Annotated in this window: 50 protein-coding genes and 1 pseudogene (2 of these 51 cut by a window edge); 33 read left to right on the top strand and 18 right to left on the bottom strand. The window is 71.6% G+C overall.

The genetic code is table 11. The features are described from left to right. A protein-coding gene (locus ACZ470_RS15705; protein WP_468427451.1) for a Gfo/Idh/MocA family oxidoreductase crosses the window boundary here: on the top strand, positions 1-1,823 show its 3' portion. 115 nt of this gene lie to the left of the window's left edge; the window shows 1,823 of its 1,938 coding nt (coding positions 116-1,938); its start codon lies beyond the left edge, outside the window; it ends in the stop codon at positions 1,821-1,823. Here ACZ470_RS15705 and ACZ470_RS15710 read toward each other — a convergent pair. Continuing rightward, positions 1,813-3,039, bottom strand: coding sequence for a cytochrome P450 (locus tag ACZ470_RS15710; RefSeq protein WP_468427453.1), 1,227 nt, complete (start codon positions 3,037-3,039; stop codon positions 1,813-1,815). The two genes, ACZ470_RS15705 and ACZ470_RS15710, sit on opposite strands and share 11 nt — an antisense overlap. Before the next feature lie 185 nt (positions 3,040-3,224). On the opposite strand from ACZ470_RS15710, the gene ACZ470_RS15715 reads away from it, so the two are divergent. The 5 genes from ACZ470_RS15715 (at position 3,225) to ACZ470_RS15735 (ending at position 10,001) form a co-directional block, all read left to right on the top strand. Next, positions 3,225-4,010 carry a thioesterase II family protein gene (locus tag ACZ470_RS15715; protein WP_468427455.1) on the top strand — a complete coding sequence of 262 codons (786 nt, stop codon included), beginning with the start codon at positions 3,225-3,227 and terminating at the stop codon, positions 4,008-4,010. A 31-nt stretch (positions 4,011-4,041) separates the two neighbouring features. Continuing rightward, positions 4,042-4,773, top strand: coding sequence for a class I SAM-dependent methyltransferase (locus ACZ470_RS15720; RefSeq protein ID WP_468427457.1), 732 nt, complete (start codon positions 4,042-4,044; stop codon positions 4,771-4,773). Between the two features lie 257 nt (positions 4,774-5,030). Continuing rightward, positions 5,031-6,416, top strand: a complete 1,386-nt coding sequence (locus ACZ470_RS15725) for a salicylate synthase (protein ID WP_468427459.1) — start codon at positions 5,031-5,033, stop codon at positions 6,414-6,416. A 16-nt stretch (positions 6,417-6,432) separates the two neighbouring features. Then, the gene (locus ACZ470_RS15730; RefSeq protein ID WP_468427461.1) at positions 6,433-8,250 is read left to right on the top strand and encodes an ABC transporter ATP-binding protein; all 1,818 of its coding nucleotides are present in this window, start codon (positions 6,433-6,435) and stop codon (positions 8,248-8,250) included. Further along, entirely contained in the window at positions 8,247-10,001 is a 1,755-nt protein-coding gene (locus tag ACZ470_RS15735; RefSeq protein ID WP_468427463.1) for an ABC transporter ATP-binding protein, read from the top strand. Before ACZ470_RS15730 ends, ACZ470_RS15735 begins: the two co-directional genes overlap by 4 nt. 6 nt (positions 10,002-10,007) lie before the next feature. Here ACZ470_RS15735 and ACZ470_RS15740 read toward each other — a convergent pair whose 3' ends face one another. The 3 genes from ACZ470_RS15740 to ACZ470_RS15750 form a co-directional block, all read right to left on the bottom strand. Continuing rightward, on the bottom strand, positions 10,008-10,439 hold the full coding sequence (locus tag ACZ470_RS15740) for a Fur family transcriptional regulator (protein ID WP_468427466.1): 432 nt from the start codon (positions 10,437-10,439) through the stop codon (positions 10,008-10,010). A 140-nt stretch (positions 10,440-10,579) separates the two neighbouring features. Then, positions 10,580-10,951 (bottom strand): ArsR/SmtB family transcription factor, encoded by a 372-nt coding sequence (locus ACZ470_RS15745; RefSeq protein ID WP_468427468.1) that lies wholly within the window; start codon positions 10,949-10,951, stop codon positions 10,580-10,582. Next, on the bottom strand, positions 10,938-11,342 hold the full coding sequence (locus ACZ470_RS15750) for a thioredoxin domain-containing protein (RefSeq protein WP_468427470.1): 405 nt from the start codon (positions 11,340-11,342) through the stop codon (positions 10,938-10,940). Before ACZ470_RS15750 ends, ACZ470_RS15745 begins: the two co-directional genes overlap by 14 nt. Positions 11,343-11,590: 248 nt before the next feature. On the opposite strand from ACZ470_RS15750, the gene ACZ470_RS15755 reads away from it, so the two are divergent. Beyond that, complete coding sequence (locus ACZ470_RS15755) at positions 11,591-13,126, top strand: glycoside hydrolase family 43 protein (protein ID WP_468427472.1); 1,536 nt, start codon at positions 11,591-11,593, stop codon at positions 13,124-13,126. Positions 13,127-13,251: 125 nt separating this feature from the next. Then, positions 13,252-14,310, top strand: coding sequence for a LacI family DNA-binding transcriptional regulator (locus ACZ470_RS15760; protein WP_468427474.1), 1,059 nt, complete (start codon positions 13,252-13,254; stop codon positions 14,308-14,310). Between the two features lie 25 nt (positions 14,311-14,335). On the opposite strand, the gene ACZ470_RS15765 is transcribed toward ACZ470_RS15760, so the two are convergent. The 5 genes from ACZ470_RS15765 to ACZ470_RS15785 form a co-directional block, all read right to left on the bottom strand. Next, positions 14,336-16,093 (bottom strand): CocE/NonD family hydrolase, encoded by a 1,758-nt coding sequence (locus tag ACZ470_RS15765; RefSeq protein WP_468427476.1) that lies wholly within the window; start codon positions 16,091-16,093, stop codon positions 14,336-14,338. Continuing rightward, positions 16,090-17,589, bottom strand: coding sequence for an arabinosylfuranosidase ArfA (gene arfA / locus ACZ470_RS15770; RefSeq protein WP_468427478.1), 1,500 nt, complete (start codon positions 17,587-17,589; stop codon positions 16,090-16,092). Before arfA ends, ACZ470_RS15765 begins: the two co-directional genes overlap by 4 nt. Positions 17,590-17,727: 138 nt before the next feature. Beyond that, positions 17,728-18,630, bottom strand: a complete 903-nt coding sequence (locus ACZ470_RS15775) for a carbohydrate ABC transporter permease (protein WP_468427480.1) — start codon at positions 18,628-18,630, stop codon at positions 17,728-17,730. Then, entirely contained in the window at positions 18,630-19,652 is a 1,023-nt protein-coding gene (locus ACZ470_RS15780) for a carbohydrate ABC transporter permease (protein ID WP_468427482.1), read from the bottom strand. The genes ACZ470_RS15775 and ACZ470_RS15780 overlap by 1 nt, the downstream gene beginning before the upstream one ends. Before the next feature lie 10 nt (positions 19,653-19,662). Then, the gene (locus ACZ470_RS15785; RefSeq protein WP_468427484.1) at positions 19,663-20,952 is read right to left on the bottom strand and encodes an ABC transporter substrate-binding protein; all 1,290 of its coding nucleotides are present in this window, start codon (positions 20,950-20,952) and stop codon (positions 19,663-19,665) included. Between the two features lie 218 nt (positions 20,953-21,170). On the opposite strand from ACZ470_RS15785, the gene ACZ470_RS15790 reads away from it, so the two are divergent. After that, positions 21,171-22,055 carry a fructosamine kinase family protein gene (locus tag ACZ470_RS15790; protein WP_468427487.1) on the top strand — a complete coding sequence of 295 codons (885 nt, stop codon included), beginning with the start codon at positions 21,171-21,173 and terminating at the stop codon, positions 22,053-22,055. 259 nt (positions 22,056-22,314) lie between these two features. Here the strand turns inward: ACZ470_RS15790 and ACZ470_RS15795 are convergent, their stop codons facing one another. Further along, the gene (locus tag ACZ470_RS15795; RefSeq protein WP_468427489.1) at positions 22,315-22,932 is read right to left on the bottom strand and encodes a TetR/AcrR family transcriptional regulator; all 618 of its coding nucleotides are present in this window, start codon (positions 22,930-22,932) and stop codon (positions 22,315-22,317) included. A gap of 152 nt (positions 22,933-23,084) precedes the next feature. On the opposite strand from ACZ470_RS15795, the gene ACZ470_RS15800 reads away from it, so the two are divergent. Next, entirely contained in the window at positions 23,085-23,945 is an 861-nt protein-coding gene (locus tag ACZ470_RS15800) for an enoyl-CoA hydratase/isomerase family protein (protein WP_468427491.1), read from the top strand. 311 nt (positions 23,946-24,256) lie between these two features. Then, the gene (locus ACZ470_RS15805; RefSeq protein WP_468427493.1) at positions 24,257-25,000 is read left to right on the top strand and encodes a hypothetical protein; all 744 of its coding nucleotides are present in this window, start codon (positions 24,257-24,259) and stop codon (positions 24,998-25,000) included. A gap of 136 nt (positions 25,001-25,136) precedes the next feature. On the opposite strand, the gene ACZ470_RS15810 is transcribed toward ACZ470_RS15805, so the two are convergent. Continuing rightward, positions 25,137-26,453: a hypothetical protein gene (locus tag ACZ470_RS15810; protein WP_468427495.1), complete on the bottom strand. Its 1,317-nt coding sequence runs from the start codon at positions 26,451-26,453 to the stop codon at positions 25,137-25,139. Positions 26,454-26,860: 407 nt separating this feature from the next. On the opposite strand from ACZ470_RS15810, the pseudogene ACZ470_RS15815 reads away from it, so the two are divergent. The 7 genes and pseudogenes from ACZ470_RS15815 to ACZ470_RS15845 all read left to right on the top strand — a co-directional run. Then, a pseudogene (locus ACZ470_RS15815) lies at positions 26,861-27,090 on the top strand (transposase); the annotation flags it as partial. Between the two features lie 516 nt (positions 27,091-27,606). Continuing rightward, positions 27,607-28,029 carry an aspartate 1-decarboxylase gene (panD, locus tag ACZ470_RS15820; RefSeq protein WP_468427497.1) on the top strand — a complete coding sequence of 141 codons (423 nt, stop codon included), beginning with the start codon at positions 27,607-27,609 and terminating at the stop codon, positions 28,027-28,029. A gap of 34 nt (positions 28,030-28,063) precedes the next feature. Further along, on the top strand, positions 28,064-28,408 hold the full coding sequence (locus ACZ470_RS15825) for a GNAT family N-acetyltransferase (RefSeq protein ID WP_468427621.1): 345 nt from the start codon (positions 28,064-28,066) through the stop codon (positions 28,406-28,408). A gap of 19 nt (positions 28,409-28,427) precedes the next feature. Beyond that, positions 28,428-29,057: an aspartate/glutamate racemase family protein gene (locus tag ACZ470_RS15830; RefSeq protein ID WP_468427499.1), complete on the top strand. Its 630-nt coding sequence runs from the start codon at positions 28,428-28,430 to the stop codon at positions 29,055-29,057. A gap of 116 nt (positions 29,058-29,173) precedes the next feature. Next, on the top strand, positions 29,174-29,671 hold the full coding sequence (locus ACZ470_RS15835; RefSeq protein WP_468427501.1) for an SRPBCC family protein: 498 nt from the start codon (positions 29,174-29,176) through the stop codon (positions 29,669-29,671). Between the two features lie 17 nt (positions 29,672-29,688). Further along, positions 29,689-30,003: an ArsR/SmtB family transcription factor gene (locus ACZ470_RS15840; protein ID WP_468427503.1), complete on the top strand. Its 315-nt coding sequence runs from the start codon at positions 29,689-29,691 to the stop codon at positions 30,001-30,003. Between the two features lie 36 nt (positions 30,004-30,039). Then, entirely contained in the window at positions 30,040-30,804 is a 765-nt protein-coding gene (locus ACZ470_RS15845; RefSeq protein WP_468427505.1) for a DUF899 family protein, read from the top strand. A 504-nt stretch (positions 30,805-31,308) separates the two neighbouring features. On the opposite strand, the gene gndA is transcribed toward ACZ470_RS15845, so the two are convergent. After that, positions 31,309-32,748 (bottom strand): NADP-dependent phosphogluconate dehydrogenase, encoded by a 1,440-nt coding sequence (gndA, locus tag ACZ470_RS15850; protein WP_468427507.1) that lies wholly within the window; start codon positions 32,746-32,748, stop codon positions 31,309-31,311. Positions 32,749-33,074: 326 nt separating this feature from the next. Here gndA and ACZ470_RS15855 point away from each other — a divergent pair, with 326 nt between their 5' ends. Beyond that, the gene (locus ACZ470_RS15855) at positions 33,075-34,352 is read left to right on the top strand and encodes a transglycosylase family protein (protein ID WP_468427509.1); all 1,278 of its coding nucleotides are present in this window, start codon (positions 33,075-33,077) and stop codon (positions 34,350-34,352) included. Here the strand turns inward: ACZ470_RS15855 and ACZ470_RS15860 are convergent. Further along, entirely contained in the window at positions 34,342-35,463 is a 1,122-nt protein-coding gene (locus tag ACZ470_RS15860; protein ID WP_468427511.1) for a DMT family transporter, read from the bottom strand. The two genes, ACZ470_RS15855 and ACZ470_RS15860, sit on opposite strands and share 11 nt — an antisense overlap. Before the next feature lie 210 nt (positions 35,464-35,673). Here ACZ470_RS15860 and ACZ470_RS15865 point away from each other — a divergent pair, with 210 nt between their 5' ends. From ACZ470_RS15865 to ACZ470_RS15890, 6 genes are all read left to right on the top strand, one after another. After that, on the top strand, positions 35,674-36,429 hold the full coding sequence (locus tag ACZ470_RS15865) for a (2Fe-2S)-binding protein (protein ID WP_468427513.1): 756 nt from the start codon (positions 35,674-35,676) through the stop codon (positions 36,427-36,429). 38 nt (positions 36,430-36,467) lie between these two features. Then, positions 36,468-37,619, top strand: a complete 1,152-nt coding sequence (glgA, locus tag ACZ470_RS15870; protein ID WP_468427515.1) for a glycogen synthase — start codon at positions 36,468-36,470, stop codon at positions 37,617-37,619. A gap of 51 nt (positions 37,620-37,670) precedes the next feature. Next, entirely contained in the window at positions 37,671-38,891 is a 1,221-nt protein-coding gene (glgC, locus tag ACZ470_RS15875; RefSeq protein WP_468427517.1) for a glucose-1-phosphate adenylyltransferase, read from the top strand. Positions 38,892-39,094: 203 nt separating this feature from the next. Next, entirely contained in the window at positions 39,095-41,722 is a 2,628-nt protein-coding gene (locus ACZ470_RS15880; RefSeq protein ID WP_468427519.1) for a PA14 domain-containing protein, read from the top strand. 233 nt (positions 41,723-41,955) lie between these two features. Further along, on the top strand, positions 41,956-43,386 hold the full coding sequence (locus ACZ470_RS15885; protein ID WP_468427520.1) for a wax ester/triacylglycerol synthase family O-acyltransferase: 1,431 nt from the start codon (positions 41,956-41,958) through the stop codon (positions 43,384-43,386). Positions 43,387-43,489: 103 nt separating this feature from the next. Beyond that, entirely contained in the window at positions 43,490-44,983 is a 1,494-nt protein-coding gene (locus tag ACZ470_RS15890) for an SDR family NAD(P)-dependent oxidoreductase (protein WP_468427522.1), read from the top strand. Positions 44,984-44,998: 15 nt separating this feature from the next. Here the strand turns inward: ACZ470_RS15890 and ACZ470_RS15895 are convergent, their stop codons facing one another. Further along, positions 44,999-45,448 (bottom strand): hypothetical protein, encoded by a 450-nt coding sequence (locus ACZ470_RS15895; protein WP_468427623.1) that lies wholly within the window; start codon positions 45,446-45,448, stop codon positions 44,999-45,001. 471 nt (positions 45,449-45,919) lie between these two features. On the opposite strand from ACZ470_RS15895, the gene ACZ470_RS15900 reads away from it, so the two are divergent. After that, positions 45,920-46,093 (top strand): hypothetical protein, encoded by a 174-nt coding sequence (locus tag ACZ470_RS15900; RefSeq protein ID WP_468427524.1) that lies wholly within the window; start codon positions 45,920-45,922, stop codon positions 46,091-46,093. 54 nt (positions 46,094-46,147) lie between these two features. Continuing rightward, on the top strand, positions 46,148-46,630 hold the full coding sequence (locus ACZ470_RS15905; RefSeq protein ID WP_468427526.1) for a GNAT family N-acetyltransferase: 483 nt from the start codon (positions 46,148-46,150) through the stop codon (positions 46,628-46,630). A gap of 19 nt (positions 46,631-46,649) precedes the next feature. Here the strand turns inward: ACZ470_RS15905 and ACZ470_RS15910 are convergent, their stop codons facing one another. Continuing rightward, positions 46,650-47,045, bottom strand: coding sequence for a VOC family protein (locus ACZ470_RS15910; RefSeq protein WP_468427528.1), 396 nt, complete (start codon positions 47,043-47,045; stop codon positions 46,650-46,652). A gap of 169 nt (positions 47,046-47,214) precedes the next feature. Further along, on the bottom strand, positions 47,215-47,895 hold the full coding sequence (locus tag ACZ470_RS15915; RefSeq protein WP_468427530.1) for a MerR family transcriptional regulator: 681 nt from the start codon (positions 47,893-47,895) through the stop codon (positions 47,215-47,217). Positions 47,896-48,002: 107 nt separating this feature from the next. Between ACZ470_RS15915 and ACZ470_RS15920 the strand changes: the two genes are divergently transcribed. Continuing rightward, the gene (locus ACZ470_RS15920; RefSeq protein ID WP_468427532.1) at positions 48,003-48,437 is read left to right on the top strand and encodes a DUF3291 domain-containing protein; all 435 of its coding nucleotides are present in this window, start codon (positions 48,003-48,005) and stop codon (positions 48,435-48,437) included. Positions 48,438-48,520: 83 nt separating this feature from the next. Then, positions 48,521-51,535 carry an alpha-mannosidase gene (locus ACZ470_RS15925; protein WP_468427534.1) on the top strand — a complete coding sequence of 1,005 codons (3,015 nt, stop codon included), beginning with the start codon at positions 48,521-48,523 and terminating at the stop codon, positions 51,533-51,535. Positions 51,536-51,540: 5 nt separating this feature from the next. Here ACZ470_RS15925 and ACZ470_RS15930 read toward each other — a convergent pair whose 3' ends face one another. Continuing rightward, on the bottom strand, positions 51,541-52,242 hold the full coding sequence (locus tag ACZ470_RS15930) for a FadR/GntR family transcriptional regulator (RefSeq protein WP_468427535.1): 702 nt from the start codon (positions 52,240-52,242) through the stop codon (positions 51,541-51,543). Positions 52,243-52,364: 122 nt separating this feature from the next. Between ACZ470_RS15930 and ACZ470_RS15935 the strand changes: the two genes are divergently transcribed. The 4 genes from ACZ470_RS15935 to ACZ470_RS15950 are packed head-to-tail and all read left to right on the top strand — an operon-like array spanning position 52,365 to position 56,309. Beyond that, positions 52,365-53,747 (top strand): enolase C-terminal domain-like protein, encoded by a 1,383-nt coding sequence (locus ACZ470_RS15935; RefSeq protein ID WP_468427537.1) that lies wholly within the window; start codon positions 52,365-52,367, stop codon positions 53,745-53,747. Next, positions 53,744-54,499, top strand: coding sequence for an SDR family NAD(P)-dependent oxidoreductase (locus ACZ470_RS15940; RefSeq protein WP_468427539.1), 756 nt, complete (start codon positions 53,744-53,746; stop codon positions 54,497-54,499). Before ACZ470_RS15935 ends, ACZ470_RS15940 begins: the two co-directional genes overlap by 4 nt. Further along, positions 54,496-55,473 (top strand): aldo/keto reductase, encoded by a 978-nt coding sequence (locus ACZ470_RS15945; protein ID WP_468427541.1) that lies wholly within the window; start codon positions 54,496-54,498, stop codon positions 55,471-55,473. The genes ACZ470_RS15940 and ACZ470_RS15945 overlap by 4 nt, the downstream gene beginning before the upstream one ends. Further along, on the top strand, positions 55,470-56,309 hold the full coding sequence (locus tag ACZ470_RS15950) for an amidohydrolase family protein (protein WP_468427543.1): 840 nt from the start codon (positions 55,470-55,472) through the stop codon (positions 56,307-56,309). The genes ACZ470_RS15945 and ACZ470_RS15950 overlap by 4 nt, the downstream gene beginning before the upstream one ends. Here the strand turns inward: ACZ470_RS15950 and ACZ470_RS15955 are convergent. Further along, positions 56,297-57,671 carry the 3' portion of a lipase maturation factor family protein gene (locus tag ACZ470_RS15955; protein ID WP_468427545.1) on the bottom strand. 47 nt of this gene lie beyond the right edge of the window, so the window shows 1,375 of its 1,422 coding nt (coding positions 48-1,422); the start codon falls outside the window, past its right edge — the gene reads right to left on this strand; the stop codon is at positions 56,297-56,299. The two genes, ACZ470_RS15950 and ACZ470_RS15955, sit on opposite strands and share 13 nt — an antisense overlap.

Here is a 57,671-nt window from a genome sequence, read left to right on the forward strand (position 1 = left end):
CCAAGGGGAGCAGCCAGTCCCGGGAGACCGCCGAGCGGCTCGGCGTGCCCTGCCACACCGGTGTCGAGGAGCTGCCGGACGACATCGACGTGGCCTGCGTCGTCGTCCCGTCGGCCGTGATGGGAGGGTCCGGGACCGAACTGAGCCAGGCGCTCCTGCACCGGGGGGTGCATGTGCTCCAGGAGCATCCCCTGCATCCGGACGAGCTGTCGGACACCCTGCGCATCGCCAGGAAACGCAAACTCCAGTACCGAGTCAACACCCATTACGTCCACGTGCAGCCCGTACGCGTCTTCCTCGAAGCGGCACGTCAACTCCGGGAACAGCAACGGGTGTTGTACGTCGACGCGGCGGCCCCGGTGCACGTACTGGCCCCCTTGGTCGACATCCTGGGCCGGGCGCTCGGCGGCCTGCGCCCGTGGCACCTCGGAGACGTCACGGCCGTCGGGGGCGAGGTGCTCGCCGCGTCCGACGGACGGGTGCCGGTGCGGACGCTGCACGGCGCCCTGGCCGGAGCGCCTCTGACGCTGCGTGTGCAGAACCAGATCCATCCGGGGGACCGGGACAACCACGCGCTCTTCTGGCACCGCGTGGCCATCGCCACCGAGGGCGGTGTGCTGACGCTCGCGGACACCCACGGACCGGTGCTCTGGCACCCCCGGATGCACTCGCCGCGCGACGACGGGCACCGGCTCGTCTTCCGGTCCGGCCCCGGCGCGGAGTGGCTGAGGCTGCCGACGCACTCCGTCGTCGGCGATCCCGCGCAGGAGCCGCACAGCTTCGACGGGGTCTTCTCCGACCTGTGGCCGTCGGCGGTGACCGACGCGCTCAGCGCGTTGCGCGACGCGATCGGGGAGGGCGCGGACGTCCTGCGTACCGCGCAGCACGACCTGGCCGTCTTCCATGTCTGGCGGGAGCTGATGGCCCGCCTCGGTCCTCCCGAACTGATCCGCCCGCCCGCGCCCACTCCGCTGGCCGTGGCCGACCTGACCGTCACCGGCGGTCCGGTGCAGGGCGGCACGTCACCCGCGCCGGCCGTGCGGGAGTCCGCCGGTGCCGAGGGCGACGCCCCCGGCACCGGGTACACCCAGCCCGCCGAGTTCTTCGACCTCGGGGCCCGGGAGCACACGGACCGGACCGGCCCCGCGGTGGTCGCCTCACTCGCCGGCATCGACCCGAAAGCCGGTCCGCTGCTGGACATCGGCGCGGGAAGCGGTCTGGTGACCCGTCACATGGCCGCCGCCTACCCGGACTGCCGGATCGTCGCGGCCGAGCCCTCGCCCGGTATGCGCGCCATCCTCACCAGCCGGCTCGCGGAGGACCCCGGGATGGGGGAGCGGGTGACGGTCCTGCCCGACGCCGCGAACGACCTCGTCCTGCCCGACCGGATCTGCGGCGCGGTCGCCTGCGGGATGCTCGGGCACCTGGAACCGGAACGGCGCCGTGCGCTGCTGCGGGACCTGGCCGACCGTCTCGCGCCCGGCGCTCCGCTCGTCGTCGAACTCATGGGGCTGTACACACCGGTGTCGATGCGGGCGACCCGGTTGCGCCAGGCCACGCTCGGCGGCTTGCGCTACGAGTGGTGGATGGCCGGCGAGCCCGCCGGTGAGGAGCTGATGCGCCTGGAGACGACCTGGCGTGTGTTCGACGGGACACGAGTGGTGCGGGAGGTACGGGACGCGTACCACTGGCACACGGTGACCCTGGAACGGATCGCGGAGGAGGCGGGACTGGCCCTCGAGGCACCGCCGGCGCCCCATGGGGCGGCCGTTCCGCACCTGGGTGTGCTGCGGGGTGCGGAACGGCCGGTGGTCACCAGGTGACGAGTACCTGTTCCGGCCCGAAGGCGATCCCTTCGTGCCGGAACCGGACCGCGTGCAGGGGAGCCGCCGCGCGGAGCGTCGGAATACGGTCCAGGAGGGTGCTGAGGGCGGTCACCAGTTCCAGGCGGGCAATATTCTGTCCGACACACTGGTGAATGCCGTAACTGAATGCGACATGCTGTTTTCCTGCCCGCTCGAAATCAATCTTCTCGGGCGCGTCGAAGATGCTCTCGTCGTGATTTGCTGCAGCCAAGAGCGGAATTATTCCATCGCCTTTTGCAATCACGTGCTCTCCGAAATGAATGTCCTCGGTGGCGGTACGCAGGGCGATGGAGTCGCCGACCGAGAGAACGCGGAGGAGTTCTTCGACGGCGGCCGGAAACCTGGTGTGGTCCGCCCGCAGTTCCGCGATCAGGTCCGGGTTCTCCAGCAGTGCCAGCACGCTCAGGGCGATCTGGTTCGTCGTGGTCTCCCAGCCGGCCACGACGAGGATCGCGATGGTCGTGATCAGCTCCTCCCGGCTCACCTCGCCCGTCCGCAGCCGCTCGGCTATCAGCCTGCTGAGCAGGTCGTCGCCGAGGTTCGTCTCGCGTTCCGCGATGATCCCGTCCATCACGGCGGACAGGGCGCCGATGCCCTCCGCCGCGCCCTCCGCGGTGCTGGCGCCGCCGCCGAAGACCTGGGAGCCCAGGGTTCCCGTGACGCGCCGGAACCAGGGATCGGCGCGTCGTACTCCGATGAGCTCGCACATGACCGTGCTGGACACGGTGTGGGCGAAGTGGGTGACCAGGTCGACCGGCGGGCCGCCGGCGAGCAGTTCGTCGATGCGCTCGTCGACGACGCGCTGGATGTCCCTGCGCATGCGGCGCGCCTTGCGGACGGTCATCTCGGCGAGCAGCATCCGCCGGAACCGCGTGTGCTCGGGTGGATCCATCCTGATGAACGGCCTAGTCCTGGCGCCCACCTCCTGCTCGCCGTCGACGAGCGCCGGGAAGTTCGGGTGGCGGATGTCGGCGCTGACCCGGGGGTCGGCCAGTACCGCACGGACCTCCTGGTAGCCCGTCACGATCCAGGCCTGACGGCCGGTCGGCAGGGTCACCCGGGACACCGGACCCCGGGCGCGGAGTTCCGCGTACTCCTCCGGTGGGGCGAACGGGCACCCGCGGACCATCGGAAAGGAGCGGGAAGCGGCGCCGGCCGCATCGGTTTCAGTCATGGCTGTCAAATCCTTCGTACGGCGACATCGGCATCCTAACCACCGTCATCATCGGTTGCTACAGAAAAGTAACGCATTTACTTGAACATATTTCAGAAAGGCTGGACGGGATCTGGGATTGATGATGGACTGGCTCGGGCGGTGGCAGCATGACTGCCCCGTGCGACTCGCGGTGGGAGAAATTGGTGAATCAGTCGGTTCTCGGACCCTGGCTGCGCAGGCCGGTGGTTCGGCCCGAAGCGCGTCTGCGGCTCGTGTGCTTCCCGCACGCGGGCGGCGCGGCTTCCTCGTTCCGTCCCTGGCAGCGCCTGCTGCCGGACGAGATCGAGCACGTGACCGTGCAGTACCCGGGCAGGGAGGACCGGTTCGCCGACACCCCGGTCGGCTCGATGGACGTGCTCGTGCGCGAAGTCGTCGACGCGCTCCAGCCGATGCTCGACCGGCCCTGTGCCCTCTTCGGCCACAGCATGGGCAGCGCGGTCGCCTACGAAGTGGCTCTGGAGCTGCGCCGTCGGGGCCTTCGGGCGCCGGTCCGGCTGCTGGCCGCCGGCCGGGCATCACCCCATCACGCGGTGGTGGGCGACATCCACCACCAGGACGACAGCGCGCTGATCGGTGAACTGTCGCGTTACGGCGGGACACCCCAGGAGGTGCTCGCGGACCCGGAGTTGCGGGCCGCCATCCTGGGATACGTCCGCAGCGACTACCGGCTGATCGAGACGTACCGGCCGTCCTCCGCCGAGCCGTTGGACTGCGCCGTCAGCGTCTTCTTCGGCTCCGAGGATCCCGAGTGCGGCGCGCGGGACGCCGAGACGTGGTCGAGCACCACACGGCACCCCCTCACCGTCACGGCCTTCGACGGCGGTCACTTCTTCCTCGTCCCCCAACGCGCCCTGCTGGTCGAGGCGATCGGCCGGGACCTGGGTCTCGGCCTCCGCCGACCCGCGCGTACGTGGCCCAGCACCCCCTGAGACCTGTGAGACCTGAAAGGACGTCACCGCCATGGTCGCGGACTACTACACCGCCTCCGCGGAGTTCTACGAGATGGTGGCCGCGCGCCACGTGCGGACGAGTGCCGGGCCCCTCACGGCCGCCCTGGCGGGAGTCGACACCACGCACGGCCCCGTCGTCGAGATCGGCGCGGGCACGGGGCGGATCACCGCGGCCATCGCCCAGGCCCTGCCGGGCGTCCCGATCATCGCCGCGGAGCCATCGGTTCCGATGCGGGCGATGCTCACGAGCCGGGTGTTCGGCGACGAGGACCTGCGGAAGCGGGTGACGGTCGTGGCGGAGCCCGCTCAGGAGCTCACCCTGCCCGACACCGTCAGCGCGGTGGTGATCTTCGGTGTGGTCGGCCATCTCACCAGGGCTGAGCGCGGCGACCTGTGGCGGAACCTGCGCGGCAGACTGCCCGAGGGCGGACCGATCGTCGTGGAGCTGATGGGAGTCGGCACCGCCCGTCGCGTACCCCCCTTCAGGATGCTGCGCGAGACGATCGGTGAGCAGACCTACGAGTGGTGGACGGAGGCCGAACCCCTCGAGGGCGAGGTGATGCGCTGGCGGACGTCCTGGAAGGTCTTCCGGCAGGGCGAGTTGGTTCGCACCAGCTCCGACACCTACGACTGGGAGAACCTCAGCCTGGAGCAGCTCGCGCGGGAGGCCGGAATGAGCAGCAGCCTGGTGAGCGCCGCCGGCGTTCCGGGCTCACCCGAGATCGGCAAACTGATCCGGTGACGGGCGGCGACCGGGGCGGTCTCCGCGGTCGCACGGTTTGTATTGACAATCGTTTTCAGTAACGCTTGTATGGGTAGGCCCGGATCCCGCCGTCGGTCGCTCACGGAACGGCGTGGAGCCCGGCCGTCCCGCGCGCTCTCCCGGCCGCCCACTTCCCTCACCATCGCCGCGAGGCGGTGCCGCGCCCCTCGTGGGGCGATGGCCGCACCGCTACAGCCGCCGGCGTCCGACGCCAACCGGAAAGCGAGAACCTCCCCGTGACCCACCGGGAATCCTTCCCCGAGCGCAAACTCACCTTCACCGGCGACCCCCTCGCCGTCGCCGCCGCTCTGTCCGCGGGCACCGACGCACCCCACCTCCTCTACGAGCAGGGCGGCTCCGTCACCTGGAGTGAGGGCGAGTCCGTCGTGATCGAGGTGGCCGGGACCTCCGTCAGGCTGCACGGCAAGGACGTCGAGAGCACGGATCTCCCCGCGGGCGCTCACCCGCTGGCCGCTGCCGGGGAACTCCTCCGGACGCGGACCGACGGCGTCGGATCGGCGCACGGCTGGATCTCCTTCGAACTGGCCCACGCCTACCACGGGGGAGGAACGACCGGCGATCGGACCCTCGCCCGGTTCGTCGTCCCGGAACGTGAGGTCGAACTGACGCCCACCGCGGCCGTACTGCGGGCCGACGGCCCGGACGCCCTCGACGCCCTGGAGAGACGGCTTCACACCGCCTCCGCCTCGGCCGGCGAGCCCTCCTCCGCGCGCGTCGCCGTCGACCTGGAGGAGCACGCCGACCGCTACCGCACCGCCGTCGCCGACGTCGTACGTGCCATCCGCGCCGGGGAGTTGGACAAGGCCATCGTCTCCCGCACCGTGTCCGTGCCGGACGCGATCGACCTTCCGGCCACCTATCTGGCGGGACGGCGCAGCCACCTCCCCGCCCGTTCCTTCCTGCTGCGGCACGGAGGGTGGGAGGCCGCGGGCTTCAGCCCCGAGATCGTGACCCGGATCGACGCCGACGGTCTCGTCACGGCCCAGCCGCTGGCCGGCACTCGCGCGTTGACCGGCGACTCCGACGCGGACGCCGCCCGCCGCGCCGAACTCCACCGCGACGCCAAGGAGGTGTACGAGCACGCCGTGTCCGTACGCCTGGTGCAGGAGGAGCTGAACACCGTGTGCCTGCCGGAGTCGGTGCGCACCGAGGAGTTCATGGCCGTGGAGGAACGGGGCAGTGTGCAGCACCTCGCCTCCCGGCTGCGGGGCCGGCTCGCGCCCGGCCGCGACCGGTGGGACGCGCTCGCCGCGCTATTCCCCGCGGTGACCGCTTCCGGCATACCCAAGGGGCCCGCGCTCGCGGCGATCCGCCGTGCCGAGGAACAGGAACGCGGGCTGTACAGCGGCGCGGTCCTGCGGCTGGAGGCCGACGGCACCCTGGACGCGGCGTTGGTGCTGCGCACCGTCCTGCGCCGCGGTGACCGGACCTGGCTGCGCGCCGGAGCCGGCATCGTGGCGGACTCCGACCCGGAACGGGAGCTGGAGGAGACCAGGGAGAAGCTCCGTGCGGTCAGCGGTCACCTGGTGCCCGCCACCCCGGCAGCGGGGGCGGGCGACGACGTCCCGGCGCCCGTGACCACCTCCATGACGGCTCCGTGAGCCGGAATTCACCCCGATGACCACGCCCACCGCCAACGAACCCCCGTCGACCACCCCCGCCCCCGACGAACGGCGGGGCGCCGCCGACGCCCTGCGTGAACTACGGCGGCCCGTCGCCCCCATGACCCGGCTCGGCATCGTGCTGGGCGCGGTCGGCGCCGTCACGACCCTGGTGCCCTTCGTCGGCATCGCCGAGATCGGCCGGGTCCTGCTGGCCGAGGGCCCGCCGGACCGCGACCGGGTGGTCACCGCGGCCGTCGTCGTCGCCCTGGCCCTGGTCGTCGGCTGGAGCTGCACCGCCGCCGCCCTGTGGATCACCCACCTGGCCGACGGCCGGCTCCAGGCCGGCCTGCGGCGCCGCATGGTCGCCAAGCTCGGCCGAGTACCGCTGGGCTGGTACTCGTCCACCACCTCCGGACAGGTGCGCAAGGCCGCCCAGGAGGACATCGACGACCTGCACCATCTGACGGCCCACCACGACGTCGAACTGGCCGGCGCGATCGCGCTGCCGTGCGCCGGACTCGGCTACCTCGTGTGGGTCGACTGGCGTCTCGCCCCGCTGGCGCTCGCCACCCTGCCGGTCTACTTCACCGCGTACGCCTTCATGATGCGCGGCTTCGCCGAGAAGATGACCGCGGTGGACACCGCCTTCGGCCGGGTCGGCGCCGCCGTCGTGGAGTTCGTGCACGGCATCGGCGTCGTCAAGGTGTTCGGCGGCACCCGCCGCGCCCACGCCGGGTACCGGGAGGCCGTGCACGCCTACGGCGACCAGTACGCGGGCTGGGTCCGGCCCGTGCTGAAACTGGACGCGTACACCTCCATGGCCCTGTCCGTGCCGGTGATCTCCGTCGTCGGACTGGCCGGCGGCGTCTGGTTCACTCACGAGGGCTGGGTCACCCCCGCCGACGTCCTCGCCGAGGTGCTCGTCGCCGCCGTCCTCCCCACCACCCTGCTCACCCTCAACCAGGGCCTGACCGCACAGCGCAAGGCCGTGGCCGCCGCCGGACGCATCACCGCGCTGCTGGACACCCCCGAACTCCCCGTCACCGACCGGCCGCGGAAGCCGAACGGCAACGACGTCGTGCTCGACGGTGTCGCCTTCGGCTACGCCCCCGGCCGGCCCGTGCTCCACGACATCGACGTGACCTGCCGGGCAGGCACCGTCACCGCCCTGGTCGGCGGCTCCGGCGCGGGCAAGTCCACCCTCGCGGCCCTCGTCCCCCGGTTCCACGACGTGGACGCCGGAGCGGTCCGCATCGGCGGCACCGACGTCCGCGACATCGCACCCGAGGAGCTGTACCGGCACGTCGGCTTTGTCCTTCAGGACGTGCGGCTGCTGCACGGCACGGTCGCCGACAACCTGCGCCTCGGCCGCCCCGACGCCACCGACCACGAACTCGTCGCCGCCGCGACCGTCGCTCGCGTCCACGAGCGGATCACGAGGCTGCCGCGCGGCTACGACTCGGTCGTCGGCGAGGACGCCCGGTTCTCCGGCGGCGAGGCGCAGCGCCTCACCATCGCCCGCGCCCTGCTCGCCGACGCGCCCGTCCTCGTCCTCGACGAGGCCACCGCCTACGCCGACCCGGAGTCCGAGGCCGACATCCAGGACGCCCTGTCCACCCTGGTGCGGGGCCGTACCGTCCTGGTCGTCGCCCACCGTCTGTCCAGTGTCACCGGCGCCGACCGCATCGTCGTCCTGGACGCGGGCCGGATCGTCGAGCAGGGCACGCACACCGAACTGCTCGCCGCCGAGGGCCGCTACGCCCGCATGTGGGCGGCCCACCACCCCACCGACGTACCCGGCGCTGGGCCGACCGAGGAGACCGCCCGATGATCCGTCACCTGGCCACCGTCCTGGGGCCCGACCACCGGGGCGCCCTTCGTCGCTACTTCGCCTGGCTGGTCGCCTACGGGGTCCTCGAAGGCGTCGCCATGGCCTTCCTGGTGCCCGTGCTGCGCTCGGTCCTCGACGGCGACACCGACGGAGCGTTGCGCCACCTGGCCGTGCTGGCGGTCCTCGTCGTCGTCACCTGCGTCGCCCGCTACCAGCAGGCCATGCGGGGCTTCGGGCTGGCCGTCGTCACCCTCACCACCCTGCACGACCGGCTCGGCGACCACCTGGTCCGGCTGCCACTGGGCTGGTTCACCTCCGAGAAGGTCGGCCGCGTCGCGCGGAGCGCCACCACCGGCACCTTCACCGTCACCAACGTCTTCGCCCACCAGCTCACCCCCCTCGTCAGCGGCGTCGTCACCCCCGCCACCGTCGCCCTCGCCATGCTCGTCCTGGACTGGCGCCTCGGTCTGGTCCTGGTGGCCTGCGCCCCGCTGCTGTACGCCACCCACCGCTGGTCCGCCGCCTGGGTCGGCCGCAGCGAGCGGCAGCGGGAGGCCGCCGACACCCTCGCCGGCAACCGGGTGGTGGAGTTCGCGCTGGCGCAGAAGACCCTGCGGGCGTTCGGCCGCGACCGCGAGGGCTACGCCCCGCTGGAGGCCGCGGTGGAGCGACGCAGCCGTGCGGGCGGCCGGATGCTCGCCGAGACCATGCCCCGGCTGCTCGCGAGCGGTCTCGCCGTCCAGCTGTGCTTCGCCGCCCTAGTGGCCACCGGCGTGACCCTGGCCCTGCACGACGCCGTGGCTCCCGCGGCCCTGGTCGCGCTCCTCGCGCTCGCCGCCCGGTTCGTCGGCCCGCTGTCGGAGGCGGCCGGCATGAGCGGCATGCTGCGCATGGCGGGCAACGACCTCGGCAGGCTCGCCGCCCTGTTGGACGAGCCGCCCCTGCCCGACACCGGCACCCGCGCCACCCTCGACCACCCCGGCGAGATCGTGTTCGAGAACGTCACCTTCGGCTACGACGGCGGGGACCCGGTGCTGCGGGACGTCTCCCTGCGGGTCCCGCCGCGCACCATGACCGCGGTGGTGGGCCCCTCCGGCGCCGGCAAGACCACCCTGGTCCGGCTCATCGCCCGCTTCTTCGACGTGGACGCCGGATCGGTCCGCGTCGGCGGAACCGACGTGCGCGAGATGCCCGTGGAACAGCTGATGGCCCAACTCGCCCTGGTCCAGCAGGACGTGTACCTCTTCGACGACACCCTGGAGGGCAACATCCGCGTCGGCCGGCCCGACGCCACCGACCAGGAGGTGCGCGAGGCGGCCCGGATCGCCGGCGTCGACGAGATCGTCGAGCGGCTGCCGGACGGTCTGGCCACGCGCGTCGGCGAGGGCGGGGCCTCCCTGTCCGGCGGCGAACGGCAACGTGTCTCCGTGGCCCGCGCCGTCCTCAAGCGCGCTCCCGTCGTCCTGCTCGACGAAGCCACCGCCGCCCTCGACCCGGAGAACGAGAAGTACGTCCAGCAGGCCCTGCGGACCCTGATGCGGGACTCCACCCTGCTGGTGATCGCCCACCAGCTGACCACCGTCGTGGCCGCCGACCAGATCCTCGTCCTGGACGACGGTCGCGTCGGCGAGCGCGGCACCCACGAGGAACTGCTCGCCGCCGACCGCCTCTACGCCCGCTTCTGGGAGCGGCGCCGCCGCAGCCGCGGCTGGCGCCTGGTGCCGGCCGGACCGGCGGAGGCGACCCGGTGACCGGCCTCAGGCGTCCGTTCGGCCGCCGTCGCGTACGGCATGACAGGTGCCGCACACCCCGGTCAGTTCGACGGTGTGGTCCACGTCCTGGAACCCGGTGACGCGCGCCACCTCGACCGCCCACCGTTCCACTTCCTCGGATTCCACGGCGAGACTGAGGCCGCAGTGCCGGCACAGGAGGTAGTGCCGGTGGCCGTCGGCGGGCCGGGGCCGGTAGAGGCGTTCGCCGTCGCTGTCCCGCACCATGTCCACCTGGCCCGCCGCCTCCAGCAGACGGAGCGTGCGGTAGACGGTGGTCAGGCCGACCACGACACCGTCCGCCGTGAGCGCCGCGTGCAGGGTCTGGGCGGAGGCGAAGCCTTCGCAGGCGGCCAACGCCCGTAAGACGGCGGCTCGTTGCGGGGTGGGGCGCCACTCACCGAGTGTCGCTCCGTGCATGTGTGTGCCCCTCTCGGTCAGGGTGGGGATTGCCTCGACCGGGCCGGGGACCGTCAACCGCGACACCGCACCAGGGAGACAACCCCAGCATACGACAACGGTTTTCATATCGGCTTGGTGTCGGCGCCGGGCGGCCGATGTCACCCGAAGTCGCTCAGTCCGAGCCCCAGATGTTCGATGTGGTGGACCGCCTGGTCGAGGAGTGCGGCCACGTGGTCGTCGTAGAGGCGGTAGACGACGCGGCGGCCCTCGCGCTGCCTGGTGACCAGGCCGAGCGCGCGCAGCAGGCGGAGTTGGTGGGAGACGGCGGACTGCTCCATGCCGACGGCGGCGGCGAGTTCGGTGACCGGGTGCGGTGTGTGGCGCAGGGCGGTCAGGATCAGCAGCCGGGAAGGGGTGGCCAGGGCCTGGAGGGTGGCGGCGACGGTCGCCGCGGTGGTCTCGTCGAGCGGGGCGCTCACGGCGGGAACGCCGGTGTCCAGGTCGGCGTGCGCGCGGTCAGCGGCGTGCACGGGCGCGGGCCTCGCGCGGCGGGCGGATGAACTGCAACGCCAGCGTCGCGGGCGGCTCGGCGATGCCGGGACCGCCGGCGGCGGCCCAGATCAGCAACTCCTCGGTGCAGTCGTCGTCCAGGACGAAGCCGATCCAGACGGCCTTGCCTCCGGCCCGGCGTCCGGCGGTGGAGGGCTGGACCACGATCACGTTGGCCTGGTCGCACGGGCCGAGACAGTCGGTCGTACGAACGGCGAACCGGCCGCGGGAGTCGACGGCGCCGGCGCGCAGCCGGTCCAGTTGCCAGGCGTGGTCGGTGCCGGCGTATTTGCGCGGGTTGCCGCAGCAGCACCCCCGGCAGACGACCAGGGTGCAGGGCCGGTCGGCCGCTCTGACCACGGCGCGGTTCACAGCGCGGGCCCCGGCCGGCCGGTCGGGCGCTTTCCCAGGGGCATGGCGGCAGTCCTTCTTCGGGCGGTTCTTGGGTCGGACACGGTTGGCGGTCGGTATGGATACCCACCGCCGAGCGACACAAGCGTGAGGTTAGATGAAAATGATATCCATGTCCACAAAATCCGAGGTCCTCGTACCAGCGGTTGACCGACAGCCCTTTAGACTCGCCTCCGCGACGCCCGGCGGCTCGGAGGGAAGACGTTCACGTGCATATATACGACAACCCTGTGATCAGTGGGTTCCACCCCGATCCGAGCGTGTGCCGGGTCGGTGACGACTACTACCTGGTCTGCTCCAGCTTCGAGTACTTCCCCGGGCTGCCGCTCTTCCACAGCAAGGACCTCGTGCACTGGAAGCAGATCGGCAACGTGCTCGACCGGCCCGGGCAACTGCCGCTGCCCCTCCCCGGTGCCAAGGCGTCCGGAGGCCTCTACGCCCCCACGATCCGTCACCACGACGGCCGCTACTGGGTCATCAACACCAACATCGACGGTGGCGGCAACTTCATCGTCTCGGCCGACCGGCCCGAGGGGCCGTGGAGCGACCCGGTGTGGATCGACCTGACCGGGATCGACCCCGACCTGGCGTGGGAGGAGGACGGCACCTGCTGGTGCGCCTTCTCCGGCCCCGAAGGGGGCATCAACATGGCCAGGATCGACCCGGTCAAGGGCGAGGTGCTGGAGGGGCCCTTCGCCACGTGGTCGGGCAGCGGCCTGAAGTTCCCCGAGGCACCGCACCTCTACCGCATCGGCGACTGGTGGTACCTGCTGATCGCGGAAGGCGGCACGGAACGCGGCCACAGCGTGTCCATGGCCCGCAGCCGCTCGCCGCGCGGCCCCTGGGAGGCGGCACCCGCCAACCCCCTGCTGTCCCACAGCGGTACCGCCGGCTCCATCCAGAACACCGGCCACGCCGACCTGGTGGAGGCTCCCGACGGCAGCTGGTGGATGGTGCTGCTCGGCGTCCGCCCCCGCGGCTTCACGCCCGACGTGCACGTGCTCGGCCGCGAGACGTTCCTGACCCCCGTGGAGTGGGACGAGGACGGCTGGCCCGTCGTGGCGCCCGTTCCCGAGAGCCACGCGGCCCCGGCCGGTGCCTGGCACCCCGTTCCGGCCCCGCCCGCCCGCGACGACTTCGACGGGCCCGCTCTCGCGCCCCACTGGATCTCGCCGTTCGCCCGCCCGGAGCGTTCCTGGTCGCTCACCGAGCGCCCCGGCCGGCTGGTCCTCAACGCCACCGGCCCCACCCTCGACCGTCCCGGGTACACCTTCGTCGGCCGCCGCCAGCAGCACCACGACTGCCGCGTCACCGCCGTGCTCGAACCGGGTGGGGGACGCGGTGGTCTCTGCGTGCGCCTGGACGAGGCCCACCATTACGAACTGGAGGCCGGGAACGGGGAGATCGGCGTCGTCGCCCGGATCGGGCCGCTGCGCCAGACCGTTGCCCGCCGACCGGTTCCGGACGGGCCGCTGCCCCTCACCGTGACGATCCGGACGGCCGGCCTCGTGCCCGCGTCGCCCGAACTCACCGACGGCGGGACCACGGGCCCCGACACCATCGCCTTCTGGCTCGGCGATCCCGACGCCCCGGACGCCCGGCCGCTCGCCGAACTGGACGGGCGCTACCTGTCCACCGAGGTCGCCTGCGGCTTCACCGGCCGTGTGATCGGCATGTACGCCACCGAGGGCGCGGTCGCCTTCGACTGGTTCGAGTACGCCCCGGCCCCGGCGCCGTCCGTGTGACGCCCGGTGCGTGCGGGCGGGTGCCGCGCCCCGAGAGGGCACCCGCCCGCAACCGGCTGGACCCCGGCCGACGTGCCTCCCCGGCCCTCGGACGGCCTCCTCGCCGGTTGGGCTAACCTGTCCCCATGCCCCCCCGACCAGCCGGATCGCGCCCCACCCTGTCCTTGGTGGCCAAGACCGCCGGTACGAGCGTGCCCACCGTGTCCAAGGTGCTGCGAGGCGGAACCGACGTCTCGGCGGAGACGCGCGCGAAGGTCATGGAAGCCGTGCAAGCCGTCGGCTACACCCGCCGGGCCGGGTCCAAGGGCGAGGGCGTGCGGGACGAGAACGGCTGGTCCAACGTGCTCGACCTGGTGGTGACCCACTTCGAGGGGTCATGGGCGAACCTGCTGACAGCTGGGGTCGGGCGAGAAGCGGCGGCAGCGGGGCTCGATGTCGTCATGACGCTCGCCGATCCGCACAGCGACTGGGTGTCGAGGGTCCTGAGAAGGCGCACCCTCGGGGTGATCGGGACGCTGGTCGATCCCGCCTCGGCGCAGTTCGGCGCGCTTTTCGCCGCGGGCGTCCCCGTGGTGCTGATCGACCCGATCAGCGCACCGCCGTCCGGGGTGGCAAGCGTTGGCGTGGCGAACTGGGAAGGCGGCCGGATGGCCGCCGAGCACCTTCTGTCCCTCGGCCATGCGCGGATGGGGGTCGTCGCCGGCCATGCCCGCCATCTCTTCAGCCGGGCACGCGTCGACGGTTTCCGTGCGGCGGCCGACACGGCGAGCGCCGGCAGTGCCACGGTGTCGGTGGCCCACGGCGGATGGAACCGCGCCAAGGCGGCGACCGCCACCCACACCCTGCTCGACGCCGACCCGGGGATCACCGGCATCTTCGCCTGCGCGGACTCCATGGCCGTCGGGGTCTACGACGCGATCGGCGCACGGGGCCTGCGCGTTCCCGAGGACATCAGTGTCGTCGGCTTCGACGACCTGCCCGAGGCGCAGTACATCACCCCCGGACTGACGACCGTCAGACAGCCCAGCACCGAGTTGGGCGCCGCGGCGGTCAAGCTTCTGATCGAGGTCTCCCGGGGCGAGGACGGCGGTGCCCGGCCCCCCGCCCGCATGAAACTGGCCACCGAGCTGGTCGTCCGCGCCTCCACCGGACCCGCCCCGGCGACCCCGGCGCGAAGCCGGTGACGCCGGCAGGAGTGTGCGCCCGGTCTCATCGCGGAGCGGTCGTCACCACCTGAAGGACCAGGCGGCTCGGACGGGCGGCGCCCTGAAGGACCGTGTACTCGGCCGAGGTGGGCTCCGTGGTCGCCCCGGCCGGATCGAAGGCGTTGCGTCCGACGTCCCAGCGGGGTGACGAACTCGGTGCGATGTCGACGCGCACCCGGTGGCCCGGCAGGAACGTGTGTGCCGTCGACCAGAGGTCCACGACGAACTCCTGCTCCTGGCCCGGCTCGACCGGCCGTCTGTCGCCCAGGCCCGTGACCGGGTCGACGGACCGCGCCGACCCCCGCTGCACGCCGTCGGTGACGACACGGCTGCTGCCGTCCGGGTGCTCGTCGCACAGCCGCACGACCACATCCGCGTCCGTTCCCGTGGTCGCGAGGTGGACGACGGCATGGACCGCGCCCAGCACCGTGAGTTCCTCGGCGAGCGGCCCGGTGCGCCACGAGACCACATCCTGCCGCGACTCGATCGCCGCCTGGTCGGCAGGACCCGCCTCGAACGGCGCGAACAGGAGTACCGCACCGCCGCACGTCGGCACCGGGGATGCCGGATCGCTGATCAGCCGCCGTTCACCGCTCTCGGCCGGCTCGGTCGCGAGAGTCCCCCCGGCGTTCAGGTACAGCTCGAGCGTCCGCGTGCCGCGCGGCGGGAACTCGTCCAGGTCGATCCACCGGTTCGAGCCCATCAGGAACACACGCACCGGCGGCGAATCCGCCGCGCCCGCGCGCAAGGTGGTGTCGAACCACCGCACGTGCCGCTCGGTGAGGTCTCCGCCGCCGCCGAGATCGTCGGCGGACGCGCCCGGCCCGAAGTCCGCACCGGCCGTCCGGCCCGACATGTTGTCATGCGACCAGGGGCCGACCAGAAGACGAGGCACCGGCCCGCCGGTGTCCTTCGCGCGGCGCAGCAGCCGCCGGTGGATCTCCAGGGTCGATCCGAGGAAGACGTCGAACCACCCGCCGATCAGGAGGACCGGGATGTCGACCGCATCGATCCGGTCGACGATCTTCCCATCGCGGTGACGTGCCGACCCGAGCGGCTCCCGCAGCCGGTCCAGACCCCACCCGACGATCGCCTCCGACTCCCATTCGACGTGCGGGATTCCGGGCCGGAACGCGTCCCGGGTCGCGATCGCCCGCTCGGTCGCTTCCCACCGCTTCCGCTCGGCCTCCCGTTCGCGGGCGGAGCCGATGCGCGTGATCATGTCCGGGGCGATCGCGTAGTGCGTCCACGCGAGGGTGCTTCCGATCTCCGGCACTCCACCACGGAACCGGAAACCGTCGAGCGCCGACATCGCCGGCGTCATGGCGGGAGCGATCGCCCGCAGGGCCGGGGCGCCTCCCAGAACGGCGCTGAACTGGGTGTCCGAGGCGTAGGACGCGCCCCACATGCCGACGGTGCCGGTGCATTCGGGACGTGCCGCGAGCCAGGCCACGGCGTCGGCGCCGTCGGCCACCTCCTGCGCACAGGGGTCGAAGACGCCTTCGGAACCGAAGCGGCCCCGTACGTCCTGGAGCGCGACGAGGTAACCGGCGGCGACGAGGCGCCCGACGTCCAGCATCCCGTCGTGTTCCTCACGGGTCACGTCATAGGGATGGCGGGTCAGCAGGGCCGGCCACGGCCCGGTCCCGTGCGGCACCAGCAGGACGGTCCGAAGCCGTGTTCCATCGCGCAACGCACAGGTGGCCTCGCGGCGTTCGGCGACCGGGCCCGGCTCCTGAACGGGGCTCGTGTCGTCGCTCACCGGAGGGCGACCGCCGTCCACGACGTCGGCGGCAGTTCGATGGTGAGCAGCCCGTCGACGAGTGCCGCGCCGGTGTTCGCGGCCGGGGTCACCCGGTCCTGCTGGGCGAGCGTGTTCTTCGCGGACACGTCGGAGTCGGCGAGCGTGACCGCCTCGGTGACGCGCGAGGAGCCGAGGCCGCGCACATCGATCGTGACCTGCGCGGCTTCCGCCAGGTCGCGGTTGACGAGGAAGACCGCGGCCCGGTCCTCGTCGACGGTCGCGACGGCGTCGACGACGGACGCCTCTCCGTAGCGCGCCGTTTCGTACGCGGGCGCCTCGATCAGAGGTCGGATCACCTCACCGGAGGCGAGCCGGCTCGTGATCGAGAACGGGTAGAAGGTCGTCTGGCGCCAGGCCGGGCCGCCGGGCTCGGTCATGATCGGAGCGATCACGTTGACGAGCTGTGCGAGGGACGCCGAGGTGACGCGGTCGCTGCGGCGCAGGAGCGTCATCAGCAGGTTTCCGACGACGACGGCGTCCGCCACCGTGTAGGTGTCCTCCAGGAGCCGGGGGGCGTGGCGCCACTCGTCGTGGGTCTCCTCGGACTCCTGGTGCTCCTTGAGGTACCAGACGTTCCACTCGTCGAAGGAGACGTTGATCTTCTTGCTGGAGCGCTTCTTGTACCCCACGTGGTCGGCGGTGGCGACGACGGTGTCGATGAAGTAGTCCATGTCGACCGCCGAGGCGAGGAAGGAGCCGAGGTCGCCGTCGTGCTCCTGGTAGTACGCGTGGCACGAGACGTAGTCGACGTGGTCGTAGCTGTGCTCGAGTACGGTGCGTTCCCAGTCGCCGAATGTGGGCATGGTGGACCCGGAGGAGCCGCAGACGACGAGTTCGAGGCCCTTGTCGGCGCTCTTCATCGCGGCGGCGGTGCGGGCGGCCAGCTTGCCGTAGTCGTCCGCCGTCATGAATCCGGTCTGCCAGGGGCCGTCCATCTCGTTGCCGAGGCACCACATGCGCACGTTGTGCGGTTCCGGTGTGCCGTTGGCGATGCGCAGGTCCGACAGCGCTGTGCCGGACGGGTGGTTGGCGTACTCGAGCAGGTCCAGGGCGGGCAGGATGTCTCGTGTGGCTATGTTGACCGCCAGCATCAACTCGGAGTCGGTGAGCTTGAGCCATCTGGCGAACTCGTCGAGGCCGATCTGGTTCGACTCGAGCGAACGCCAGGCGAGGTCACGGCGTACCGGGCGTTTTTCGCGTGGGCCGACGGAGTCCTCCCAGCGGAACCCGGAGACGAAGTTGCCGCCCGGGTAGCGGATGGTCGTGCTGCCGAGTTCTCTGACGAGTTCGACGACGTCCATGCGGAACCCGTCGTCGTTCGCTTTCGGGTGTTCGGGCTCGTAGAGCCCGGTGTACACGCAGCGGCCGAGGTGCTCGACGAACGAGCCGAAGGTGCGGCGGCGGACAGGAGCGATGACGGCCTGCCGGTCGAGTTCGATGTGGACGCGGGGCAATGCGGCGGTCCTTTCAGGGGGATGGCGTGGGAGGGTCACGGGCCGGCCCGGTGGTGCCGTCGGTCAGCGGCCTGCCCCTGCCGTGAGGCACGGCAGGGGCAGGCGTGGGACGGTCCGGTTCGGGTCCCGGTACCGGTGTCAGCCCTTCACGGCACCGGTGAGGCCGCCGACGATGCGCTTCTCGAAGACCGAGAAGAAGACCAGTGCGGGCAGCATGGCGAGTGAGGTGAAGGCGAGCACCTTCGCGGTGTCCGTGGAGTACTGCGAGGAGAACACCTGGACACCGAGCGGCAGGGTGAAGTTCGCCTGCGAGTTGAGGACGTACAGGGGCAGGAGGTAGTTGTTCCAGCTGCCGACGAATCCGAGGATGCCGACGGTGACCACACCGGGCAGCGACAGCGGGACCACCATGCGGAAGAAGAACCCGAGTCGGCTCATGCCGTCGATCGCGGCGGCCTCCTCGATCTCGTTCGGGATGGCTCTGAGGAACGGCACGAGGATGATGACGGTCGTCGGCAGGCCGAAGGCGATCTGCGGGACGATCACGCCGAGCAGGTTGTCGACGAGGCCGAGGTCCTTGATGACGAGGTACAGCGGAGTGATCGCGATGACCATCGGGAACATCAGGCCCGCCGCGAACAGGGAGTACATCGCGCCCTTGAGCTTGAAGTCGTAGCGCGCGATCACGAAGCTCACCATCAGACCGAGGGCGACGATGCCGACGGTGCTGGCGATCGCGACGATGAGGGAGTTGGCGAACTCGCCCCAGAACACCGTCGACTTGAGGATGTCGAGGTAGTTTCCGACCACCCAGGGACGCGGCAGCGCGGCCGGGTCCGTGGTGATCTGCGCGTTGGTGCGGAATCCGCCGAGCACGATGTAGAGCACCGGTGCGACGCAGACGCCGACGAAGAGCAGCGCGATGAAGTAGGTGACGGGGCTGCCCCACTTCTGCGGCTTGTCGCGGTGGCCGCGGCGGCGGGTGGGTGCCTTGGGCTCCGGCGCGGGGGACTTCCGGGAGGTGGTGGTCGTCGCGCTCATCACACGGTCCCTTCGGTGACGGCGCCCTTGAGGTCGCGGCGCAGGACGAAGCGCTGGTAGAGCAGCGCGACGACGAGCGAGATCACGAACATCACGACCGCGACGGCGCTGCCGTAGCCGTAGTTGCCCGCGTTGCGGCCCTGGGCGAGCATGTAGATCGCCATGGTCGAGGTGCCCGCGGTGCCCGAGACGTACTGGCCCCAGATGATGTAGACGAGGTCGAACAACTGCAGCGAGCCGATGATCGACAGGAACGCCCAGATGCGGATCGTCGGCCCCAGCAGCGGCAGTGTGATGCGGCGCTGGATCTGCCAGTAGGAGGCGCCGTCGATCTGCGCGGCCTCGAAGATCTCGTCCGGGATCGACTGAAGGCCGGCGAGCATGAGGATCACCGCGAAGCCGATGTACTTCCAGGTGATGATGGCCATCAGCGTCCAGATGGCCAGGTCCGGGTCGGCGATCCAGTCGGCCTCCAGCGAGCCCAGTCCGATCCGGTGCAGCAGGTCGTTGACGGCTCCGTTGCTCTGGAGCATCAGGCTCCAGCCGGTGCCGACGATGATCTCGGAGATGATGTAGGGCACGAAGATCAGGACGCGGATGGTCGAGCGGCCGCGGATCCTCTGGTTGAGCAGGAGCGCGAGGACGATCGCCAGCGGACCCTGGATGACCAGTGAGAGCACCAGGATCAGGCCGTTGTGCCACAGGACGTCGTGGAAGGCGGGGTCGCCGAGGATCAGCTCGTAGTTGTTCAGGCCGACCCAGTCGGTGGGCTCTCCATAGCCTTTCCACTGGTAGAAGCCGTAGTACGCGGCGAGCGCGACCGGGAAGATCACGAACGCCAGGAACGTGATGACCGCCGGCGCGGACAGGACCGCGATCTCCAGTCGCATCCTGGCACGGCCTCGGCGGCGCGCAGCCGCTCGCGGCGGAGCCGGGGGCACGGACGTGGCCGCGTCCCCGGCTCCGGGCGTGCCCGGCGGCCGGCGGCCGTCGGCCGTGTCGGTGCCCAGGGTGTCGCTCATGTGTGCTTACTCAGCCCTTCTCGGCGGCAGCCTTGACGTCCTTGACGATGTCGGCGGCGGAGCCCTTGCCGGCCATCAGGTTCACGACGGCGATGTTCATGGCGTTGCCGACGTTCTGGCCGTACACGGTGTCGAGGAACTGCATCGAGTAGGCGGCCTTGTTGAAGGCCTGGAGTGCCGAGATGTTGTAGGGCTCGGTGACGACCCCCTGGGCCTGCTTGTTCACGGGGATGGTGTCGAAGTCCTCGGCGTAGGCCTCCTGCTGCTCCTTGGTCACCACGAACTGGAGGAAGCCCAGGGCCTCGTCCGGCGCGTTCTTGGAGAGCGAGTATCCGCCGGCGCCGCCCATGATGGCGGAAGGGTCGCCCTTGCCGCCGGGCACGGAGGGGAAGGGGAACCAGCCCAGGTCGGGGAGCGGCTTCTTGTCCGGCGTCAGATCGGCGATCACGCCGGGATTCCAGTTGCCCATGAGCTCCATGGCCGCCTTGTGGTTGGCGATCATGCCCGCCGAGGACCCGGCGCCCTGCTGCGACGTCGCCGTCAGGAAACCCTTCTGGAAGGGTTCGGTCTCCAGGAGCCCGGCGAGGTCGTCACCGGCCTTGGTCCAGCACGGGTCGTCGAACGTGAGCGACTTGGCGGCCTCCTGCATGGTCTCCTGGCTGCACTCGCGCAGGGCGAAGTTGTAGTACCAGTGCGCGGCCGGCCAGGCGTCCTTGGCGCCGACGGCGATCGGCGCGACCTTGATCGCCTTCAGCTTGGCGACGGCGTCCTCGAGCTCGTCCATCGTCGTCGGCGGCGAGGTGATGCCGGCCTTCTTGAACAGGTCCTTGCTGTAGTAGATGCCCTCGGGCTGCGTGTCGAGCGGCATCGCGTAGACCTTGCCGTCGATCGAAACGCCTTCGAGGGCCGCTTCGCCCACGTTCGCCCTGTCGGTGTCGGTCAGTTCCAGTGCCTGGATCTGGCCGGCGTCGACCATGGCCTGCATCTTGCCGCCACCGCGCTGGAGGAAGATGTCGGGCGCGGAGTTCGAGTTGAGCGCGTTCTGGAGCTTGCCGTCGAGGTCCTCGTTCTGGACCGACTGGATCTTGATCGTGACGTCCGGATGCAGCTCGTGGTACGCCTTCGCGGCGTCCTTCCAGAACTGCACCCCGCGCCCTTCCATCGCGTTCGTCCAGAGGACCACCGTGCCCTGGCCACCGGACGCACCGCTGCCGTCGTCGCCGCCGGCGCAGCCGGCAGCGGCGAGTGCGATGCACACGCCGATCGCGGCAGCCGTCGCGCTGCGGGTCTTCCTCGTCATCGTGGAACTCCCTGATCTGTCGTCAGTGATCCAACTGCTGATACTTTGCGCAAACTAATGGACCATCCGCGAAGTAGGAGCCAGGTGTATCGCCGAAAATGAACGCAGGGCAACCAAGAGTTTTCGCAAGTTGCGCAATCGTTACTGGCATGCCGGCAGTTGTTCGTGATGACGAACGGGTGCGTCAGGATGAGGGACCAACAGTGAGGAGCACACCCGTGACCGAGGCGATGTCCTTCCTGCTCGAACGCCTCCACGCGGCCGGCCTGACCGACGTCGTCGCGATCGAGCCGGCCGTCGGAGGCCTCGCCGCGACCGCGGGGCTCGCGCACCGCGCCGACGGCACGTCGGTGTTCGTCAAGGCGTTCGGCGAACCACCGTCGGACGACGTCTTCGCCGCGGAGGCCGAAGGCCTCACCGTGTTGCGTGAGGCGGGCGGCATCGCCACGCCCGAGATCGTCCTCGCGGACCGCGACCTGCTCGTGCTGTCCGTGCTGCGGCCCCGGCCGGGGACCGAGGCCTTCTGGGAGCAGCTCGCACACGCGCTCGCCCACCTGCACACCACCACGCGGTACCCCCGATTCGGTTGGCACCGGGACAACTGGCTGGGCCGCCGTCGACAGGTCAACACCTGGGCCGACGACGGGTTCGAGTACTTCGCCCAGCACCGTCTGCTGCGCTGGCTCGACGAGCGACGCGTTCGGGAGGCGCTCGACGCCGCGGACCGGGCGGCGCTGGAGCGGCTGTGCGACCGGCTGCCCGAACTGCTTCCGGTCAGGCCCGCGTGCCTGACACACGGCGATCTGTGGGCACAGAACGTCATGGCCGCCCCCGACGGACGGCCCGCGCTGATCGACCCCGCCGTGTCGTACACATGGGCCGAGGTCGACCTGGCCCACCTGTGGACGACGGCGCCGCCGCCCGAGGCGCAGGTGTTCTTCGAGCTGTACGCCGAGCTGACCGGCCTCGACCGGGACTGGCGCGAACGGATGCCGATCCTCCAGCTACGTCAACACCTGGCCGTCATAGCCCAGTTCGACCCCGACTGGGGCGCCGCGGACCTCGTACGCGCCACGCTCGCCCCTTTCCGGCGGCGGGCCTGAGCTCGGCGACGGGTCAGTGCGAGTCGTGGATCACCCGGCGACGGCACCCAGGATGCTGACCTGATGACCGCCGCGGCGGGTGCCCGGGTGCAGCTGCCCGGCTCCCTGGAGAAGAAGCGCATGGCGCCGTCTGTTGCGGAGGCGCGCAGGGAGTTGGGGCAGAAGACGGTCGCGGAATACGCTGCGGCCCGCACGGCTGGGCGTGGACACCGTCCGCTTCGGCCGCTTCGGCACCGTCGAGAATCGCCGCCTCGGCCCGTTACAGCGGAGCGTCCGTCTGCCGGCGTGCCGGGGTCGAGAAGGCGGCGAAGGCAGCGTCCAGCAGCTCGCCAAGGTCTCCTTGGCCGCCGCTCGCACTCCACTGCCCGAGGACGATCCACAGGCATTCGAGTGCTGCTGCCGCGCGCACGTTGGCGATGACCGGTGATCCGTCGGCCGAGGAGGCCGTCTCCCGCAGCCGGGCGGCGATCTCCGGTCGCCATTCAGTCTGCTTCTCACGGAGCCGTGCGCACAGGGCCGGAGTCCGGTCGACAAGGCTGAGGATCGTCACCAGTTCCCGGACCTCGCGCACGAGGAATGTCACGGCTGATTCCAGGGCGTTGCGCAGCCTGTCCCAGTCGTCCTCGTTGACCCGGTCGGCGTCGAGCGCGTCGGTGATGACGTCACCGACGGGGTCGAAGACGAACAGGACGACGTCCTCCTTGGTTCCGAAGTAGCGCAGGAAAGTGCTCCGCGACACTCCGGCGGCCTCGGCGAGGTCGGCGAAGGTGACCTGGTTGAAGCCGGTGAGGCAGAACCGGTTGAACGCCACGCGGGCCAGCTCTGCTCGTACCGCGTGGCGGCCGATCTCACGGGTACCGACGGGTGCTGCACTCATGGAGCCAAGTGTACTGCGCCACACCCGGTTGCCTTGATGCGCCTCGATTCATAATCTGATACTCAGTGTCAGTCGCGACACTAAGACTCGCGACGCTTACCCGGTCGGCGGCACGGTCGTGCGCCGGCCTTCATGTGAAGTGGAGCCCCCCCATGAGCTACGACGACCTCTCCGCCCTGACGATCGACGTCTCGGACGGGGTCGCGACGGTGACAATCGATCACCCGCCGCTCAATCTGATGGACGCGTTCCTGCTGCCGTCCCTGCGGGCGTTCATCGCGCGGGTGCGTGACGACGCCGACGTCCGCGTCATCGTCTTCGAGAGCGCCGACCCGGAGTTCTTCATCGCGCACGGTGACATGGCCTACCTCACCGACCCGGAAGCGCTGCCCGAAGCCACCCGCGCCGCGATCGCGGCCGCACCGGACGCGACCATTCCCGAAGGGCTGAACATCCTCCAGGCGCTGAGCGATGAGGTCCGCTCGCTGCCGCAGGTCACCATAGGCAAGCTCGCGGGTTTCGCGCGTGGCGCGGGCAACGAGTTCTTCATGTACCTGGACATGCGCTTCGCGGCGATCGGCAAGTCAGGGCAGGGACAGCCGGAGTCCTTGATGGGGATCCTCCCCGGAGGCGGTGGCACGGTGAACATGACGCGCCTGGCGGGCCGGGCCCGCGCGCTGGAGCTCATCCTCGGCGCCGAACTCGTGGGCGCGGAACTCGCGGAACGCTACGGCCTGATCAACCGTGCGCTGCCCGCCGAGGAACTCGATGCCTTCGTCGGCACCCTGGCCCGACGGATCGCCGGCCTGCGACCGGAGGTCATCTCCATCACCAAGGCCGCGGTCGACGCGATCGCTCCTCCGATTCCTCACACGGCATACGCCGTGGAGAACGAGGGCCTGTACGCGGCGTTCGGCGACGACGTCACCGAACTCGCCCACAAGCTGCTCGCTGCCGGTATCCAGACCCGCGAGGGCGAACGGGACCACGAGCGCATCGCCAACAGCATCTGAACGCCCCAGCCCTCGCCATCCGTGCGCAGAGGCTCCGCGGGAAGAGTTCCTCAGCCATTGCCGGCACGCGCGTTGTCGAGTGGTCAGGTCGACAACCCTTATCCGCCGGGCCTGTCGGGAACACGACCGGCGACCCGGCGATCAACACCCTGTGGCACCGCGTCCTCAACGGCTCCATGTGGATTCGGCTGATGCGGGCCCAACTCGCCGGTTGTGCACGGGCCTTCGGCGAAGGAGGTGAGGGTCCGGCGGTGGCGGCGGCAGGAGCGTTTGGACTTGGCGACTGACGCGGGACGAATACCATGCTCCTCATGGCCGACCCCCTGTACCCCCTGGCCCACGAGGAAGACCTCCCCGAACTAGGGACCTACAACGCGATCGGCACGATGATGCTCCACAATTCCCGTGCCGACGAGAGCGGCGGGTTCTTCGCCACCTGCTGGTTCATGGTCATCCTGCCGGTTGTCCCGCTCAGTCGGTACTACGTGCGGCAAACCGGGTACAGCGATGAGAGCGGGCTCTTCTCCATCAGGACGACCACCAACTACGAGATCGTCGGCAGGTCCAGGGTCCGCTGGACCGAGGCAGTCCGGACCTATCTGGCCTGGTGGATCGTCATGCCGGCCGCCCTCGTCGGGCCCAACGTCGCCGCCGCGGTGGGCTGGGAGGACGAGAACGCCGGGCTCTACGGGATGATCGTCTCCGTGGGGCTCCTCTTCCTGCTGCTCACCTTGTTCTTCGTGTACGGGAGGTACTGGAGACCCGTCCGTGAAGTCCGCTGGGCCGAAGGCGAGACGGGCGGGACGGACGGCCGAAGGTGGCAGGGACTCGCCTCGATGCTGCAGATGGCCGTTCTCATGGGGCTGCTGGGCTTCTTCCTGGGGGTCGTGATCCTCTTCACCGCGTTGGCCATGGGCGAGCTCCCGACACGCCTCGACCCCGAGCCGAACCCGTACGCCGATACGGTGCTTCACCCCGTCACCCTGCTGGCCGGACTACCCGTGGTGACGGGCATGCTCACTCTCGCCGTACTCGCCAGTCGTCGCCGGCGCTGAGAAGGGCGGGCCCCGGAGCGGAGAAGGAGGAGAGGGCGGTGGCCGAGTACCGGCACCACGGCCCTGCTCCGTCGCCCCTGGGACCTTGGACCGCCCAGCCCTGCCCTCCCGGCCCCGGCAGTGGGGCCTGCCGCCTTCAGCGGCCGATGCCCGTCCCGTAGAGGTCGAAGGTGCCCATGTCGTTGCACGTGACGTCGCGCAGGGCGCACTCCTCGCCCGGGTTGTTCACGCCGTCCGACCGCAGCTGGGCGACGATGAGGCGGGCGGCCCGTGCCGCGGAGTCCTCGCCGTCCTGAGGGAACACGGCCGCCCACCGCCAGCGTTCGCGTTGCTGCCAGCCGATCTCGTGCATCGCCGCGGTCTTTTCGGCGGAGTCGTGCTCGGCACGGTCGTAACGGAAGAGCCGCAGACCGCTGTCCGGCTCGAAGACGATCTGCACGGTGTCCCGGCCGCGGTGGGTGATCACGAAGCCGGCCCAGTGCTCGCCGACCTGAGCCGGGAGGTGTTCCATGAACGAGCCGAGCATCAGCCCGAGCGCGTCCTGGAGGTGGTCCAGGCCCAGGGCCAGCCGGCCGCCCGGGTACACGTCGGGCCCCCAGCCGGGGCCGCCGCGGTCGAGCTGCCACAGGTAGGGCAGGAACTGGAAGTCCGACGCCTCGTCGGCACTCCACGACCCGCCCCACTTGAAGTCGCGGTGTTCCTCTTCTTCCAGTTCCCCGGTGTCGTGCACCTCGAGCAGGGCTCCGTGGCGGTCGCCGCTGAGGATCAGCAGTCGCCGCTCGTTGCGCCAGCGGATGTTCGGCCCCTCGGCGGAGCCGCCGAACAGGGTGGGGCTGCCGATGCGGCCGACGACGGCGTCGAAGAGCTCACCGAAGGCAGCCCTGCGCTGGGCGAGCGTGGCTCCCGGCTCGTAGGACAGCACCCGCGCCTGTTCGCCGGGCTTGCCGGTGTCGTGCAGTGACTCGGCCGTGTCTGCGGCGTCGGCGTGGCGGGGCGGGACGGGATGCAGGGCCAGCCAACTGGCCCGTCGGCTGCTCTGGAAGATCAGGGTGTGGTGCTCGCCGCGCCAGCGCAGACCGGGGGCTCCGCCGCAGTCCTCGTAGCGCACCGGGTCGCCGACCGCGGCGAGGTCCTGGACCAGCGCGGCTATCCGGTCGGCGGCGGCACCTGCCGGCCGGGACCGGTAGGCGTGGGTCAGCAGGTGGACCCGGCCGGTGGTGTACCGGGTGGACTCGAAGCCGAGCTTGCCCGCATCAAGGACCAACGAGACACCCGCACGGCCCGGAACGAGCGTCGCCTGGCCGTCGCCTGCCCCGCCGTACTCCCAGCCGGGGCGGGCAGCGGCCCATTGCTTGACCGAGGCCAACTCCCAGTCTCCGAAGTCGGCTTCCAGTAGTTCGGCCACCGTGCGGGCGGCGTCTTCATGGCTGTCGTGTGAGTAGCTGTCGGTCATGTGGCCGATGGTGGCATGCCGTGCCGACACCGGGTGCAGCCGGTCCCGCACGGGACTCGCACGGCAGGCCTGGGGCAGCCGGCACGCTCACGTCACCCCTCGTAGCAAGGATGCACGCAGCGTGCCGCGGTGGGCGGGCAAGTGGCGGATGTTCGCCCGCCTACACGTCGGTGTGACGTCCCGCAGGGTGTACCGCTGGAACGCCTCGTTGCCCGGCGCGGCCTGGTCGCGCGTGGGGGCGTGAAGTCGACGTCAACAGCCCGGGCGTACGTGAATGAGAAGGCTCGCCCACCACCGTGTCCGGCGTCAGGATCGCTCTGCACATCTCCTCTTGCCGAGGCTGGTCGGTTTTCGTGGCCAGGGATCGGCTCATAGGCCGACCCGTCCTGTGCCGGAGGAGTCGGACATACCGCCGCCTCGTCTGGGATCTCGGTGTGCAGCCGCTGATCGCCCGGCGCGGCACCGAGCACGGCTCCGGTCTGGGCACCCAACGCTGGGTCGTGGAGTGTGCGTTCGTCCATCTGCACTGGTTCCGCCGCCTGCGGATCCGCTGGGAGATCCGCGACGACATCCACGAAGCCCTTCTCACCTTGAAATGTGCACTCGTTGCTGGCGACGTCTGCGCTCACGCTGTTGACCCGCCAGGTCACGCGCCCATGCGCACTTGCGCGCGCCGCTCCTCCCTTCCGTACGGTCCAGCCGATGGCGAACCGCCCTCGCACACCGCGAAGGAGAGCTGGCCGCCTCGCTCGCGAGTCCCACGCTGCTGAGGGGCCTCGGGCGGGCGGCAGGCAGCGAGCCGGCTTCCGGGGCGGTCGAGCGTCGACCGCCTGATGCCCAAAGGGGCCGTGTTCCATGAACCAGAGTGATGTCGGCGCTCGACAGGTCGGTGGAGCGTGGACGCACGTCGTCCGTGTATTGGAGGGGAGCTCCGCAGGTTTTATGGCTCAGTCAGCATCCGGTCAGCATGAGTCGCCGGCGTTCCCGGAGGATTGCCTGAACAGGTTGTCGGCGACGGCGCGAAAGCCCAGGGAGGAAGCCGTCTCGCCGGAGCGATGTTCCTCACAAACATCGAACGGGGGTGTCGGTGTAAGGTCGAGGAAGCCCTTGACCTGCACAAAGCAGGCAGGGAGCCGTCCTCCAGGAGTTCAACATGCTGCGCACCATGTTCAAGTCCAAGATCCACCGCGCCACCGTCACCCAGGCCGACCTGCACTACGTGGGATCCGTGACGATCGACGCCGAGCTGCTCGACGCCGCCGATCTGCTGCCGGGGGAGCTGGTGCACATCGTCGACATCACCAATGGGGCCCGGCTCGAGACGTACGTCATCGAGGGGGAGCGCGGGTCCGGGGTGATCGGGATCAACGGGGCCGCGGCCCATCTCGTCCGGCCCGGTGATCTGGTGATCATCATCAGTTACGCTCAGGTGACCGACGCCGAGGCGCGGGCGCTGGAACCCCGGGTGGTGCATGTGGACGGCGACAACCGCATCGTGGCCCTGGGGGCCGACGCGTCCGAGCCGGTGCCGGGGTCGGACCAGGAGCGCAGCCCGGGGGCCGTCGCCACGGCCTGACCGGCGCATACCGAGGCAGGAGCGTGACGTGGCCATGGGTGACATCGAGATTCGTGACGACCGGGCGGCGGGCCGGTTCGAGGCGGTGGCGGACGGCGACGTCGTCGGGCGGATCGAGTACTTCGTGCTCGACGCTCCCGAGCGTGCGCTCGTGCCGGTGCACACCATCGTGGAGCCGGCCCACGAGGGCAAGGGCATCGCGGGCTCCCTCGCCCGCGAGCTCTACGCCGTCGCCGCCCGCGAGGACAGCGCCGTCGCCCCGCTCTGTCCGTACGTCGCCAAGTGGGCCGAGCGCCACCCCGACGAGGCTCCGGCGGTCGGGCCGGAGCTGATCCGCGCGGCGAACGAGTGGCTGGCGGCACACCCCGGGCGCTTCTGACGTCCCGGGGGAATCGCTCGTGCTCGCCCTGTTGCACACCTCGCCCGTTCACGTGCCCGTCTTCGACGCGCTGCGCGACGAGGCCCATCCCGGGCTGGAGTTGCGGCACCTCGTCGCCGAGGACCTGCTCGAACGCGCCCGCGCCGACGGGCCCGCGGCGGTGGCCGACGACGTACGGGCGAGGGTGCGCGAAGCCGTGGGCAGCGGCGCCCGGGCCGTGCTGTGCACCTGCTCGACCATCGGCGCGGTCGCCGAGGCGGCCGGCGCCGAGGCCGGCGTGCCGGTGCTGCGGGTCGACCGGCCCATGGCGGCGGCCGCCGTGGCCGCGGGGTCGCGCGTCGTGGTCCTCGCTGCCCTGGAGAGCACGCTCGGGCCGACGGCCGCGCTGATCGAGGAGGAGGCCCGTCGCGCCGGCCGGTCCGTCGAGGTGCGGACCGTGCTGGTCGCGGGCGCCTGGGAGCGCTTCGAGGCGGGTGACACCGAGGGGTACGTACGCCTGGTGGCGTACGCGGCCGACGCAATCACCGGCGCCGACGCCATCGTCCTCGCCCAGGCCTCCATGGCCCCGGCCGAGCGGCTCACCACGACCCCGGTGCCCGTGCTGTCCAGTCCCCGTCCGGGGCTCGCGGCGGCGGCCCGCCTGCGCTAGCCGGGCCCGGCCCGGAGAGGCCACGCCGCTACCGTCATCTGCAACCCGTGGGTTGCACCTACTGCTTGGATGTGCAACCCTTCAGTTGCAGGCAGAAGCTGGAGAAGGAGGCACTCATGAACGACACCACCTACACCGACGAGGAACTCGCCGAGCTCGACCGGATCGCCCGGCAGATCGACATCGACGCCCCCGCCGAGCGGGTGTGGGAGCTGGTCGTACGGCCCGGCTGGTACATCAACGACGGAGCCGTCGACCCCGAGCCGGACCTGCGTCACGAGGGTGATGTGACCGTGGTGCGCCACCCGACGCTGGGCGAGTTCCGGTTCCGGACCGTGGAGCTGGACAAGCCGCGCTACGCGGCGTTCTGCTGGATCGGCACCCCGTACCGGGACGACGCGACGCCCTCGACGCTGGTCGAGTTCTGGATCGACGAGCGGGACGGCGGCGGGGTGACCCTGCGCGTGGTGGAGAGCGGCTTCTCGAGTCTCGCCGACGACCCGGCGGCATGGCTCAAGGAGCGCGAGGGCAACGACAAGGGCTGGCTCACCGAGCTGGCGGCCGCGAAGGCGTTCGTCGAGAAGAACGCGCCGGACCCGGCGGGCCACCGGTGACCGCTTCCCCTCTTCCCGTGGTGTGTGCCGCACTCGGCGACGCGACGCGCTGGGAGATACTCACCCGGCTCGGCGAGGGCCCCATGTCGGCGTCCGCGCTGGCCAGGGTCCTGCCGGTGAGCCGGCAGGCGATCGGCAAGCATCTGGAGGTGCTGCGCGAGGTCGGACTGGTCGAGTCCGAGCAGCGCGGGCGCGAGGTCGTCTTCCTCGCCGTCGGTGCCCGGCTCGGCGCGCTGGCCCGCGAGCTGGACAGGATCGGCCGCGGCTGGGAGACGCGTCTGCTGCGCATCAAGGAACTGGCGGAGCGCCCCGGGTCCGATGCGGCGGACTGACGGACGGACAGCGACGTACGACGATGGGACAAGATCGTGACTGAGCACGACAGCGGGCCGTCGGACCGCGCGCCGGCGCTGCCGACGGTGGCCGACCGGGCCACCTTCCAAGCAGCACTGGACCGGCTGCGGACCAGGGAGAAGGCGCACACCCGGGAGGGCGACGCGATCGCCGCCGCCCGGCGGCGCCTGCCCATGGTCGAGGTGGCCGCCGACCTCGAGCTGACCGGGCCCGACGGGCCGGTCACCCTGCTCGACGCCTTCGAAGGACGCCGGCAGCTCATCGCCTACTACTTCATGTGGCACCACGGACACGACGCGGCCGGACAGTGCGAGGGCTGCACCTGGGTCACCACCCAGGTCCAGGAACTGTCGTACCTCCACTCGCGCGACATCACCTACGCGGTCCTCTGCCAGGGCCCGTACGAGGAGAGCCGCCGCTACCGTGACTTCATGGGCTGGGAGGTGCCGTGGTACTCGGCGGAGCCGTCCCAGGACGAACTCCTGACCGGGCGCCACGTCGGCATGATGCACATCGTGTGCTACCTGCGGGACGGCGACCGCGTCTTCGAGACGTACTGGACGACCAGGCGCGGCGTGGAGGCGATGGACTACAGCTACGCCCTGATGGATCTCACCGTGTACGGACGCCAGGAGCTGTGGGAGGACTCGCCCGCCGGCTGGCCCACCGTCCAGGGCACGCCCGTCGATGCCATCCGGCTGCGGAGCGACGGACGCCCCATCCCCCAGTGGTCCCGCATCGAGGCCGGCCGCTCCGACGCCCTCACACCGGGCACCTGAATCTCCGACCCGGCGGGGAACGTGGCCCCCCACCCGGCCCCGTGCCGTCACACCGGTGGGTGACTGGAGAAGCGGCCGTCGGGTAGGCGGGGGAGTAGTCCAGAGCCGACGTCGACCGACAGGCCGGAGGACACGCGCCATGACGAACCCGTACCCGGACCCCGTCCCGCCGGGCCCCACTCCGGGCCCGGACCCCTCGCACCCCGAGCCGCACCCCGACCCGGTGCCGGCTCCCCAGCCGCCTCCCGGCCCGGAACCCACACCTCCGCCCCCGCCGCCGGGGCCCGGACCGGAGCCGACCCCCCAGCCCCCGGGGCCGGGACCGCAGCCGCCCCCGCCCCATCCGGGGCCGCCCGAGCCGTCGCCCTCGCCGATCCCGCCCGGCCCCGAGCCGGTGCCGAACCCGGAACCCGGCCCGCCGCTGAGCTGAGCGCCGGCCGGAGACACGGGGGCGGTGGACGGCCGTCCCGCCGTCCACCGCCCCCGTCGTACGTCATACGGGACTTACGCCGACACCTCCGACCGGTCCCCGCCCCACAGCGTGTGGAACGAGCCGTCCCGGTCCGTGCGCCGGTAGGTGTGCGCGCCGAAGTAGTCGCGCTGGCCCTGGGTGAGCGCGGCCGGCAGACGCTCCGCGCGCAGGGCGTCGTAGTAGGCGAGGGCCGCGGCGAAACCGGGGGCCGGCACGCCCTGGCGGGTCGCCGCGATCAGCACCTCGCGCCAGTCGTCCTGGGCGTCGGCGATCTCCCGCGCGAACGTCTCGTCCGACAGCAGGCTCGGCAGGTCCGCCCGCGCGTCGTAGGCGGCCCGGATCCGGTCCAGGAAGGCCGCGCGGATGATGCAGCCGCCGCGCCAGATCGCGGAGACCGCGCCCAGGTCGATGTCCCAGCCGTACTCCTCGCTGCCCGCGGCGATCTCGTGGAAGCCCTGCGTGTACGACACGATCTTCGACGCGTACAGCGCCTGCTCCACCCGGTCCGCGAAGGCAGCCGCCTCGGACTCGCTCAGCGGCGCGGCCTTCGGACCCGCCAGCCCGCGCGAGGCCTCGCGCAGCGCCGCGTGACCGGAGAGGGACCGGGCGAAGACCGCCTCCGCGATGCCCGACACCGGCACGCCCAGGTCGAGCGCGATCTGCACGGTCCAGCGGCCCGTGCCCTTCTGCTCCGCCTGGTCCACCACGACGTCCACGAACGGCTTGCCGGTGGCCGCGTCCACGTGCGACAGCACCTCGGCCGTGATCTCGATCAGGTAGGAGTCCAGCCGGCCCGTGTTCCAGGTGCGGAAGATCTCCGCGATCTGCGCGGGGGAGTACCCGGCGACATCGCGCAGCAACTGGTACGCCTCACCGATCAGCTGCATGTCGGCGTACTCGATGCCGTTGTGCACCATCTTCACGAAGTGGCCGGCGCCGTCCGGGCCGACGTGCGTGACACAGGGCGCGCCGTCGGCCGCCTTGGCGGAGATCTTCTCCAGCATCGGGCCGAGCGAGTCGTACGACTCCTTCGGGCCGCCCGGCATGATGCTCGGCCCGTGCAGTGCCCCCTCCTCACCGCCGGAGACGCCCATGCCGACGAAGTGGATGCCCTGCTCGCGCAGCGCCTTCTCACGGCGCCGGGTGTCCGCGAAGTGGGCGTTGCCACCATCGATGATCATGTCCCCGGGTTCCAGCAGCGGCGCGAACTCCTCGATCACGGCGTCCGTCGGCTCGCCGGCCTTCACCATGACGACCAGCCGCCGCGGACGCTCCAGCGCCGCCACGAACTCCTTGGCCGTCTCGGCCGCCACGAAGCTGCCCTCGTGCCCGAACTCCTCCACCAGCGCGTGCGTGCGTGCCGCCGTCCGGTTGTGCACCGCGACCGTGTAGCCGTTGCGGGCGAAGTTGCGCGCGAGGTTGCGGCCCATGACCGCGAGCCCCGTGACGCCGATCTGCGCTGAACTGCTCATAGGGGTGGCTCCTAGTGACCTTGGTATCGGTACTGCCATCGACCATCCTGACGTGCCGCACCTGCGTGCGCACGCGCGGGTCGGTACGACACCGCGCAGCCACATACGGGCAGAAGCCCCTTCCGCACTCAGCGGGCGCGCGCACCCGCGTGCCCCCGCGGACGGGCACACCCGCCCGCGCACGCACCCCGCGGGATGCGGCCGGGGGCGCAACGGGCGAAGAATCCCGGCCACTTGGCGCATCCGTGCGGCCGATAGCCGTCTTGTCACGGCCAGTTCGCAACGCTTACTTTTGCCCCTCCTGACGCATTGTCGAGGGGGATTCCATGGCCGTGCGCGGCCGGCACCGCCGGTATCAGCCGAACAGGATCAACCGGGCCTCACTCACCGTCACCGCCGGCGGGGCCGGAATGGCGCTCCCGTTCCTGGGCACCGGCGCCGCCCAGGCGGCCGACGTGGAGACCTGGGACAAGGTCGCCGCGTGCGAGTCGACCAACGACTGGAACATCAACACCGGCAACGGCTACTACGGCGGACTCCAGTTCACCCAGTCCACCTGGGAGGCGTACGGCGGTACCCGGTACGCGCCGCGCGCGGATCTGGCCACCAAGGACCAGCAGATCGCCGTGGCGGAGAAGGTGCTCGACGGACAGGGCCCCGGCGCCTGGCCGGTGTGCTCGGTGCGGGCAGGACTGGCCCGGGGCGGTGACACCCCGGACATCCGGCCGGCGAGCGGGACGTCCGACGGCAAACGCGGGAAGAGTGACAAGAAGGACGACGGCGAGAAGCGCGGCCGGTCGTCCGTCGAGGACGTCAAGCCGCAGACCACTCCCCAGTCCCGCGCGGGCCGCGCCGAGATGTACAAGGTGGTCCGCGGCGACACCCTCTCCGGCATCGCCTCGGACGAGCGGGTCCGCGGCGGCTGGCGGGAGCTGTACGACGCCAACCGCTCCACCATCGGCGGCGATCCCGACCTGATCATCCCGGGCCAGAGGCTCGCCCTGCCCGACGGTGACGGGAGGGCCACGGCACCCGGGAAGGCCGCCGAGCCGACGGGGAGCAAAGCCGAGAAGAAGGCCGACAACAAGGCCGACAGGAAGACCGAGAAGCAGACCGAGAAGAAGGCGGACAAGAAGGCCGAGAAGAAGGCGTCCTCCCAGCGCACCGAGGACCGCGCCGACCGCGCCGCCAAGACCGGTGGCGATCTCGTCGCCCCCGTCAGCGCCGCGCTCGGCACGCCGTACCACAAGGCCGGATCCGCCTGGTCGAAGGGCTACCACACGGGCGTCGACTTCCCCGTCCCCACCGGCACGTCCGTGAAGTCGGTCGGAGCCGGCACCGTCGTCAGCGCGGGCTGGGAGGGGTCGTTCGGCTACCAGGTGGTGGTCCGGCACGCCGACGGCCGCTACAGCCAGTACGCGCACCTGTCGGCGATCTCCGTGAAGAGCGGGCAGTCCGTCGGCGCGGGCCAGCGCATCGGCCGCTCCGGCTCGACCGGCAACAGCTCGGGCCCGCATCTGCACTTCGAGGTGCGGACGGGGCCCGGTTTCGGGTCGGACATCGACCCGGTCGCCTATCTGAGGGCGGGCGGCGTCAGGATTTGACGCGGTGCCGGTGCCGGTCGAACGCCGGCACCGGCACATACGGGCCGCCGTAGAAGGGCGCGTACGACACCAGCGGCACCGGCGCGTCATCCACGTCGTCCGGTGCGCCGGCCGGTGACGGCAGCCGCACCGGCAGCCGTACGTCCTCGGGGAGGGCGAGTTCGGCCAGCAGCCGTTCGGCGGGATCGGTGTCGTCCTCCACCGCGGACCGAGGGGCGGGGATGACGTCGGACACGGACTCCGGTGCGACGGTCTCCGCCGCCCGCGCCTCCCGCTGCTCACGCGCCAGCCGCTCCGTCGTCAGCAGGATCAGCCCGCCGGCCGCCACCACACCGCAGCTCAGCGCGAGCGTGGTGCCCGTCGTGCCGTACCGGAAGGTCTCCCCGAACATCGTGATGCCGACCGCGGCCGCCACCACCGGATTGATCACCGTCAGCGTGGCCAGCGGGGCCGCCAGCCCGGCGCCCCGGTAGGAGGCCTGGGAGAGCAGCATGCCGGCCGTGGCCAGGACGCCTATCACCGCCAGGGACGGCAGATCCGCCGCCGACACCCCGCCGGTCCAGTCGACCGCGACGGTCTTGGTGAAGACGGAGGACATGCCGAACGCGACACCGGACGCCGTGGCCAGCAGGATGCTGCGCACCGCGGGATGCCGGTGCGCGGCCCGGGCCGCGATCATCAGCGCCACGACCGCTCCGGCCGTCACCAGCGCCGCCGCCACCCGCTGCGCGGTGTCCAGCGACTGCGCGTCGGACGCGCCGACCAGGGAGAGCAGACCCGCGAGGCCCACCGTCGCCATGATGGCGCCGCGCCACGCGGTCGCCCCCGCCCTGCGGCCGACGAAGAGCGCCGCCATGGGCAGCGCGAACACGATGGTCAGCGCGCCCAGCGGCTGGACGAGGCTCAGCGGGCCGTAGGCGAGCGCCACCACGTGGAGCAGTCCGCCGAGGCCGTTGAGCGCGACCGCCGCCCACCAGCCGGGCCGGCGCAGCGGCGCGTACTGCTGCGCGCCGGGCGAGGACACCGCGACCTGCTCCTGCACGATCGCTCCGCCCGCGTACGCCACGGCAGACACGAACGACAGCACCACGGACAACGCGAGGGCGCTCATCGGCTGCTCCTCTGCGTGAGGCCGGGGCGGTGGACCCGGCGCGGCGAACGGTCGGCTTTCATAACCAACACGATGCCGTGTCAGACTGTTCCCGTCGTCGTCCCTGAGCACTCAATGAGTCGTACTGCCGATGGAGTACGACGGCGCACCCGTCATCCCCAGGGTGGGCCCCCTGCGACGGAGGCCCCCTGGTTGCTCCCCCTAAGGGCCTTGGTACTACTGCACGTCGTGGACCTCGACCCCCGTCTCACCGCCCTTCGCCGACTCGGTGGCTTCTTCGTACTGCGCACGGCAGGAGCGGCCGACCGTTCCCTGCCCACGCTCGCCCAGGCATACGGCCCCGGGCGCCCGGATGTTCAGGGCGACGTCCTGGCGGCCCGGGTCCGCCGGGTCGGCGCCGCGCTGCGCACACCGGAGGAGCGGGTCGCCGCGTCGGTGGCCCAGCAGGGGCTCGCGGCCCGGCTGTGGTCCGTGGCCCTCGGCTCCGCCGCCCTGTACGGCGCCGTCCCCGACCTCGCCCCGCCGCTGCTGCGCTGGGACCCGGAGGGCGGTGCCCCCGACGACCTGTGGCTGTCCGGGGTGCGGCCGCTGCCGGGTGACGCGGCGACGATCGCGGAGCTGGTGCTGCGCGGCCATCTCGAGCCCCTCGCCGCCGCCCTGCGCTCCCGCCACCGCCTCGCCCCCGGCCTGCTGCGCGGCAACGCCGCCTCCGCGCTCGCGGGCGCCGCCCGGGAACTGGACCGCTGGGGCCGCCGCCACGGCCGTACGGACGTCGCCGCCCGCGCCGGCTCCCTGGCGGTCGAACTCCTGGACGACCCCTGGCTCGCCGGCACCGGAACCCTCACCGGCACCGCCTTCCGGCGCCGCAGTTGCTGTCTGTACTACCGGGTGCCCGGCGGGGGCGTGTGCGGGGACTGTTGCTTCGCACATCCGCCCCGCTCTTCCCCGCGCGCCCCATCTGGGTGACCATGAAGGGAACGTCCGCTCTGACAGGGGGTTCACGGGTGCGAGTGGGACTGCTGACCCGGGAGTACCCCCCGGACGTGTACGGCGGCGCGGGCGTCCATGTGGAGTTCCTCGCCCGCGAACTGCGGTCCCTGGTGGACCTGGAGGTGCACTGCTGGGGCGAGGGCGGGACGGACGGCGTGCTGCGCCACCGCCCCTGGACCGCGCTCGACGGCTCCAACGACGCGCTGCGCACCTTCTCCGTGGACCTCGCCATGGCCGCCGCCCTCCAGGGCCGCGAGCTGGTCCACTCCCACACCTGGTACGCCAATCTCGGCGGCCACCTCGCCAAGCTGCTGTACGGCATCCCGCACGTGATGACCGCCCACTCCCTGGAACCGCTGCGCCCGTGGAAGGCCGAGCAGCTCGGCGGCGGCTACGCCCTGTCGAGCTGGGCCGAGCGCACCGCCGTGGAGGCCGCCGACGCGGTGATCGCCGTGTCCGCGGCCATGCGCGAGGACATCCTCGGCTGCTACCCGGCCCTCGACCCCGGCCGGGTGCACGTCGTGCACAACGGCATCGACACGAACCTGTACCGCCCCGACCCCGGCACCGACGCCCTGGACCGGATCGGCCTCGACCGCTCCCGCCCCTACGTGCTGTTCGTCGGCCGGATCACCCGGCAGAAGGGCGTTCCGCACCTGCTGCGGGCGGTGCGCGACATCGACCCGGCCGCGCAGGTCGTGCTCTGCGCCGGCGCCCCGGACACGCCCGAGATCGACCGGGAGTTCCGGGAGCTGTACGAGGAGCTGAGCCGGGTCCGCGAGGGTGTGCACTGGATCCCGCGGATGCTGCCCCGGCCCGAGGTGATCCAGCTGCTGACGCACGCCGCCGTGTTCGTCTGCCCCTCGGTGTACGAGCCGCTCGGCATCGTCAACCTGGAGGCCATGGCGTGCGGCACCGCCGTGGTCGCCTCCCGGGTCGGCGGGATCCCCGAGGTCGTGGCGGACGGCTCGACGGGGGTACTCGTGGAGGCGGACGAGCACTTCGAGGCGGGCCTCACGCGGGCGCTCGACTCGGTCCTCGGCGACCCGGAGACGGCCCGGCGGATGGGCGAGGCGGGGCGGGAGCGCGCCGTCACGGAGTTCGGCTGGGACGCGGTGGCCCGCCGCACGGCCGGGCTCTACGAGGAGATCCTCAAACAGGCTTAGTCCCGCCCGTCCGGGGCAGTCTTGGGAAAATTCGGCGTGAGGGGAGCGGCCATGCGTCGTGGTGGTCCTTCGGTCCTGGGAATCGTGCTGGCGGGCGGCGAGGGCAAGCGCCTGATGCCCCTCACGGCGGACCGCGCCAAACCGGCGGTCACCTTCGGCGGCACGTACCGCCTGGTCGACTTCGTCCTGTCCAACCTCGTCAACGGCGACATCCTGCGCATCTGCGTGCTCACGCAGTACAAGTCGCACTCGCTGGACCGGCACGTCACCACCACCTGGCGGATGTCCAGCCTGCTCGGCAACTACGTCACCCCGGTCCCCGCCCAGCAGCGCCTCGGCCCGCGCTGGTACCTGGGCAGCGCCGACGCGATCCTCCAGTCGCTGAACCTGATCTACGACGAACGGCCGGAGTACGTGGCGGTGTTCGGCGCCGACCACGTGTACCGCATGGACCCGCGCCAGATGCTCGCCCAGCACATCGAGAGCGGCGCCGGCGTGACGGTGGCGGGGATACGCGTGCCGCGCTCGGAGTCGTCCGCCTTCGGTGTGATCACGCCGGGCTCGGACGGACAGTCCGTGGACCGCTTCCTGGAGAAGCCCGCGGATCCGCCGGGCCTCGCCGACGACCCCGAGCGCGTGTTCGCCTCCATGGGCAACTACGTCTTCACCACCAAGGCGCTCATCGAGGCCCTCCACCGGGACGCCGAGGACGAGCACTCGGTGCACGACATGGGCGGCTCGATCCTGCCCCAGCTGACCGAGCGGGGCGAGGCCCACCTGTACGACTTCAGCTCCAACCACGTGCCCGGCGAGACCAGTCGCGACCAGGGCTACTGGCGGGACGTGGGCACGCTGGACGCGTACTACGAGGCGCACATGGACCTGATCGCCGAACGCCCCGCCTTCAACCTCTACAACCGGCAGTGGCCCATCTACACGCACTCCGGCCAGCTCTCGCCGGCCCGCTTCAACGCGGGCGGCATGGCGAGCGAGTCGATCATCAGCGCCGGCTGTCTGATCCGGGGCCAGGTGACGCGGTCCGTGCTGTCGCCGGGCGTCGTCGTCGACCCGGGGGCCGTGGTGCAGGGCTCGGTGCTGCACGACAACGTGCACATCGGGCGGGGCGCGGTGGTGCGCGGCGCCGTGCTCGACAAGAACGTCGAGGTGCCGCCGGGCGCGACGATCGGGGTCAACCCGGAGCGGGACGCGGAGCTGTACACGGTCTCCAAGGGCGGGGTGATCGCGCTCGGCAAGGGACAGCTCGTGCCGTAGTGACCGAGTGGGAGGCCCCGGCCGGCTGAGGCCACCGGGGCCTTTGTCATGTCCCTGGACGGATGAAGTAATCCGTGCTGTTATGCCAAGTACTGTTCTTTGACAACGTTGTACGGGCGAGTGCAGCGCACAGAACAGAACATGCACCGAGCAGCAAACGTACTGAGCAGCGAGCCGTCACCTTCCTCACCGACGGAGGATCCGTGCGCATCAGACGACTCAGAAACCGCTTCGCCCTCCTCCTGGCCACCGCGCTCGGAGTCACCGGACTCACCACGACCGGCCCCACCGCGACGGCGGCGGAGGACGACCCCGTGGAGATCCACGGACTGAAGGGCGAGTACTACACCGCCTCCGCCCCCGGAGCCTTCGACTTCCACGAACTCAAGGCCACCGCCTTCGACTCCGACCTGGACTTCGACAACCTGGAGCCGCGCCTGAACTTCACCACCGGCCGGTCGGACGACGTCAGCGTCCGCTGGACCGGGAAGATCGTGCCGGAGAAGACCGGCGCCCACACCTTCTCGGTCAGCGCCGACAACGGCTTCCGGCTGTGGATCGACGGCCGGATCGCCATCGACCACTGGGTCGACGACTGGGACCGCGAGCAGACCGCCGAGCCGATCGAGCTGACCGCCGGCCGGGCGCACGACATCAAGGTCGAGTACTTCGAGCACTACGGCGGCTCCAACTTCCACCTGCGCTGGACCGAGCCCGGCGGCACCAAGGAGGCCGTACCGCAGTCGGCGTTCCGCCTCCCGGACGGCTTCGACTACGACGGCGCCCTCTCCGCCACGGTCCTCTCCTCCGGCCGCACCCTGAAGCTGGACTTCCCCCAGCCGCTCGCCGCGCCCCCGCCCGGCTTCACCGACCACTTCGACGCGGTGATCGGCGGCGCCGACTGGCCCCTGGAGTCGGCGGAACCCGACCCGGCCGACCCGAAGGCGCTCCTCGTCACGCTCGCCGAACCCGTCGTCGGCAACAGGACCGGCACCGCCCGCGGCAGCGCCGACATCCGCTACGACGGACGGGGCGGCCTGACCGCCGCCGACGGCGACCCGGTGGACGCCTTCCTGAGCAGCGGCCCCAACCACTCCACCTACGAACTGAGCACCGAGTGGGCCGACGAGGTGGGGCCGGACAACGCCCTGCCCGAGTACCCGCGCCCCCAGCTCACCCGCGAGCAGTGGCGCAACCTCAACGGCCGCTGGCAGTTCGCCGCCGCCGAGGAGGGCGAGCGGCCGCCCGTCGGGAAGACGCTGAAGGAACGCGTCCTCGTCCCGTACCCGGTGGAGTCCCAGCTCTCCGGCATCCAGCGGCACGAGGACCGCATGTGGTACCGCCGCACCTTCACCGTCCCCCGCGACTGGCACATCGGCTCCGGCAAGCGGCTGCGGCTGAACTTCGGCGCCGTCGACTGGCGCTCCGAGGTGTACGTCAACGGCACGAAGGTCGCCACCCACGAGGGCGGCTACGACAAGTTCGCCGCCGACATCACCGACGCCCTGAAGCCCGGCCGCACCCAGGAACTCATCGTCGGCGTGTACGACCCGACCGACGCCGCGAACGGCGAGAACCCGCCGCTCGGCAAGCAGCGACTCGACCCCAGCGGCATCTGGTACACCCCCAGCTCGGGCATCTGGCAGACGGTCTGGATGGAGCCGGTCGCCCGCGACCACGTCGACTCCCTGAAGCTGATCCCCGACGTGCCGGGCGAGCGGCTCACCGTGGAGGCGAAGGGCGTCCGGGACGGCGTACCGGTCAGAGCCACCGCGTACGACGGACGGCGCGAGGTCGCCACGGCGACCGGCCGGACCGGCGAGCCGCTCACCCTGAAGATCAACGACCCGCGCCTGTGGTCGCCCGACGACCCGTTCCTGTACCGCCTGAAGGTGACCGTCGGCGCCGACCGCGTCGGCAGCTACTTCGGGATGCGCTCCATCGCCGTCGAGCAGATCGACGGGGTGCCGCGCACGGTCCTCAACGGCGAACCCGTCTTCCTGATGGCCACCCTCGACCAGGGCTTCTGGCCCGACGGCCTGCACACCGCGCCCACCGACGAGGCCCTCGCGTACGACCTGAAGGCGCACAAGGAGCTCGGCTACAACTCGGTGCGCAAGCACATCAAGGTCGAACCGGACCGCTGGTTCCACTGGGCCGACCGGCTCGGACTGCTGGTGTGGCAGGACATGCCCGCCATGACCGCCGGGAGGAACCCGGGCACCGAGGCCCGCGCCCGCTACGAGCGCGAGATGAAGGAGATGATCGACGAGCACATCAGCAGCCCGTCGATCGTCATGTGGGTCACCTTCAACGAGGGCTGGGGCCAGTACGACATCGGCCGGATCGCCGAACAGGCCAAGGCCTGGGACCCCAGCAGGCTGGTCAACAACCAGTCCGGACTCAACCTCGGCGCCGACGGCGACGCCGGCGACATCATGGACGAGCACGGCTATCCCAGCCCCGCCCTCCCGCCGAGCCCGGACGGGAAGCGCGCCCTGGTCAGCGGCGAGTACGGCGGTCTGGGCCTCGCCGTGCCCGGACACGCCTGGTCGGTGCAGCAGTCGTACGTCGACGTCGACCCGGCGACCTACACCGACGACTACCTCACCAAGCTGGACGAGGTGCGGGCACTGGTGTGCCGGGGCAGCAACGGCGCCGTGTACACCCAGATCACGGACGTCGAGGGCGAGCTCAACGGTCTGCTCACCTACGACCGGCGCGTGATGAAGCCGGACGTGGCGCGGGTGAAGGCCGCCCACGAGGCCCTGATCCGGGACGCGTCCCGGGCCCGGCCCGCGGGCTGTCCGGCGGACGGTGCCGCGCGATGAACCGTTCCTCCGCCGGGCCGCGCCCGTCCGGGTGGCATCCGTCACCCGTGAGGCGGTGATCGCGCCCCGGTAGCCCCGTCCGTCACTCCCGTCCCGCCCCTTCCACCGCACCGGTGGGAGGGGCGGAGACGTCACATGCTGTTAACTATGTGTAGCCAGATCGTACTTGACCGTAATCGGCCGGGAGCGATTGACTGCTGATCCGTTCCCGTCGTCCACGCGAGGCCCCGCCCATGACCGCAGACCCGCTCGCTCCCCTCGACCTGGCGTTCTGGAACATCGAGTCCGCCGGACACCCGATGCACCTCGCGGCGCTCGGGGTCTTCACCGCCCGCTCGCCCTCCGCGGCCGCCCACGCGGCGGATCTGCTGGCGTCCCGGGCCGCCGCCGTACCGGGGCTGCGCATGCGCATCCGGGACACCTGGCAGCCGCTCGGTCTGCGGCAGCCGCTGTCGGCGCTCCGCCGCCCCTGGCCGGCGCCCGGCGCGCCCCTGGCCACCGCGCTGCGCCGGCCGCTCGCCTCCGCCGTGCGCCGGTCGCTCGCCTTCGGCGGCGCCACGCGGGAGCCCGACCCCGGCTTCGACCCGCTGGACCACGTCCGGCTGCACCCCCCGGCCGCCGACTTCCACACCGCGGCCGGGCGGCTCATGGGACGCCCGCTGGAGCGGGCCCGGCCGCCCTGGGAGGCCCATGTGCTGCCGGCGGAGGACGGTGCCTCCTTCGCCGTCCTGTTCAAGTTCCACCACGCCCTCGCCGACGGGCTGCGCGCCCTCACCCTCGCCGCCGCCCTGATGGACCCGACGGACCTGCCCGCGCCCCGGCCGCCCCGCCCCGCCGAGCCCCCGCGCGGACTCCTCCCGGACGTGCGTGAGGTGCCCGGACTGGTCCGGGGCGCCCTCTCCGACGCGGGCCGGGCCCTGGACATCGGCGCAGCCGTCGCCCGGTCCACCCTCGACATGCGCTCCTCGCCTGCGCTGACCTGCGCGCCGAGCGGCACCCGCCGCACCGCGGGCGTGGTCGTCGACCTCGACGACGTGCACCGGATCCGCAAGAGCGCGGGCGGCACCGTCAACGACGTACTGATCGCGGTCGTCGCCGGCGCGCTGCGCCGCTGGCTCGACGAGCGCGGCGACGGCAGCGAGGGCGTCGCGCCCCGCGCCCTGATCCCCGTCTCCCGCCGCCGGCCGCGCACCGCCCACCCACAGGGCAACCGGCTCTCCGGGTACCTGATACGGCTCCCCGTCGACGAGCGGGACCCCCTCGCCCGGCTCGCGCAGGTGCGCACCGCCATGGACCGCAACAAGGACGCCGGTCCGCACCGGGGCGCGGGCGCCGTCGCCCTGCTCGCCGAGCATGTGCCGCCGATCGGCCACCGGCTCGGCGGACCGCTGCTCGGCCAGGCGGCCCGGCTCTGGTTCGACGTCCTGGTCACCAGCGTGCCGCTGCCCGGCTTCGGACTGAGGCTCGGCGGCGACCCGCTCGGCGCCGTCTTCCCGCTCGCGCCGCTGGCCCCCGGCCACTCCCTCGCGGTCGCGGTCTCCACCTACCGGGGACGCGTCCACTACGGGCTGGTCGCCGACGGCGCGGCCGTCCCGGACCTGGACCGGCTGGCCCACGCGGTGACCGAGGAGGTGACGACGCTCACCACCGCCTGCGACCGCTGAGGCGACCGGTTTGGTGCTGCGGCCCGGCGCTCCGTAAAATCCCCCGTTCGACAGCGTGCGCGAACGGAGCGCCGCGACAGCAGAGCGGGAAACGGCAGCGGCGATGACGGTGACAGAGGACGGCCCCCAGGCCACGGACGCGGTGGCACACGGGCCCGGCATCGACCCGGAGCGGCTGGCCGTCTGCCTGAGCGTGCTGGAGGAACTCGACAAGCTCGACGTCGACCATCCCGACGCGATCCTGGTCCGCCGGGCCACCTCGCACATCTACCGCACGGTCAAGCAGCGCCGCCGCCAGGAGCGGCGGGCCGCCAAGACCGCCCACGACAAGGCGGTCACCGAGGCCACCGCCACCGGCTCCGCCCAGCGCATCGACGACGAGACCGAGGGCATCCTGCCGTCGTCGAGCACCGAGGAGGGCAGGATCGCGGGGATACTCCAGCGCCCGCGCTCCTGCTACACCTGCAAGAGCCGGTACGTCGAAGTCGACTACTTCTACCACCAGCTCTGTCCCGACTGCGCCCGCACGAACCGCGCCAAGCGGGACGCGAGCGCCGATCTGACCGGCAAGCGCGCCCTGCTGACCGGCGGACGCGCCAAGATCGGCATGTACATCGCGCTGCGGCTGCTGCGTGACGGCGCCCACACCACGATCACCACGCGTTTCCCCAAGGACGCCATCCGCCGCTTCAAGGCCATGGACGACTCCGCCGAGTGGATCCACCGCCTGGAGGTCGTCGGCATCGACCTGCGCGACCCGGCCCAGGCCGTCGCACTGGCCGACCAGGTCACGGAGCAGGGCCCGCTCGACATCCTGATCAACAACGCCACCCAGACCGTCCGCCGGCTGCCGTCCGCGTACGCCGCGCTCGTCGAGGGCGAGAGCGCCCCGCTGCCCGCCGGTGAGCTGCCCTCCCACCACGTCATCGGCGCCTTCAACTCCGGCGCGGTCGACGGACTGACCGCGCTGCCCGTCGGGGTCAGCGGACTCGACGCGCAGAAGGTGGCCGACCTCGCCCTGGTCGCGGGCAACGCCAGCGTGGTCCGGCACCGGGACGGCACCGCCATCGACGCGGGCGGCCTGGTCCCCGACGTCGTCGAATCCAACACCTGGGTCCAGAGCATCGACCAGATCTCCCCGGTGGAGCTGCTCGAGACCCAGCTGTGCAACTACACGGCGCCGTTCATCCTGATCAGCAAGCTGCGTCCGGCGATGGCCGAGGCCGCGCGCCGGGCGGCCGCGGGGCGCGCCTACGTCGTCAACGTCTCGGCGATGGAGGGCGTGTTCGCCCGCGGCTACAAGGGCGCCGGGCACCCCAACACCAACGCGGCCAAGGCGGCCATGAACATGGTGACGCGGACCAGCGCGCAGGAGATGTTCGACACCGACCGCATCCTGATGACCTCGGTCGACACCGGCTGGATCACCGACGAGCGTCCCCACTTCGACAAGCTGCGCCTCGCCGAGGCCGGTTTCCACGCCCCGCTGGACCTGGTCGACGGCGCGGCCCGCGTCTACGACCCCATCGTGCGCGGCGAGGCGGGCGAGGACCTGTACGGCGTCTTCCTCAAGGACTACGCCCCCGGCCGTTGGTGACGGGCGGACGGCCCGTCAGTCGACCATGCCCAGCCGGGAGTTGCGCGCCGCCAGCAGCTCCAGCACGGTCCGCCAGTCCTCCAGGACTCCGGCGTCGAAGCAGGCGGTGCGGGCCTCCTCGTCCGCGGCGCGCAGGGTGAGGAGGTCGTCCCCGGCCGGAACGTCGGGCCGGGGGTGCCTGCGGACCAGGTCGGCCACCCGCTCGCCGAGCAGCGCCCGTACGGCGTCCGCGGCGCGGTCGGCCCGTACCGAGGGCTCGCCCGGCCACAGCATCCGGCCGACGGGCCGCACCAGGCCCGCCACCTGAAGCTCCTTGTCCGCGGGCCGGTTCCGGCGCAGCAGCGCGGCGGTGCGCAGGGCGTGGTCGTGGGCGTCGACCGGGGCGTCGCCACGGCCCCGGACGTCCCGCGTGCCCCGGCACGCGTACAGCAGGTCCATCAGCTCCTCGACGGTGCGCAGCTCCATGCGCCGGTCCTCCCGGGAGACAGCCGTTGCCGTGCGGCAGCAGACCATGACGAGCTTGCGCGCCGGCCAACGGGACCTGAACTGCGCCATGACCATGCGGCCTTGTCGCAAGCGTCGACGCCCGTGTAGTCCGAACGAGTGATGCATCTCCATGGCACTCATGCGGAAATAGGGCCATATTGCCGCCGATTGGGTACCGTCCGACGCGTGATTGTTACCGCTGTCTTTGAGCCCCATCGAGCGGGGGGTCGCTCATTTGGTTACTCTGATGCGGACGGACAGCAGTCAGGGTTCTACCCGCACCCACGGTCCGTCATGGGACCAGCCGGTTCACAACGGCCTGCTCTCCCTCGAGTTACCGGCGCCACCGCGTCCGAACGGTTTTCACGTCAGACCCGAGCGGACGTCGGACGCCAGGCGCAGGGCCGGCGCGGTACGTCCCGAGGGTGACCGACACATAAGGAGTGCGCGGTGACACCGGAGCAGACGAAGAGCGATCAGCGCCCCAAGGAACACCCGGAGCGGGCCTCCCGCCGGCCCGGGGAACTCGGCAGCCTCGACGTGTGGGCCCGTTCGGCCCCGATCCGCCTCGCGGGCTACGAGGACGACCTCGCCGAGCCGCACATCCTGCCCAGCGTCGACTGACACGCGTCACCCCTCCCTGATCGCGGACCGTGCGGGCGTGCCACACTCGCACTCATGCTGATCAGGGAAGCGATCCCCGACGACTGGCCGCGCATCTGGCCGTTCTGGCACCGGATCGTCGCCGCCGGCGAGACCTACGCCTGGGACCCGGACACCTCCGAGGAGGACGCCCGGGCCCTGTGGACGAACCCGGCGAAACAGGTCTACGTCGTCGAGGACGACACCGGAGCCGTCGTCGCCTCCGCCTATGTCACCCCCAACTACGGCGGCCCCGCCGCCGGGATCGCCAACGCCGGCTTCATGGTCGACCCCGACCGGGCCGGCCGCGGCGTGGGCCGCCGGCTCGCCGAGCACGTCCTGGCCGAGGCACGTTCCGCCGGCTACCGGGGCATGGTGTTCAACGCCGTCGTCGAGACCAACCCGGCCGTGGCGCTGTGGACTTCACTCGGCTTCACCGTCCTCGGCACCGTCCCCGAGGCATTCGACCACCCCCGGCACGGCCCGGTCGGGCTGCACATCATGTACCGGGCGCTGTGACCGAACGCCCGCCCGGTCGCTACGGCCGGACGTAGGGCCGGGTCATGATCTCCATGTTGTGCCCGTCCGGGTCGTCGAAGTAGGCGCCGCGACCGCCGAAGAGGCCGTTGACCCGGCCCGGTTCGGTGTGGCCGGGGTCCGCGTAGTAGGTGACCCCCGCCGCCTCCAGGCGGTCGATCATGGCGTCGAACCGCTCCTCGGGCACGAGGAACGCGTAGTGCTGGGCCTGTATCGGCTCGTCCCGCTTCTCGTAGTAGTCGAGGGTCACGCCGTTGCCCAGATCGACGGGGAGGAACGGACCGAACGGGGCGCCGACCTCCAGTCCGAGGATCCCGGCGAGGAACTCGGCGGAGAGCCGGCGGTCATGGGCGTAGACGGCGGTGTGGTTCAACTGGGCATGCGGTGCTTCGGACATGGCTGGACTCGTCTCCGGTGTCGGTTTCCATGGTGGGACGGGACAACACGGAGAGGAGTGGCGGGGCACGGGCCCGCCTCGCGCTCACGCCGAGGCCGGGAGCGCCTTACGTGTATGGCCCATGGCCGACCCGGCAGTCACCCGGCCGACCCTAGACCCCTCCGGCCGATCATGGCAACGGTGTGCCGGACTCCGGCCGGTCGGGGGAGGGGTCGTGTTCCGCGTGGCGTGCGGTCGACTCGTTCTCGTGGGCCAGCCGGCGCAGCGCCATCAGCGCCGGTTCCAGGAGGAAGGTCAGGAGCACCGCGTGCTCGGCCTTCTCCAGCGGATCCGTGACCGCCTCCAGGCGGTCGAAGTCGTACCGGGCCGTCCGCTCCGCGAGTTCGGCGTAGGGGAGGAGGCCCTGCCAGTCGTACTCGATGTCCAGCGAGCGCAGGGTCCGCAGGGTCTCGTCGAGGACCTGCCGGGCCGGGTTGCGCTCGGAGACCGACCAGCCCATGGCGTCGACCAGGGCGGCGGCCTCGGGGTTCGCCCCGTCGAGGTCCTCGTCCTCGTCCGTCTCCGGCGTGTCGCCCTCGGACGGCCGGATGCCGAAGGCGAGCCCGAGCAGCCGGTGGGTGTCGCCCGGGTGCTCGGCCATGGCGTCCAGTACGTGCTTGGCCGACGCGACGGACAGGCCCCGCACCCCCGTCAGCGCGCGGATCAGGCGCAGCCTCCTGAGGTGGGTCTCGCCGTACTCGGCCTGGGTCGCCGCCGTGGCCCGGCCGGGCGGCAGCAGCCCCTCCCGCAGGTAGTACTTGATCGTCGCGTTGGGCACCCCGCTGCGGCGACTGAGTTCCGAGATCCTCACCCTTCTCCCCACCTTCCCTCTGGTGTCTTCCCTCTGGCGTTGCAATTGGGTAGTGGCACTGTCTAATCTGGATAGTGCCACTCACCAACTGTGGAAGCGAGACTACCGTGCCCACTCTTCCCTGGGTCACACCGCATCCCGCGGGCCCCGACACCACGCACGCCTTCGTGATGGCCTCCCGCTTCGAGCTCCGGTCGCTGAAGGACGTCCCCCGCTTCTTCCTGAAGTCCCTCTCCGCCTGGGGCCAGGTCCGCAAGGCACCCGGAGCGCTCGGCGCCTCCCTGGAGGCCAAGCCGTTCGGCAAGGTCTTCTACACGCTGTCCGCGTGGGAGAGCCGGGACGCGCTCTACACGTACGCCCGGACCGAACCCCACAGGAGCGTCATGACCGGCGTGCGCGACACGATGCGCGACTCGACGTTCACCTTCTGGGAGGTGCCCGTCGACCGGCTGCCCATCGACTGGGACGACGCCAAGCGCCGGATCGAGGCCCAGGCACGGGCGGGGGCCGGCGCCCCGGACGGGCACGACACCACCCCCTGACCGGCGCCCTGGTTCGAACGGGTTCGCGCCTGGGGAGTTGTACCCCTGGTGACCACCCCGCCCTCAACCATGGAGCGCCCCGCATGCATGACGACCGCACCCTGGTCGAAGCCCGCCTCAAGCGCGTCCTCGACGAGCGCGTCCGCCCCGCCGTGTACCCCGAGTCCGTGCCGCTCGAGGTCGCGGTGTGGCACGCCCCCGGAGAACCCGTCCCCGTCGCCGAGGGCCTGGCGGCGGAACCCGAGCCCGTCGAGGTGGGCGCCCGCTGGGGCGCTCCCTGGGGCACCAGCTGGTTCCGGGTCACCGGCACCGTCCCCGAGGCCTGGGCGGGCAGGACCGTGGAGGCGGTCCTGGACCTCGGCTTCGACGAGAACATGCCCGGATTCCAGTGCGAGGGCCTGGTCTACCGGCCGGACGGCACCCCCGTGAAGGGCCTCAACCCGCGCAACCAGTGGGTGCGGATCGGCGCCCCCGTCGAGGGCGGGGAGGAGGTGCGTTTGCACATCGAGGCCGCCTCCAACCCCGTCATCATGGGCTACCGCCCCTTCGCGCCGACACCGCTCGGCGACAAGGACACCGCGGGCGGCGAACCGCAGTACACCCTGACCCGCATGGACCTCGCCGTCCTCGACGAGACGGTGTGGCAGCTGGTGATCGACCTCGAGGTGCTCGGCGAGCTGATGGCCGAGCTCCCGGCCGACTCGCACCGCCGCTGGGAGATCCTGCGGGCGGTGGACAGGGCACTGGACGCCGTCGACCTCCAGGACGTGAACGGCACGGCGGAGCAGGCCCGTTCGTGCCTCACCGAGGTGCTGTCCGCGCCCGCCGCGCCCTCCGCGCACCGCATCAGCGCCGTCGGGCACGCGCACATCGACTCGGCGTGGCTGTGGCCGCTGCGCGAGACCGTGCGCAAGGTCGCCCGTACGACGGCCAACATGACCGCCCTGCTCGACGACGAGCCCGAGTTCGTCTTCGCCATGTCGCAGGCCCAGCAGTGGGCGTGGGTGAAGGAGCACCGTCCCGAGGTGTGGGCGCGGGTGAAGAAGGCGGTGGCCGACGGGCGGTTCGTGCCGGCCGGCGGCATGTGGGTGGAGTCGGACACCAACATGCCGGGCTCGGAGGCGATGGCCCGGCAGTTCGTGCACGGCAAGCGGTTCTTCCTCGACGAGTTCGGCATCGAGAACGACGAGGCGTGGCTGCCGGACACCTTCGGCTTCGCCGCCGGACTGCCCCAGATCATCAAGGCCGCGGGCTCCAAGTACCTGCTGACGCAGAAGATCTCCTGGTCGCGGACGAACAGCTTCCCGCACCACACCTTCCGGTGGGAGGGCGTCGACGGCACCCGGATCTTCACCCATTTCCCGCCCGTCGACACCTACAACTGCTCCATGAAGGGCGCCGAGATCGCCCACGCGGTCCGCAACTTCAAGGACAAGGGCGTCGCCCGCCACTCCCTCGCCCCCACCGGCTGGGGCGACGGGGGCGGTGGCACCACCCGTGAGATGGTCGCCAGGGCGGCCCGGATGCGGGACCTGGAGGGCTCGGCGTCGGTGACCTGGGAGACACCGTCCGCGTTCTTCGCGAAGGCCGAGGCCGAGTACCCCGAAGCGCCCGTCTGGGTCGGCGAGCTCTACCTCGAACTGCACCGCGCCACCCTCACCAGCCAGGCCGGCACGAAGCAGGGCAACCGCCGCAGCGAGCACCTGCTGCGCGAGGCCGAACTCTGGGCGGCCACGGCGGCCGTGCGCACCGGATTCGCCTATCCCTACGAGGAGTTGGACCGGATCTGGAAGACGGTGCTGCTGCACCAGTTCCACGACATCCTGCCCGGCTCCTCCATCGCCTGGGTGCACCGCGAGGCCCGCGCCACCTATGCCCGGATCGCCGCCGAACTGAACGGCGTCATCGACTCCGCCCAGCGCGCCCTGGCCGGCGAGGGGACGGTCCCGCTGGTCTTCAACGCCGCCCCGCACGCCCGCGCCGGAGTCCCGGCGGGCGGCGCGCGGCAGGCGGCCACCGAGGGCCGTACGTCCCTCGAGGCGCGCCCCGGCGGCGGGCACGTCCTCGACAACGGCCTGCTGCGGGTCGGGATCGACGCCCGCGGCCTGGTGGTCTCCGTCCACGACATCGACGCCGACCGGGAGACGATCGCCCCCGGCCGGGCCGGCAACCTGCTCCAACTCCACGCGGACCTGCCGAACATGTGGGACGCGTGGGACGTCGACGAGTTCTACCGCAACACGGTCACCGACCTGACCGACGCGGAGGAGGTCACCGCCGGCGCGGACGGCGCCTCGGTGCGGATCGTCCGCTCCTTCGGGAGTTCCCGGGTCGTCCAGGTGCTGTCGTTGCCGCCGGGGGAGCGGCGCCTCGTGGTGGACACCGAGGTCGACTGGCACGAGACGGAGAAGTTCCTCAAGCTGGCCTTCCCGCTCGACCTGCACGCCGAACGCTACGCGTCCGAGACCCAGTTCGGGCACTTCTTCCGGCCCACCCACACCAACACCTCATGGGAGGCCGCCAAGTTCGAGGCGTGCAACCACCGCTTCGTCCACCTCCAGGAGCCCGACTGGGGCGTCGCGGTCGTCAACGACTCGACGTACGGCCACGACGTGACGCGCACGGTCCGCACGGACGGCGGTACGACCACCACGGTCCGTGTCTCCCTCCTGCGCGCCCCCCGCTTCCCCGACCCCGAGACCGACCAGGGGGTGCACCGCTTCCGGCACGCGCTGGTGCCGGGCGCGTCCATCGGTGACGCGGTGCGCGAGGGCTGGCGGATCAACCTGCCCGAGCGTCACCTCACCGGCGCCGGCGAGATCGCGCCGCTGGTGACGGCCGACCGGGACGCGGTGGTGGTCACGGCGGTCAAGCTGGCCGACGACGGCAGCGGTGACGTCGTGGTCCGCTTCCACGAGGCCCATGGGGCTCGCGCCCGCGCCACGCTCACCACCGGGTTCGCCGCCACCGGCGTCGAGGTGACCGACCTGCTGGAACGCCCGCTCACGGACACGGAGGCCCCCGCTCTCGACGGCGACCGGATCACCGTGCGCCTGCGCCCCTTCCAGCTGATGACGTTGCGGTTGAAGCGGGCCTGACCCGGTCAGCCCTCCGGCCGGGTGCGCAGCCACTCCTCCACCGCGCCCACATGCGCGGCCGCGGCCGCCCGCGCCGCCTCCGGGTCACGGGCGGCGAGGGCGCGGTGGATGGCGGCGTGCTCGCGCCGGGTGCGGGCGAAGGCGCCCTCCTCCTGGTGGCCGCGCCGCACCCGGGCCCGGAAGGTGCGGGAGGACAGGCCCTCCAGGATCGCGGCCATCGTCTCGTTGCCGGCGGCCGCCGCGATCTCGCGGTGGAAGGCGAGGTCGTGGGCGAGGATCTCCTCCGGATCGTCGGTGGCGTTCATCGCCGCCAGATGCCTCTCGACCTCGGCCAACCCGTCCGGGGTGATCCGCGCGGCGGCCAGCGCGGTCGCCGTCGACTCCAGGACTCGGCGCACCTCCAGCAGTTCGACCAGCCGCCGCCCCCGGGACAGATCGGCCACCACCCCGAACGTCTCCAGCAGGTCACCGGCCTCCAACCGGGTGACGTAGATGCCCGAGCCGTGCCGGGCCTCCAGCACGCCCAGCACCGTGAGCGCCCGGATCGCCTCCCGCATCGAACTGCGGGAGATGCCCAGCCGGGCGGCGAGATCCCGTTCGGTGGGCAGCCGCTGGCCCGGCTCCAGTTCGCCCTCGCGGATCATCGCCGTGATCCGCCCGATGGCGCGCTCCGTCACCGTGCCCTTCTGCGGGGTCGTCTCCTCCACGCCACTCCTCCACTCACCCGGTGCGCCGCAGTCTAACGAGGCAAGTGGTCGGACCACCGGGGGTTCGACTGGGGGGAATCTCCCTACGAGGGGTGTTCTGCCCCTCAAGTGGTCTGATAAATATGCGGTCGTCCCCGTCACCCCCCGAAAGGCCCTCCGTGCCCCCCGAACCCGTCCGCATCACCGCCGTCGACACGTACGACATCCGGTTCCCCACCTCGCGCGAACTCGACGGGTCCGACGCGATGAACCCCGACCCCGACTACTCGGCGGCCTACGTCGTACTGCGCACCGACGCCGCCGACGGACACGAGGGGCACGGCTTCGCCTTCACCATCGGACGGGGCAACGAGGTCCAGGTCGCCGCGATCCGCGCGCTCCGCGGCCGGCTGCTCGGACGGTCCGCCGACGAACTCTGCGCCGACCCCTCCGTCCTCGGCCGCGACCTGATCGGCGACAGCCAACTGCGCTGGCTGGGGCCCGAGAAGGGCGTGATGCACATGGCGATCGGGGCCGTCGTCAACGCGCTCTGGGACCTGACCGCCAAACGCGCCGGCAAGCCGCTGTGGCGGCTGCTCGCCGAGGCCGACCCCGCATGGCTGGTACGCCAGATCGACTTCCGGTACCTCACCGACGCCCTCACCCCCGAGGAGGCCCTGACCCTGCTGCGCCGCGGCCGGGAGGGCGCCGGGGAACGCACCGCCCTGCTGCTGGAGCGCGGCTACCCCGCCTACACCACCTCACCCGGCTGGCTCGGCTACGACGACGACAAGCTCACCCGGCTCGCCGCGCGGGCGGTCGCCGACGGCTTCCGGCAGATCAAGCTCAAGGTCGGCGCCGACCTCGACGACGACATCCGGCGCTGCCGGGCCGCCCGCGCGGCCGTCGGACCGGACGTGCGCATCGCGATCGACGCCAACCAGCGCTGGGACGTGGACGAGGCGATCCGCTGGACCAAGGCCCTCGCGGAGTTCGACCCGTACTGGATCGAGGAACCCACCAGCCCCGACGACATCCTCGGCCACGCGGCGATCCGCCGGGCCGTCGCCCCGGTGAAGGTCGCCACCGGCGAGCACGCGCAGAACAGGATCGTCTTCAAACAGCTCCTCCAGGCGGGCGCCCTCGACATCGTCCAGATCGACGCGGCCCGGGTCGGCGGAGTCCCCGAGAACCTCGCCGTCCTGCTGCTCGCCGCCAAGTACGGCGTCCCGGTGTGCCCGCACGCCGGCGGGGTCGGCCTGTGCGAACTCGTCCAGCACCTGTCGATGTTCGACTACGTGGCCCTGACCGGCACCACCGAGGACCGGGTCATCGAGTACGTCGACCATCTGCACGACCACTTCCAGGACCCGGTGGTGATCCGCGACGGCCACTACACGGCACCCCTCGCGCCTGGCTTCTCCGCCGCCGTGCGACCGGAGTCCCTGGCGCGCTACACCTATCCCGACGGCGACTTCTGGGCAGCCGACCCGGAGACACAGAAGGACGAGGAGCGGACCGCATGAGCGACTTCGAGGGACTGACGGCCCTGGTGACCGGCGGTGCCTCCGGCATCGGCCGGGCCACGGCGGAACTCCTCGCCGAGCGCGGCGCCCGGGTGGCCGTGCTCGATCTCGACCCGTCACCGGTCGGCGAACCCCTCACCGGACACCGCGCCGACGTCACCGACGACACCTCGGTGCGCGCGGCGGTGGCCTCCGCCGTCGCCGACCTGGGCGGCCTCGACGTGCTGATCAACAACGCCGGCGTGGGCGCCCGGGGCACCGTGGAGACCAACTCCGACGAGGAATGGCACCGCGTCTTCGACGTCAACGTCCTCGGCATGGTCCGCACCGCCCGCGCCTGCCTGCCGCACCTGCGTGCCTCCGCGCACGCGGCGATCGTCAACACCTGCTCCATCGCCGCCACCGCCGGCCTGCCGCAACGGGCCCTGTACAGCGCCACCAAGGGCGCCGTGTACTCCCTCACCCTCGCCATGGCCGCCGACCACGTCCATGAGGGCATCCGCGTCAACTGCGTCAACCCGGGCACGGTCGACACCCCCTGGATCGGCCGGCTGCTCGACGCGGCCGACGACCCGGCCGGCGAACGCGCCGCCCTGGAAGCCCGCCAGCCCACCGGCCGACTGGTCTCCGCCGCCGAGGTCGCGGGCGCCATCGCCCACCTGGCGAGCCCGCTGTCCGGCGCCACCACCGGCACCGCCCTCGCCGTCGACGGCGGCATGCAGGGACTGCGACCGCGCCCGGCGAACCGGTGAACCGCCACCGGCTCGGCCGCGGCGCCGTCGAGGTCACCGGCCTGTCCTTCGGCGCCTCCGGGATCGGCAACCTGTACACCGAGGTCGGCGAGGAGGAGGCGTACGAGGCGGTGGCGGCCGCCTGGCAGCGCGGCATCCGCTCCTTCGACACCGCCCCGCACTACGGCCTCGGACTGGCCGAACGCCGCCTCGGCGAGGCCCTGCGCGCACACCCGCGCGACCAGTACACGGTGTCCACGAAGGTGGGCCGCCGCCTCGAGCCCACCGCCACCGGTGGCGACGACCTCGCCAACGGGTTCGCCGTCCCCACCACCCACCGCCGCGTCTGGGACTTCAGCGCCGACGGCGTACGCCGCACCCTGGAGGCGAGCCTGGAACGCCTCCGCCTGGACCGCGTCGACATCGTCTACCTCCACGACCCCGACGACCACGCCGAACAGGCCTTCCGCGAGGGCTACCCGGCCCTGGAGCAGCTCCGCTCGGAGGGAGTCGTCGGGGCGATCGGCGCCGGCATGAACCAGACCGCGATGCTCACCCGCTTCGTCCGCGACACCGACATCGACGTCGTCCTGTGCGCGGGCCGCCACACCCTGCTCGACCAGAGCGCCCTGGCCGACCTGCTGCCCGCCGCCCTGGAACACGGCACCTCCGTCGTGATCGGCGGCGCGTTCAACTCCGGTCTGCTCGCGGACCCCCGACCGGACGCCACGTACGACTACGCGCCCGCGCCCGCCGAGCCGCTGAACCGCGCCCTGCGCATCAAGGAGGCGGCCGAGCGCCACGGCACCACCCTGCGCGCCGCCGCCCTGGCCTTCTCCGCCTCCCACCCGGCGGTCGCGAGCGTGCTCGTCGGCGCCCGCTCGGCCGCCGAAGTCCACGACTGCGCCGACCAGTTCGCCGCCCCGGTGCCCGCCGCCCTCTGGCAGGAACTGCGCGCCACCGGCCTGCTGCCGTCCGAGGGGCAGCTGCCGTGACCGTCGACGCGCACCACCACGTCTGGGACCTCTCCGTCCGCGACCAGGACTGGATCACGGGCCCCGAACTGAGCCCCCTGCGACGGAACTTCGCACTGGCCGACCTCGAACCCGAGACCGGGGCGGCCGGCGTCGACCGTACCGTCCTCGTCCAGACCGTCACCGTCCCCGAGGAGACCCCCGAGCTGCTGGCACTGGCCGCCACCCACGAACTGGTCGCCGGGGTCGTCGGCTGGACCGACCTCACCCGCCCCGACCTCGCCGACGAGCTGGGCCGGCTGCGGGAGTTGCCCGGCGGACGGTGTCTGAAGGGCATCCGCCACCAGGTCCAGGGCGAACCCGACCCCGAGTGGCTGCTGCGACCGGACGTACGACGCGGACTGGCCGCCGTGGCCGACGCGGGCCTGGTGTACGACCTGGTCGTGCTGCCGCACCAGCTGGCCGCCTGCGCGGCGGCCGCCGAGTCGCTGCCCCGGCTCACCTTCGTCCTGGACCACCTGGGAAAGCCGCCCGTCGCCTCGGGCGCCCTGGAACCCTGGGCGTCCGACATCCGCGGCCTGGCCGCCCGGCCCAACACGGTGTGCAAGCTCTCCGGCCTGGTCACCGAGGCCGACCGGGCCACCTGGACCGTCGACGACCTGCGCCCGTACGCCGAGGTCGTGCTGGACGCCTTCGGGCCCGGCCGGCTGATGTTCGGCTCGGACTGGCCGGTGTGCACCCTGGCGGCCGCGTACGGCGACGTCCTCGGCGCCGCACGGGCCCTGACCCGGCACCTCGACGACACCGAACGCCACCAGCTCTTCGAGACCACCGCCACCCGCGTCTACGACCTCTGAGCCGCCCCCGCCAGCCGGGTCGGCGGCAGGAACTCCCGCACATACGTCCGCTCCCAGCAGGCGCCCGTCTCCCGCAGCTCCCGCCAGGTCGTGTAGCGGTAGCGGAAGAGGCGGGCGCGGATGTGGCGGGGCGGCGCGTCCGCCGGGAACGGGGAGCGGCGCAGCAGCTTCAGCGTGTCCCGGTCGTTCTCCAGCAGACGCTCCACCAGCGCCCCGAACCACGGCCCGGCGTACGCGGGCGACAGCGCGGCGAACCACATCAGCCAGTCCAGCCGCAGATGGTACGGCGCGAACTGGCGCGGCCAGCGCCGAGGATCACCCGGCTTGCCCTTGAACTCGTACTCCCGCCAGTCGGAGTCCTCCCGGGGCACCTCGTCCGCCGTGCCCTCGACGACCACCTCGTAGCGGATCCGGCTGACGCTGCCGAACGCCCCGTAGGTGTTGACCAGGTGCAGCGGGTCGAAGGAGCGGTTCATCACCTGGCGTCGGGAGAGCATGTTGCGGACCGGCTGATGGCTGAGGCCCAGCAGCAGCGCGCACACCGCGAGGACGACCACCACGTACCACAGCGGCGCGTCGGACACCGCCGGCGGATCGGCGGGGAACGCGATCACCGGGAGGGCCAGCACGATGGTGATCCAGTTCAGCCACGCGAAGTTGCCGGACAGCACCAGCCACAGCTGGGTGACGACCATCAGCGAGGCGGCGACCGTGGCGACCGGCTGCGGGGCGAACAGCAGGAACGGCACCACCAGCTGGGTGACATGGTTCGCGGCCACCTCGACCCGGTGCAGCGGCTTCGGCAGATGGTGGAAGAACCAGCTCAGCGGCCCCGGCATCGGCTGCGTCTCGTGATGGTGGTCCAGACAGGTCAGCTTGCGCCAGCACGCGTCGCCGCGCATCTTGATCAGCCCCGCGCCGAACTCCACCCGGAACAGGATCCAGCGCAGCAGGAACAGCACGACGACCGGCGGCGCCACCTCGTCGTTGCCGAGGAACACGGCGAGGAACCCGACCTCCAGCAGCAGCGACTCCCAGCCGAACGAGTACCAGGTCTGCCCCACGTTGACGATCGACAGATACAGCGCCCACGGCACCAGCCACAGCAGCATCCCGCCCCACAGCGGCAGCAGCGAGTCCACTCCCGCCAGCAGCGCCGCCGACACCGCGCACCCCGCCCAGGCGCAGACCGCGAAGAACCGGTCCGAGTAGTGCCAGTGGAACAGGCTCGGCGAGCGGCGGAACGGCACCCGCTCCACGAAGCGCGGCACCGGCAGCATCCCGCGCTCCCCGATCAGCGCCCGGAACTGGAGCACCGCCGTCAGGAACGCGACCAGATACAGCCCGGCCAGCGCCCGCTGG

The sequence above is a fragment of the Streptomyces sp. NPDC031111 genome, from assembly GCF_055570675.1.

What these genes read in the sequence shown, in the direction of transcription:
- ACZ470_RS15710 (WP_468427453.1), bottom strand. Translation starts at nt 3,039, where the DNA reads ATGACTGAAACCGATGCGGCCGGCGCCGCTTCCCGCTCCTTTCCGATG.
- ACZ470_RS15720 (WP_468427457.1), top strand. Translation starts at nt 4,042, where the DNA reads ATGGTCGCGGACTACTACACCGCCTCCGCGGAGTTCTACGAGATGGTG.
- ACZ470_RS15730 (WP_468427461.1), top strand. Translation starts at nt 6,433, where the DNA reads ATGACCACGCCCACCGCCAACGAACCCCCGTCGACCACCCCCGCCCCC.
- ACZ470_RS15735 (WP_468427463.1), top strand. Translation starts at nt 8,247, where the DNA reads ATGATCCGTCACCTGGCCACCGTCCTGGGGCCCGACCACCGGGGCGCC.
- ACZ470_RS15740 (WP_468427466.1), bottom strand. Translation starts at nt 10,439, where the DNA reads ATGCACGGAGCGACACTCGGTGAGTGGCGCCCCACCCCGCAACGAGCC.
- ACZ470_RS15760 (WP_468427474.1), top strand. Translation starts at nt 13,252, where the DNA reads ATGCCCCCCCGACCAGCCGGATCGCGCCCCACCCTGTCCTTGGTGGCC.
- ACZ470_RS15775 (WP_468427480.1), bottom strand. Translation starts at nt 18,630, where the DNA reads ATGAGCGCGACGACCACCACCTCCCGGAAGTCCCCCGCGCCGGAGCCC.
- ACZ470_RS15780 (WP_468427482.1), bottom strand. Translation starts at nt 19,652, where the DNA reads ATGAGCGACACCCTGGGCACCGACACGGCCGACGGCCGCCGGCCGCCG.
- ACZ470_RS15785 (WP_468427484.1), bottom strand. Translation starts at nt 20,952, where the DNA reads ATGACGAGGAAGACCCGCAGCGCGACGGCTGCCGCGATCGGCGTGTGC.
- ACZ470_RS15795 (WP_468427489.1), bottom strand. Translation starts at nt 22,932, where the DNA reads ATGAGTGCAGCACCCGTCGGTACCCGTGAGATCGGCCGCCACGCGGTA.
- ACZ470_RS15800 (WP_468427491.1), top strand. Translation starts at nt 23,085, where the DNA reads ATGAGCTACGACGACCTCTCCGCCCTGACGATCGACGTCTCGGACGGG.
- ACZ470_RS15805 (WP_468427493.1), top strand. Translation starts at nt 24,257, where the DNA reads ATGGCCGACCCCCTGTACCCCCTGGCCCACGAGGAAGACCTCCCCGAA.
- ACZ470_RS15810 (WP_468427495.1), bottom strand. Translation starts at nt 26,453, where the DNA reads ATGACCGACAGCTACTCACACGACAGCCATGAAGACGCCGCCCGCACG.
- panD (WP_468427497.1), top strand. Translation starts at nt 27,607, where the DNA reads ATGCTGCGCACCATGTTCAAGTCCAAGATCCACCGCGCCACCGTCACC.
- ACZ470_RS15825 (WP_468427621.1), top strand. Translation starts at nt 28,064, where the DNA reads ATGGGTGACATCGAGATTCGTGACGACCGGGCGGCGGGCCGGTTCGAG.
- ACZ470_RS15835 (WP_468427501.1), top strand. Translation starts at nt 29,174, where the DNA reads ATGAACGACACCACCTACACCGACGAGGAACTCGCCGAGCTCGACCGG.
- gndA (WP_468427507.1), bottom strand. Translation starts at nt 32,748, where the DNA reads ATGAGCAGTTCAGCGCAGATCGGCGTCACGGGGCTCGCGGTCATGGGC.
- ACZ470_RS15855 (WP_468427509.1), top strand. Translation starts at nt 33,075, where the DNA reads ATGGCCGTGCGCGGCCGGCACCGCCGGTATCAGCCGAACAGGATCAAC.
- ACZ470_RS15860 (WP_468427511.1), bottom strand. Translation starts at nt 35,463, where the DNA reads ATGAGCGCCCTCGCGTTGTCCGTGGTGCTGTCGTTCGTGTCTGCCGTG.
- glgC (WP_468427517.1), top strand. Translation starts at nt 37,671, where the DNA reads ATGCGTCGTGGTGGTCCTTCGGTCCTGGGAATCGTGCTGGCGGGCGGC.
- ACZ470_RS15885 (WP_468427520.1), top strand. Translation starts at nt 41,956, where the DNA reads ATGACCGCAGACCCGCTCGCTCCCCTCGACCTGGCGTTCTGGAACATC.
- ACZ470_RS15890 (WP_468427522.1), top strand. Translation starts at nt 43,490, where the DNA reads ATGACGGTGACAGAGGACGGCCCCCAGGCCACGGACGCGGTGGCACAC.
- ACZ470_RS15895 (WP_468427623.1), bottom strand. Translation starts at nt 45,448, where the DNA reads ATGGAGCTGCGCACCGTCGAGGAGCTGATGGACCTGCTGTACGCGTGC.
- ACZ470_RS15905 (WP_468427526.1), top strand. Translation starts at nt 46,148, where the DNA reads ATGCTGATCAGGGAAGCGATCCCCGACGACTGGCCGCGCATCTGGCCG.
- ACZ470_RS15910 (WP_468427528.1), bottom strand. Translation starts at nt 47,045, where the DNA reads ATGTCCGAAGCACCGCATGCCCAGTTGAACCACACCGCCGTCTACGCC.
- ACZ470_RS15925 (WP_468427534.1), top strand. Translation starts at nt 48,521, where the DNA reads ATGCATGACGACCGCACCCTGGTCGAAGCCCGCCTCAAGCGCGTCCTC.
- ACZ470_RS15935 (WP_468427537.1), top strand. Translation starts at nt 52,365, where the DNA reads ATGCGGTCGTCCCCGTCACCCCCCGAAAGGCCCTCCGTGCCCCCCGAA.
- ACZ470_RS15940 (WP_468427539.1), top strand. Translation starts at nt 53,744, where the DNA reads ATGAGCGACTTCGAGGGACTGACGGCCCTGGTGACCGGCGGTGCCTCC.